The sequence below is a fragment of the Burkholderia sp. MSMB1835 genome, assembly GCF_001526365.1.
Taxonomy (GTDB): Bacteria; Pseudomonadota; Gammaproteobacteria; order Burkholderiales; family Burkholderiaceae; genus Burkholderia.
On the sequence record NZ_LOYP01000038.1, the window covers coordinates 1 to 56776 of the forward strand.

Annotated in this window: 55 protein-coding genes (1 of these 55 cut by a window edge); 22 read left to right on the plus strand and 33 right to left on the minus strand. The window is 67.4% G+C overall.

Annotated features, from left to right (window positions below; translation table 11 throughout):
- The first annotated feature begins 177 nt into the window (after nt 1-177).
- Nucleotides 178-2223, plus strand: coding sequence for a transketolase (gene tkt / locus WS96_RS15345; protein ID WP_059833525.1), 2046 nt, complete (start codon nt 178-180; stop codon nt 2221-2223).
- Nucleotides 2224-2355: 132 nt separating this feature from the next.
- Complete coding sequence (locus tag WS96_RS15350; protein WP_059833527.1) at nt 2356-2670, plus strand: hypothetical protein; 315 nt, start codon at nt 2356-2358, stop codon at nt 2668-2670.
- Between the two features lie 107 nt (nt 2671-2777).
- Here WS96_RS15350 and WS96_RS15355 read toward each other — a convergent pair whose 3' ends face one another.
- From WS96_RS15355 to ilvD, 8 genes are all read right to left on the minus strand, one after another.
- On the minus strand, nt 2778-3971 hold the full coding sequence (locus WS96_RS15355; RefSeq protein WP_059833529.1) for a porin: 1194 nt from the start codon (nt 3969-3971) through the stop codon (nt 2778-2780).
- A gap of 144 nt (nt 3972-4115) precedes the next feature.
- Nucleotides 4116-5519: an MFS transporter gene (locus WS96_RS15360; RefSeq protein ID WP_059833696.1), complete on the minus strand. Its 1404-nt coding sequence runs from the start codon at nt 5517-5519 to the stop codon at nt 4116-4118.
- 165 nt (nt 5520-5684) lie between these two features.
- On the minus strand, nt 5685-7010 hold the full coding sequence (locus tag WS96_RS15365) for an FAD-dependent oxidoreductase (RefSeq protein WP_059833531.1): 1326 nt from the start codon (nt 7008-7010) through the stop codon (nt 5685-5687).
- A 34-nt stretch (nt 7011-7044) separates the two neighbouring features.
- Nucleotides 7045-7500 carry an aconitase X swivel domain-containing protein gene (locus tag WS96_RS15370; protein ID WP_082720266.1) on the minus strand — a complete coding sequence of 152 codons (456 nt, stop codon included), beginning with the start codon at nt 7498-7500 and terminating at the stop codon, nt 7045-7047.
- Nucleotides 7497-8783, minus strand: a complete 1287-nt coding sequence (locus WS96_RS15375; protein WP_059833533.1) for an aconitase X — start codon at nt 8781-8783, stop codon at nt 7497-7499. The genes WS96_RS15370 and WS96_RS15375 overlap by 4 nt, the downstream gene beginning before the upstream one ends.
- A 3-nt stretch (nt 8784-8786) precedes the next feature.
- On the minus strand, nt 8787-9701 hold the full coding sequence (locus WS96_RS15380; RefSeq protein ID WP_059833535.1) for a TauD/TfdA dioxygenase family protein: 915 nt from the start codon (nt 9699-9701) through the stop codon (nt 8787-8789).
- On the minus strand, nt 9691-11073 hold the full coding sequence (locus WS96_RS15385) for an MFS transporter (RefSeq protein ID WP_059833537.1): 1383 nt from the start codon (nt 11071-11073) through the stop codon (nt 9691-9693). Before WS96_RS15385 ends, WS96_RS15380 begins: the two co-directional genes overlap by 11 nt.
- A gap of 1 nt (nt 11074) precedes the next feature.
- A complete protein-coding gene (ilvD, locus tag WS96_RS15390) occupies nt 11075-12790 on the minus strand; it encodes a dihydroxy-acid dehydratase (RefSeq protein ID WP_059833539.1) in 1716 nt (571 codons plus the stop codon).
- On the opposite strand from ilvD, the gene WS96_RS15395 reads away from it, so the two are divergent.
- Nucleotides 12750-13841, plus strand: coding sequence for a LysR family transcriptional regulator (locus tag WS96_RS15395; protein ID WP_257127989.1), 1092 nt, complete (start codon nt 12750-12752; stop codon nt 13839-13841). The genes ilvD and WS96_RS15395 overlap by 41 nt on opposite strands.
- A gap of 19 nt (nt 13842-13860) precedes the next feature.
- On the opposite strand, the gene WS96_RS15400 is transcribed toward WS96_RS15395, so the two are convergent.
- The gene (locus WS96_RS15400) at nt 13861-14148 is read right to left on the minus strand and encodes a winged helix-turn-helix transcriptional regulator (RefSeq protein WP_236872845.1); all 288 of its coding nucleotides are present in this window, start codon (nt 14146-14148) and stop codon (nt 13861-13863) included.
- 187 nt (nt 14149-14335) lie between these two features.
- Between WS96_RS15400 and WS96_RS15405 the strand changes: the two genes are divergently transcribed.
- Nucleotides 14336-15190 (plus strand): SDR family oxidoreductase, encoded by an 855-nt coding sequence (locus tag WS96_RS15405; RefSeq protein WP_059833543.1) that lies wholly within the window; start codon nt 14336-14338, stop codon nt 15188-15190.
- A 209-nt stretch (nt 15191-15399) separates the two neighbouring features.
- Here WS96_RS15405 and WS96_RS15410 read toward each other — a convergent pair whose 3' ends face one another.
- From WS96_RS15410 to WS96_RS15455, 10 genes are all read right to left on the minus strand, one after another.
- Nucleotides 15400-16296: an amidohydrolase family protein gene (locus WS96_RS15410; protein WP_059833545.1), complete on the minus strand. Its 897-nt coding sequence runs from the start codon at nt 16294-16296 to the stop codon at nt 15400-15402.
- 88 nt (nt 16297-16384) lie between these two features.
- On the minus strand, nt 16385-16699 hold the full coding sequence (gene rhaM, locus WS96_RS15415; protein WP_059833547.1) for an L-rhamnose mutarotase: 315 nt from the start codon (nt 16697-16699) through the stop codon (nt 16385-16387).
- A gap of 17 nt (nt 16700-16716) precedes the next feature.
- Nucleotides 16717-17505: an SDR family NAD(P)-dependent oxidoreductase gene (locus WS96_RS15420; protein ID WP_059833700.1), complete on the minus strand. Its 789-nt coding sequence runs from the start codon at nt 17503-17505 to the stop codon at nt 16717-16719.
- 91 nt (nt 17506-17596) lie between these two features.
- Complete coding sequence (gene rhmD / locus WS96_RS15425) at nt 17597-18775, minus strand: L-rhamnonate dehydratase (RefSeq protein WP_059827293.1); 1179 nt, start codon at nt 18773-18775, stop codon at nt 17597-17599.
- Nucleotides 18776-18879: 104 nt separating this feature from the next.
- Nucleotides 18880-19815 (minus strand): dihydrodipicolinate synthase family protein, encoded by a 936-nt coding sequence (locus tag WS96_RS15430; protein ID WP_059833548.1) that lies wholly within the window; start codon nt 19813-19815, stop codon nt 18880-18882.
- A gap of 78 nt (nt 19816-19893) precedes the next feature.
- Nucleotides 19894-20778, minus strand: a complete 885-nt coding sequence (locus tag WS96_RS15435; RefSeq protein WP_059833550.1) for a glycosyltransferase family 2 protein — start codon at nt 20776-20778, stop codon at nt 19894-19896.
- A gap of 154 nt (nt 20779-20932) precedes the next feature.
- Nucleotides 20933-21634: a GntR family transcriptional regulator gene (locus tag WS96_RS15440; RefSeq protein ID WP_034209154.1), complete on the minus strand. Its 702-nt coding sequence runs from the start codon at nt 21632-21634 to the stop codon at nt 20933-20935.
- Between the two features lie 90 nt (nt 21635-21724).
- Nucleotides 21725-22522 carry a maleate cis-trans isomerase family protein gene (locus WS96_RS15445; RefSeq protein WP_059833552.1) on the minus strand — a complete coding sequence of 266 codons (798 nt, stop codon included), beginning with the start codon at nt 22520-22522 and terminating at the stop codon, nt 21725-21727.
- The gene (locus WS96_RS15450) at nt 22519-23895 is read right to left on the minus strand and encodes a D-amino acid dehydrogenase (RefSeq protein WP_156443640.1); all 1377 of its coding nucleotides are present in this window, start codon (nt 23893-23895) and stop codon (nt 22519-22521) included. Before WS96_RS15450 ends, WS96_RS15445 begins: the two co-directional genes overlap by 4 nt.
- A complete protein-coding gene (locus WS96_RS15455) occupies nt 23787-24137 on the minus strand; it encodes a RidA family protein (protein WP_179949063.1) in 351 nt (116 codons plus the stop codon). Before WS96_RS15455 ends, WS96_RS15450 begins: the two co-directional genes overlap by 109 nt.
- A gap of 319 nt (nt 24138-24456) precedes the next feature.
- Here WS96_RS15455 and WS96_RS15460 point away from each other — a divergent pair, with 319 nt between their 5' ends.
- The 13 genes from WS96_RS15460 to WS96_RS15520 all read left to right on the plus strand — a co-directional run bounded on the left by WS96_RS15460 (nt 24457) and on the right by WS96_RS15520 (nt 35375).
- On the plus strand, nt 24457-25557 hold the full coding sequence (locus tag WS96_RS15460) for an ABC transporter substrate-binding protein (protein ID WP_059794324.1): 1101 nt from the start codon (nt 24457-24459) through the stop codon (nt 25555-25557).
- 36 nt (nt 25558-25593) lie between these two features.
- The gene (locus WS96_RS15465; protein WP_059833554.1) at nt 25594-26487 is read left to right on the plus strand and encodes a branched-chain amino acid ABC transporter permease; all 894 of its coding nucleotides are present in this window, start codon (nt 25594-25596) and stop codon (nt 26485-26487) included.
- The gene (locus WS96_RS15470; protein ID WP_082720267.1) at nt 26480-27367 is read left to right on the plus strand and encodes a branched-chain amino acid ABC transporter permease; all 888 of its coding nucleotides are present in this window, start codon (nt 26480-26482) and stop codon (nt 27365-27367) included. Before WS96_RS15465 ends, WS96_RS15470 begins: the two co-directional genes overlap by 8 nt.
- Nucleotides 27364-28149, plus strand: coding sequence for an ABC transporter ATP-binding protein (locus WS96_RS15475; protein WP_059833555.1), 786 nt, complete (start codon nt 27364-27366; stop codon nt 28147-28149). Before WS96_RS15470 ends, WS96_RS15475 begins: the two co-directional genes overlap by 4 nt.
- Nucleotides 28146-28865 (plus strand): ABC transporter ATP-binding protein, encoded by a 720-nt coding sequence (locus WS96_RS15480; RefSeq protein ID WP_034209147.1) that lies wholly within the window; start codon nt 28146-28148, stop codon nt 28863-28865. Before WS96_RS15475 ends, WS96_RS15480 begins: the two co-directional genes overlap by 4 nt.
- Nucleotides 28862-30259: an MFS transporter gene (locus WS96_RS15485; RefSeq protein WP_059833557.1), complete on the plus strand. Its 1398-nt coding sequence runs from the start codon at nt 28862-28864 to the stop codon at nt 30257-30259. Before WS96_RS15480 ends, WS96_RS15485 begins: the two co-directional genes overlap by 4 nt.
- Nucleotides 30260-30366: 107 nt before the next feature.
- Nucleotides 30367-31263 (plus strand): glucose-1-phosphate thymidylyltransferase RfbA, encoded by an 897-nt coding sequence (rfbA, locus tag WS96_RS15490; protein WP_034209145.1) that lies wholly within the window; start codon nt 30367-30369, stop codon nt 31261-31263.
- The gene (gene rfbC, locus WS96_RS15495; RefSeq protein ID WP_059833560.1) at nt 31260-31841 is read left to right on the plus strand and encodes a dTDP-4-dehydrorhamnose 3,5-epimerase; all 582 of its coding nucleotides are present in this window, start codon (nt 31260-31262) and stop codon (nt 31839-31841) included. Before rfbA ends, rfbC begins: the two co-directional genes overlap by 4 nt.
- The gene (gene rfbD, locus WS96_RS15500; RefSeq protein ID WP_059833562.1) at nt 31838-32722 is read left to right on the plus strand and encodes a dTDP-4-dehydrorhamnose reductase; all 885 of its coding nucleotides are present in this window, start codon (nt 31838-31840) and stop codon (nt 32720-32722) included. The genes rfbC and rfbD overlap by 4 nt, the downstream gene beginning before the upstream one ends.
- On the plus strand, nt 32719-33735 hold the full coding sequence (rfbB, locus tag WS96_RS15505) for a dTDP-glucose 4,6-dehydratase (RefSeq protein ID WP_059833563.1): 1017 nt from the start codon (nt 32719-32721) through the stop codon (nt 33733-33735). The genes rfbD and rfbB overlap by 4 nt, the downstream gene beginning before the upstream one ends.
- A 287-nt stretch (nt 33736-34022) precedes the next feature.
- Nucleotides 34023-34466: an Hsp20/alpha crystallin family protein gene (locus WS96_RS15510; protein ID WP_059833565.1), complete on the plus strand. Its 444-nt coding sequence runs from the start codon at nt 34023-34025 to the stop codon at nt 34464-34466.
- Between the two features lie 35 nt (nt 34467-34501).
- Nucleotides 34502-34927 carry an Hsp20/alpha crystallin family protein gene (locus WS96_RS15515; RefSeq protein ID WP_059833704.1) on the plus strand — a complete coding sequence of 142 codons (426 nt, stop codon included), beginning with the start codon at nt 34502-34504 and terminating at the stop codon, nt 34925-34927.
- Between the two features lie 151 nt (nt 34928-35078).
- Nucleotides 35079-35375 carry a hypothetical protein gene (locus tag WS96_RS15520; protein WP_059833567.1) on the plus strand — a complete coding sequence of 99 codons (297 nt, stop codon included), beginning with the start codon at nt 35079-35081 and terminating at the stop codon, nt 35373-35375.
- Between the two features lie 241 nt (nt 35376-35616).
- On the opposite strand, the gene WS96_RS15525 is transcribed toward WS96_RS15520, so the two are convergent.
- From WS96_RS15525 to WS96_RS15545, 5 genes are all read right to left on the minus strand, one after another.
- Nucleotides 35617-36615, minus strand: a complete 999-nt coding sequence (locus WS96_RS15525; protein WP_059833570.1) for a transketolase family protein — start codon at nt 36613-36615, stop codon at nt 35617-35619.
- Nucleotides 36612-37457 (minus strand): transketolase, encoded by an 846-nt coding sequence (locus tag WS96_RS15530; protein WP_059833571.1) that lies wholly within the window; start codon nt 37455-37457, stop codon nt 36612-36614. The genes WS96_RS15525 and WS96_RS15530 overlap by 4 nt, the downstream gene beginning before the upstream one ends.
- 40 nt (nt 37458-37497) lie before the next feature.
- The gene (locus WS96_RS15535; protein WP_059833573.1) at nt 37498-38823 is read right to left on the minus strand and encodes an MFS transporter; all 1326 of its coding nucleotides are present in this window, start codon (nt 38821-38823) and stop codon (nt 37498-37500) included.
- Nucleotides 38824-38897: 74 nt separating this feature from the next.
- Nucleotides 38898-39647 carry an SDR family NAD(P)-dependent oxidoreductase gene (locus tag WS96_RS15540; protein ID WP_034209136.1) on the minus strand — a complete coding sequence of 250 codons (750 nt, stop codon included), beginning with the start codon at nt 39645-39647 and terminating at the stop codon, nt 38898-38900.
- 136 nt (nt 39648-39783) lie between these two features.
- The gene (locus WS96_RS15545; RefSeq protein WP_059833575.1) at nt 39784-40710 is read right to left on the minus strand and encodes a LysR substrate-binding domain-containing protein; all 927 of its coding nucleotides are present in this window, start codon (nt 40708-40710) and stop codon (nt 39784-39786) included.
- A gap of 233 nt (nt 40711-40943) precedes the next feature.
- On the opposite strand from WS96_RS15545, the gene WS96_RS15550 reads away from it, so the two are divergent.
- Complete coding sequence (locus tag WS96_RS15550; RefSeq protein ID WP_059833577.1) at nt 40944-41876, plus strand: LysR family transcriptional regulator; 933 nt, start codon at nt 40944-40946, stop codon at nt 41874-41876.
- Nucleotides 41877-41910: 34 nt separating this feature from the next.
- On the plus strand, nt 41911-43242 hold the full coding sequence (gene dctA, locus WS96_RS15555) for a C4-dicarboxylate transporter DctA (RefSeq protein ID WP_059833706.1): 1332 nt from the start codon (nt 41911-41913) through the stop codon (nt 43240-43242).
- 24 nt (nt 43243-43266) lie between these two features.
- On the opposite strand, the gene WS96_RS15560 is transcribed toward dctA, so the two are convergent.
- Both WS96_RS15560 and WS96_RS15565 read right to left on the minus strand, forming a co-directional pair.
- The gene (locus WS96_RS15560; protein WP_059833579.1) at nt 43267-44049 is read right to left on the minus strand and encodes a substrate-binding domain-containing protein; all 783 of its coding nucleotides are present in this window, start codon (nt 44047-44049) and stop codon (nt 43267-43269) included.
- 55 nt (nt 44050-44104) lie between these two features.
- On the minus strand, nt 44105-45400 hold the full coding sequence (locus tag WS96_RS15565) for an MFS transporter (protein ID WP_059779859.1): 1296 nt from the start codon (nt 45398-45400) through the stop codon (nt 44105-44107).
- Between the two features lie 325 nt (nt 45401-45725).
- Here WS96_RS15565 and WS96_RS15570 point away from each other — a divergent pair, with 325 nt between their 5' ends.
- Entirely contained in the window at nt 45726-47234 is a 1509-nt protein-coding gene (locus WS96_RS15570) for a GGDEF domain-containing protein (RefSeq protein WP_059833707.1), read from the plus strand.
- A 108-nt stretch (nt 47235-47342) separates the two neighbouring features.
- On the opposite strand, the gene WS96_RS15575 is transcribed toward WS96_RS15570, so the two are convergent.
- Nucleotides 47343-48242: a LysR family transcriptional regulator gene (locus WS96_RS15575; RefSeq protein WP_059833581.1), complete on the minus strand. Its 900-nt coding sequence runs from the start codon at nt 48240-48242 to the stop codon at nt 47343-47345.
- Between the two features lie 110 nt (nt 48243-48352).
- Between WS96_RS15575 and WS96_RS15580 the strand changes: the two genes are divergently transcribed.
- Nucleotides 48353-49216: an SDR family oxidoreductase gene (locus WS96_RS15580; protein ID WP_059833709.1), complete on the plus strand. Its 864-nt coding sequence runs from the start codon at nt 48353-48355 to the stop codon at nt 49214-49216.
- 277 nt (nt 49217-49493) lie between these two features.
- On the plus strand, nt 49494-49892 hold the full coding sequence (locus WS96_RS15590; protein WP_034209128.1) for a cupin domain-containing protein: 399 nt from the start codon (nt 49494-49496) through the stop codon (nt 49890-49892).
- A gap of 28 nt (nt 49893-49920) precedes the next feature.
- Here WS96_RS15590 and WS96_RS15595 read toward each other — a convergent pair whose 3' ends face one another.
- The 6 genes from WS96_RS15595 to WS96_RS15620 all read right to left on the minus strand — a co-directional run.
- Nucleotides 49921-50823: a GNAT family N-acetyltransferase gene (locus tag WS96_RS15595; RefSeq protein WP_059833711.1), complete on the minus strand. Its 903-nt coding sequence runs from the start codon at nt 50821-50823 to the stop codon at nt 49921-49923.
- A gap of 196 nt (nt 50824-51019) precedes the next feature.
- Nucleotides 51020-52207: a M20 aminoacylase family protein gene (locus tag WS96_RS15600; RefSeq protein WP_059833585.1), complete on the minus strand. Its 1188-nt coding sequence runs from the start codon at nt 52205-52207 to the stop codon at nt 51020-51022.
- A 69-nt stretch (nt 52208-52276) separates the two neighbouring features.
- The gene (locus WS96_RS15605; protein ID WP_059833587.1) at nt 52277-53734 is read right to left on the minus strand and encodes an aldehyde dehydrogenase family protein; all 1458 of its coding nucleotides are present in this window, start codon (nt 53732-53734) and stop codon (nt 52277-52279) included.
- Nucleotides 53731-55008 carry an NAD(P)/FAD-dependent oxidoreductase gene (locus WS96_RS15610; RefSeq protein ID WP_059833588.1) on the minus strand — a complete coding sequence of 426 codons (1278 nt, stop codon included), beginning with the start codon at nt 55006-55008 and terminating at the stop codon, nt 53731-53733. Before WS96_RS15610 ends, WS96_RS15605 begins: the two co-directional genes overlap by 4 nt.
- Before the next feature lie 138 nt (nt 55009-55146).
- Nucleotides 55147-56472, minus strand: coding sequence for an NAD(P)/FAD-dependent oxidoreductase (locus WS96_RS15615; RefSeq protein ID WP_059833590.1), 1326 nt, complete (start codon nt 56470-56472; stop codon nt 55147-55149).
- A gap of 2 nt (nt 56473-56474) precedes the next feature.
- Nucleotides 56475-56776: the end of a cupin domain-containing protein gene (locus tag WS96_RS15620; protein WP_059833592.1), read on the minus strand. 433 nt of this gene lie beyond the right edge of the window; 302 of the gene's 735 nt are visible here — the last part of the coding sequence; its start codon lies off the right edge, out of view; the stop codon is at nt 56475-56477.

Consider the following 56776-nt stretch of genomic DNA (forward strand, 5'->3'; position numbering starts at 1 on the left):
TAAAGGATGGAAAGGCCGATGAAACATGCGACATCTGTATTTAGCTGGCGCTACGACATCTGAATCCGGGTATGACAAAAGGGTCGAATCCTAACTCTCCCATATCCTCGCCGCCGTCCAGAAGGTATGCATATTGCACCGTCGCCTCATCTTTCCCCAGCCAACATAGGAGAACAGATGAGCGATCCCACCGCAAATTCCGGGACGACTGCGAAAGCGGTGCCGTCCCCACGAGACCCCCATCTGCGCGCGCTGGCGAACTGTATCCGCTTTCTCGCCATGGATGCAGTCCAGAAAGCCAACAGCGGCCATCCTGGTGCGCCAATGGGGTTGGCTGACGTCGCGACGGTCCTGTTCAAGGAGTTCATGCAATTCGATGCATCGGACCCTCACTGGATCGACCGAGACCGGTTTGTGCTTTCGAACGGACATGCGTCGATGCTCCTCTACAGCCTGCTCTATCTGACGGGCTATTCGGACATGACCATCGACGAGCTGAAGCGGTTCCGGCAAGTCGGCAGCAAGACACCCGGTCATCCGGAGTACTCGCACGCCGAGGGAATCGAACTGACTACCGGCCCCCTCGGACAAGGCATCGCGGACGCCGTCGGCATGGCGTTGGCCGAGCGCGTGATGAATGCGCACTTCGGCGACGATCTCGTCGATCACTACACGTACGTATTTCTCGGTGACGGTTGCCTGATGGAAGGCATCAGCCACGAGGCCATTTCGTTGGCCGGCCACCTCCGGTTGGGCCGACTGATCGCGTTCTGGGACAACAATTCGATTTCCATCGACGGCGCCACCAGGCTCGCGGTCTCGGACAACGAGATCGAGCGTTTTCACTCAGCCGGATGGCACGTCCTGGAAATCGACGGCCACGACACGGACGCGATACGGAACGCTATCGAGACGGCCCGGACGACGCATGATCGACCGACCTTGATCGCATGCAGGACGGTCATCGGATTCGGCTTTCCGACGAAGGCTGGAACCGAGAAAGCCCATAGCGACGCCCCGGGCGAGGATGAAATCGCGGGCGCACGCCAGGCCCTCGATTGGCATTCGCCCCCGTTTGAAATTCCGGATGACCTCCTGAAAGCGTGGCGGGAGATCGGCGCGCGCGGCCGCAAGACGAGGCTCGCGTGGGAGGAGCGGGTCCGCCAGGCGCCGCACGCGCTGCGTGCCGAATTCGACCGGCGCAATGCCGGAAGGCTTCCGGATAACTGGAAGGCGGCGATCGAGGCGGCACGGCAGGCGTTTATCGTCAGTGGCAGTGCAATGGCCACTCGCAAGGCCAGCGGTGAAGTGCTCGATCGTCTCGTCGACGCGATTCCGGAATTGCTGGGCGGCTCGGCGGATCTTACGCAGTCCAACAATACGAAGACGAAGAAGCAAATCGCGATCGAGCCCGGCCGGTTCAACGGTTCATACCTTCATTACGGCGTCCGCGAACACGGTATGGCCGCCGCCATGAACGGCATTGCCCTTCATGGCGGCCTCATTCCGTACGGTGGCACGTTCCTTTGTTTTTCGGACTACTGTCGACCGGCGATCCGGTTGAGCGCGATGATGCGGGTGCGGTCCATCTTCGTGATGACGCACGATTCCATCGGTCTCGGCGAAGACGGTCCGACTCATCAACCCGTCGAGCACCTTGCCGCCCTTCGGGCCATTCCCCAACTCGCCGTCTATCGGCCGGCCGATCCGGTCGAAACGGCAGAATGCTGGGAACTGATTCTCGAACAGCCCCGCAGGGCTGCCCTCCTCGCATTGTCACGACAGCCGGTCCCGCTCCTGCGCAACGAGCCTGGAAACGACAACAAGTCGGCACGGGGCGCGTATATTTTGCGGGAGGCCGATGGCGGACCGCGCCAGCTCACGTTGCTTGCGACAGGTTCGGAAGTCGACCTCGCCGTCCAGGCACGCGACGTCCTGCAGCACGAAGGCGTGCCGACGGCCGTCGTATCGATGCCGTGCCGCCTGCTGTTCGAGGAGCAGCCACGCGATTACCAGCGGGCCGTGCTGGGCGCTTCTCCCGCGAGGGTGGCGGTCGAGGCGGCGGTCGAACTGGGATGGGAGCGGTACATCGGTCCGGAAGGCCGGTTCGTCGGCATGCACAGCTTCGGCGAGTCCGGGAAAATCAAGGGCGTGTACGACAAGTTCGACATTACGGTCGATGCGGTTGTTCGCGCGGCGCATCAGACGTTATCCGAAGTGTGACGTTGCTGCGCTCCGCTCGAGATGCGATGACCTCGCGGGGCTCGTGGATAGGCTTGGAGAAGTGGGCGGCCTCGATTTTCGATGGATTCTCGCGTAGCGTTAGAATAGCGCGCCTTCTCATGGGAGACGACAATGTCCTGGTTCGTTTACGAAGTGCCCGAATATCACGAAGACGCTGCGCGCATCGAGCCCTTCAGCGACCTGCGCAGCCGTGTGCTGCAAGTGAGTGGCGTGGCCATGGCCGACGAGTTGGAAAGCGTTCGCGAGAATGCCGCGGCGACGGCGGACACCCCCGATCGTCTGCTGCGTACGCCGGAAAATCCGCATGTCTTTCCGATTCCTTACGCCGACTCCATGATCCTCGTCGGATTCATCTTCGATCTGAAGCGCGAATTCCGGCAACTGGTCGTGTCGCCCGTGGAAATGCCCTGGCTGAAAGACGCGTAAAGCGTTGCGTCGGCGCGATTTCATACTCGGCGGCCTATTCGCTGCTCGTCGCGACGATGCTGTCCCGTTCGGCAACGCGCGCAGGCCCGCCGCGCGCCGTTCGTACGCTAGAAACGATGCCGCAGCCCCGCCAGCACCGCGATCTGACTGCTACGCCCCACCCCCGCCGGTCCGAAGAAGTTGATCGCGACAGTGCTCGCATCGCCGGCTCGCCGCTGATAGACCATCGACATGTGCAGATCCGTGCGCTTCGACAGCAGGTAGGTGACGCCCGCATCCACTTGATGCCATTTCGGTCGGTCGCCGGTCGCGAACGACGTCGCGCCGCTACCGGCATACCCGTGGCCATCCGTGAAGATGTAGCCGACCCCGCCGATCAGCACCGGTGTGAAGTTGTAGCGCCCGTTGATCTCGTAGTTGTCGATGCGCAGGCCGTGGCCGCCGCGATAAACGAGGCGCGTGTCGGTGACGACCAGATTCACCGCTGCGGCGCCGAACGAATAGCCGGCGCCCAGCGCCGAGATTCGCTGACGCTCGACGAACCCCGCGTTGTAGAAGATGCTGGTCGAGCCACTGTACTCGTCGCCGATCGCGCCGTTCGGATTGTTCCCCGACGACGCAATACCTGCCGACGGATTGTTCAGTTGCAGGTAGCTCGCGACCACATGCAACGGTCCGCGCAGGTAATCGAGCCCGAAGCCGTACGCGCGGTTGTTAGCGAAGCCCTGCCCGGCGCCGCCGCCCGCCTGGTTGCTGAACGCATAGATCGCGCCCAGCTTCAGTCCCGCGAGCGGACTCGCCTCGTACTTGACGCTGTTGTTCAGGCGAAACGTCTGGAAGCTATCGTCGACGTCTCCGATGTGTGCGCCGTAGATGCTGCCGAACTGAAGCCACGCCATCAGCGGTGCGACGTAGTCGAACGTGTAGTCATACTGACGGCCGAGCGTCAGCTTGCCGTACTGCTTGCTTGACAAGCCGACGTACGCCTGCCGCCCGAACAGCCGGCCGCCCTGCGAAGACGTGCCGTTCAATCCGCTGAAACCCGCTTCGAGCTGGAACACTGCGGAGAGGCCGCCGCCGAGATCCTCGCGTCCGAGGAAACCCAGGCGGTCGCCGCTGCCCCAGCCGGTCGCCATCGACCAGCGCGACGCGCCCTGCGTCCTGATCGACGACGCGACCGTATTCGTCCAGGCGATGCCCGTATCGATGATGCCGTACAGCGTGACCGAGCTTTGCGCATGGACCACGAACGGCGCCGCGAGGGCGCAAGCCGCCGCAGCAGTGCAGACTGCTGTTTTCATCGTGCTTCTCCGGTTTCGATGGAGTGAGGTGATGCGGATCGAAGGCGGCGGGAGCGAGCGTCGGGCGCGAACGCGCCGCATGTATCGCTCCGGCGACCGTGCGCGGCACGGCGCCCCCGGCCTCCCCCGCCGCTGCCGCTATTCCTAGCGTTCCGCCGCAGGCAGCGAAGGCTCGGCGCCCGCGGGATCGCACGCCGCGAGCCCGTCGTCGTGCGTGTCGCCCGGCCGGTACATGCGACCGAGCATGAACATCAGCGCCGCGACGGTGACGACCGGCAGCGCCGCGACCTGGAACAGCTCGCGCACCGGCACATGCGCGGCGAGCAGCATCCCGCCGATCATCGGGCCCGAGATCGAGCCGATCTTGGCCACGCCGATCGCGGTGCCGGTGCCTTTCGAGCGGAAGCTGGTCGGATAGACGATCGACGCGACGGCATTGAGGCCGGCCTGAGTGCCGGCGACGCAAAAGCCGACGCCGAACACGGCGGCCGTCAGCCACGCCGTATCGAGGTTCATGCCGAGCGCGGCGACGAGCGGAAAACCGACGAGCGGCAGGCAGGTGACGAGCCGCACGCCATGGCGGTCGATGAAGCGCATCAGTACGAGGCCGCCGAGCGTGCCGCCGACCGAGAACAGCGTGGTCATCAGCGCGGCGCGATGGGCGGCAACGCCGGTCGCCTCGATCAGCACCGGCAGCCAGTTTTGCAGGAAGAACAGCGCCATCGAATTCGCGATGTACGCGAGCCACAACGCGGTGGTCACGTAGCGCAAGCGGCCGGCGAACAGCAGGCGCGAGGAGAACTTCGCGACGCGGCGCTCGTCGGTCACGACGAAGCGCGCATCCGGCGGCAATACGAGTTCGGGCCGCACGCGTGCGGCGGTCGTGGCAATACGGTCGCGCGGCCAGCCGTTGAGCACCTGATAGCGCAGCGACTCCGGCATCACGAACGACAGCGCGGCAGCCACCGCGAGCGGCGCGAGCCCGCCGACCACGAATACCGCCGGCCAGCCGAAGTGCGGCACGAGCCATACGGCGACGCCGCCGCCGAAGCCCGCCCCGAGCGTATAACCGGTGAACATCAGCGTGACCCAGGTGGCCCGCAATCGTTTCGGCGCGAATTCCGATACGAGCACGAACGCGTTCGGCACCGCACCGCCGATGCCGATGCCCGCAGCGAAGCGCAGCCACAGCAGGTGGTCGACACTCGATGCCCATGCGGTCGCGAGCGTGACGAGCCCGTACCAGCACGCACCGAACAGGATCGCGCGCTTGCGTCCGATCCGGTCGCCGATATAGCCGAACAGGATCGAGCCGATCATGATGCCGAAGACGTTGGCGCCGAACACCGGCCCGAGCACGCTGCGCTCGATGTGCCATGCGCGAATCAGCGAAGGCGCGGCGAACGCCAGCGCACTGAGCTCGTAGCCGTCGGTCAGCATCACGAGCCACGTCGACGCGATCAGCACGAACGCGAAGCGGCCGATCCGCTGTTCGTCGATCAGGCGCGACACGTCCACCGTGCGCGCATCGGGCAGGGTTTGAATCATCGTCTCCTCCTCAGGTACCGCGTCGGCGCGCCGGCAGATCCGGCGCGTCGCGCGTTCCGTCATTGCGTCTCTGGCCGGCGCGGCAGTGGGTGCTGGTCGCGAGCGCGCGTTGCGGAGCGCCCGATGCACCTCTTTGGTATTGCCGCGCCGCCGGCTAGTCGTGCGTCAGTTCTTCAGATGCGGTGGATCGATTCGATCGACGTTGTCGGCGAGTCGCTCGCGCAGCATGCCGCGATCGATGTCGTGGACACTGCCGCCATCCGCGAGGTCGAACGCGTGTGCCGCGGCCGCGCCCATCGCGATGCACGGTCCCATCACCCGCACACTCGACAGCGCGGTCGCGTCCGCGTCGATGCAGCGGCCGACCGCGATCAGGTTGTCCGCATCCTTCACGACGAGGCTGCCGAACGGCACGGTATGCAGATGGTCGTCGCCGAACGGCTTCCATTCGTAGCCTTCGGCGCGATCGTGCAATTCGATCGGCCAAGAGGTGCGTGCGACCGCGTCCGGAAACTGCGTGGCGGCGATCACGTCCGCCGAGTTCAACTGCTGGGCGCCGACGATCCAGCGCGTCTGCCGGATGCCCGGCAGCCCGTAGCTGCGGATGTGCGCGTTGCGATAGATGTGCGGATACTCGGCGCGCAGAAACTCGAATGCGCGGTCCGCCTGATCGCGGCCGACGAGTGCGGTGCGCGACGCCGCCATCGGGTCGAGGGGCGTCTCGATGTGCGTCATGTTCGCAATGCCGATGTTGCGGCCACGGAAATAGAACACGAGCCCGTCCTTGCGCTCCAGCCCATACGCGTGCGCCTTTTCCTCGACGCGCTCGCGAAACGCGGTCGGCGTCGGCAGATCGGTCTCGTCGAGGTTCTCGAGCACGATCATCTGCGTACCGCGAATCGGCGTTTCCGGCTCCTGGCAGTCGAACCCGGCCAGCCACGTGAGCGCGGCATCGCCGCTCGCGTCGACGAAGCCGTCGGCCGCGATGCGCACGTCGCCATAGCGCGTCGCGACGTCGAGCTCGCGCACCCGCCGCCCTTCGCGTACCACGTCGCGCAACACGGCGCCGAGCACGACGGTGATGCCTGCGTCGAGAATCCTCTGCTCGATCCAGCGCGCGAGCGCGACTTCGTCGTACAGCACGACGGTCGTCAGCGGCCCTTCCTTGTAGTGCAGCGCGCCCTTCTCGCCGAGATCGCGCAGGATGCCGTCCGCGATGCCGTGCGTCACCTGGAAACGCTTCGGTCCGTTCGAGAACAGCCCGCAGAACGTGCCGATGATCGAGTTGACCGCCTGGCCGCCGAGCGCGGGCAGACTGTCGACCAGCACGACCTTGCGGCCCAGCGCGGCCGCTTCGAGCGCCGCCGAGGTGCCGGCGATGCCCGCGCCGACGATGCATACGTCGGCGTCAAGTTTCCAGCCCGTCGGTCGGCCGTCGCGGCGGACGATACGAGTACCCGTGTTCAAAACATGTTCTCCTTGAAAATCCACCGTGGTGGCGCGCGGGCGACGCCGCGCGCCGGAATCAGGCGCGGCCGCGCTTGAGCACTTCGACGACGCCACGCTCGGCATCGACGCGCACCCAGTCGCCCGTTTCGATCACGTCGAGCGGATCGATGTCGAAGTCGGTCAGCGACGGCGCGTGGGTCACCACCGCGCCGAGCGCGATCTTCGTGGTCATTTCGTTGAACAGCATCGCGGCCGGCGCGGTGCCGGCGATCCGCGCGATATGGAACTGGCTGGACCATCCCGACGAACCCTTCGCGCCGGGAAATACCAGCACCTTGTTCGCGAAGCTCTGGCCGCGCAGCTCGTGACGCGTCTCGATGATCGTGCCGGTGCGCGGGTCGATGCCGCCCCAGCCGGAGATACGGTCGCGCGTGACGAGCGCCTCGCCCTCGACACAGCCGCCGACCACCTTGCGTCCGCGCAGCACGACCGGCGTGCCGGCCTTGTCATTCATGCCGTGGTGCGTGCTCATGCGCGCAGCCCTCCGTTCCAGCGGCCGCTCACCGCGGCGTCGATACAATCGGCCGTGGTGCCGAACCAGGCCTGCACGCCCATGATCGCCGGCAGGTAGTGCGCCTGCTTCGCCGAGTCGAGCGCGACGACGCGCGTGCCCTTGGGCATCACGCGGCCGATCGCCGAGCATGTGTCGGTCATCAGCACTCCGCCCGCGTCCTCGATCAGCTTCGTATAGCCGGCCTGGTCCGCCAACTGCCGGGTCGCGCGCGCGGTGAATATCCACAGTTCGGTATTCGCGCCGATACGGCGGCCTTCGAGCAACTGGCAGACCTCCCAGATCTGCTCGATCGAATAGTGCGGACAGCCGAGCATCACGAAGTCGACCTGGGCGTCTTTCGCGGTGGTGTTGACGCGCTCGTACGCGATGCGCCGCTCGGCCGCGCCGTAGCGGATCGTCTCGACCGGCTTGCGGCCGCGAAACGCTTCGTCGCGCGTGCGCGCCTCCGGCGTCTGGCCGACGATGTGGTACATCTCGACGCCGCCCGACGAGGCCGCGGCCGCGCCGAAGTGCTTGAGCTTCGGCAAGTTCGGCACGTCGCGCAGCCCGTCGATCACCGGAATGCGGTCCTGCACGAGTTCGCCGACGTAGTAGCCGAGCAGCCCCCAGTCCTGCACCGTGTTCACGTCGACGTCGAGTTCGATCAGATGCGTGCCGCCGCGGTTTTCGTCGAGGTGCAGGCCCCAGTACGGAATCTTGCCGGTCAGCATCGCGGCGCCGGTGCTCTCCCGCCCCTCGGCATTGGTGCGCGCGCCGAGCACCGCGTTGATGTAGATCACCGCGGACGACTCCATCCACGCGCAATGCTCGCCGCGCACCGGCACGTTGCCGGTCAGGTACGGCGCGCAGGTATTGAGCGGCTGAATGCCGAGCCGCCCCGTGAACGCCTCGCCCTGGCGGTACAGCTTCACGATCTCGCCGTCGACGCCCTGACGCTGCGCATGCTGAGGGTCCAGCCCCTGCTGCAGATGGCTGCTGAACACCTTCGCCTTCGGCACCTCGACCACCTCGGGGCTATCGAGGTTGAATTCGGAAAACACCGCGTCGAGACCGCCGTGCTTGGCCGCGTAATCGCGCAGGAACGGCATCGTCGCGCCGACCGTGCCGCACACGTTGTTCGTGTCCACCAGGCGGGACGCGCCGAGCGCTTCGCCGTAGCGCACCAGCAGATCCATCGCACGCTGCACGGCCGCGCCGTCGCGGCCATCGAGCATCGCCCGTTCGTCGTCGTTCAACTGCATTTATCATGCTCCCTGTACAGGTTCGAGTTGCTCCGCCGGTGGCGCCGCGTGCCGGTCGACGTCGACCGTCGTCGCGCGTCGCAGTTCGCGGCGCACCGACGGGTCGTGACGGCGGCCGCGGTGCAGCGTGCACCGGTTGTCCCAGATCACGAGGTCGCCGGGCTGCCAGCGATGCGAATACACGAAACGACGTGCGGTCGCATGTTCGAGCAGGTCCATCAGCAACACGCGGCCTTCGGCCAGCGTGCGATCGACGACATGCGTCGCGTGCGCGCCGATGAACAGATGCCGGCGCCCCGATCCGGCGTGCTTGCGCACGAGCGGCCAGCGCACCGGCGGCAACGCGTTGCGCTGCTCGTCGGTGTAGTCGGTATCGCCGAGCAGGAAGCGCGAGTGCAGCGCGTAGTGTTCCGCTTCGAGCCCGTCGAGTTCGCGTTGCGTGCGAGGTTCGAGCGCATCCCACGCGGCGCGCATGTCCGCGTACTCGGTCTCGCCGCCCCACTCCGGCACGACGACCGCATGCAGCATCGAATAGCGCGCCGCCGGTTGCTGAAACGAACTGTCGCTGTGCCACAGCTGGTTCGCGAGATTCCCGACGATGCGCCGGTGCGCGCGGTCCGCGATCCGTCCGGACTCGTCCACGTTCGAGATGTCCGCGAGTTCCGGGTATGCGAGCCGCGCATGCGGACGCGCCACGCGTTTGAAACCGAAATCGAGCGGCCCGAGCGCACGCGCGAACGCGAGCTGCTGGTCCTGCGTGAGCGGCTGACCGCGGAACACCAGCACCGCGTAGCGGTTCATCGCGGCGTCGATCGCGCACGCGAGCGATTCGGAAACGGGCGCCGTCAGATCGATGCCGTTCGCGAGGCCGACGAAATCCGGACGCGCGGCATCAATGGGAACGACTTCAAGCGACATGGGCAGCTCCTGTCTGAGAATTGTCCGGTGCTGCATCGTCGCGACGACGATGCAGGCGGCCGAGCGCGAACGCGAGCAGCGCGACGCATGCGACCGGTACCGCGCCGAGGAAGAACATCCGCTCGACCGGCAGATGCGCGGACATCAGCATCCCGCCGATCACCGGCCCGGCGATCGCGCCGATCTTCTGGATGCCGACCGCCGCGCCCGTGCCTTTGGCGCGCAGCGCGGTCGGATAGACGAGCGCCGCGACCGCGTTCAGGCCAAACTGCGTGCCGACCACCGTGAAGCCGGTCAGGAACACCGCCGCGACCAGCATCGGAGCGGGCAGTCCGGTGCCGAGCAACGCGACGAGCGGCGTACCGACGAGCGGCAGCACGGTGATGATGATGGCGCCGCGCGTGTCGACGAAGCGCATCAGTGCGAGCCCGCCGAGCGTGCCGCCAAGCTGGAACATCGTCGAGACGAGCGCCGCGTCGCGCGGCGCGAGACCCACGCTTTCGATCAGCGCCGGCAGCCAGCTACTGAGAAAGAACAGCGCCATCGAGTTCGCGATGTAGACGGCCCACAGCACCGGCGTCAGCGCGCGCAGCCGGCCCGCGAACAGCAGCCGCAGCGAGCCGTCGCGGCGGCGCTCGTGTGCGTGAGCCTGCGACGCGCCGCCGATCACGAAGCGGGCACGCGGCGCGACGACGACGCCCGGCGCGATCCGCGCGACGATTCCCGCGACTTCGGCGTGACGGCCCTTGAGCGTCAGGAAGCGGATCGACTCCGGCACCGCCCACCACAACATCGCGCTCGACACGAGCGGCGCGATGCCGCCGATCACGAAAACGACCTGCCAGCCGAACTTCGGGACGAGCCACGCCGACACGAGACCGCCCGCGCTGCTGCCGATCGTATAGCCGGAATACATCAGCGTGACCCACGTCGCGCGCCAGCGTTTCGGCGCGAACTCCGTCGTGTACGCGATCGCGTTCGGCACCACGCCGCCGATGCCGATGCCCGCCAGAAATCGCAGCACCAGCAGCTGTTCGAGGCCGGTTGCGCGCGACGCGGCGAGCGTGAAGCCCGCGAGCACGACGCTGCCGATCACGATCATGCGTTTGCGGCCGATCACGTCGCCAAGATAGCCGAGCACGAACGCGCCGATCATCGTGCCGAACACGAATGCGCCGAACACCGGGCCGAGCACGCCGTGTTCAAGGTGCCACGCGCGGCTGAGCGCCGGGGCCGCGAACGCCATCGCGGCGAGGTCGTAGCCCTCGGTCATCATCATCACGCCCATCGCGACGATCAGCAGCACGCCGAAGCGGGTGGTCTGCTGCCGCTCGATCACCGTGCCGATGTCGATTGCGGTTTCGTCGCTCATCTCAACGCTCCCGGGCCGGCCGGTCAGCGCCGAGCACCGCGCCTTGCGGCATCGTGCCGACCGTCGCGCGGTAGATCTTCAGCCAACCGGTATCGTTGACCGGCGCGGGTCGCTGCCACGCGGCGCGGCGGCGCGCCAGTTCGGCTTCGTCGATCTTCAGATCGCAGACACGCCGGTCCAGATCGATTTCGATCGTGTCGCCGTCCTCGACGAATGCGAGCGGGCCGCCGGTCGCGGCTTCCGGCGCCACTTCCGCGACCACCAGCCCCTTGCAGACCAGCCCCGACAGATGCCCGTCGGTGAGCATCGCGACCTGCTCGGACAAGCCCGCGCCGTCGATCGCGAACACCACGCGCGACGCCCCGCCACCCATCGCCGGGCCGCCGCACACGCCCGCGCCGCGCATCACGACGACCTTGCCCGGTTGCACGCGGCCGTCCTTGATCGCGGCGATCGCCTCGTCGGAGGTCGAGAAGCAGATCGCGTCGCCGGTGAACGCGCGCTGCTTGGTCGGCGAGATGCCGAATTTGACGATGCCGGCTTGCGGTGCGAGGTTGCCGCGCACCAGCACGATGGCCGGATGGTTCGCGAACGCGCGCTGCGGCGGACGGATCACGTCGTCGTCGGCGACGCGCGCATCGGCGAGGTTGTCCTTCACCGTGCGCCCGGTCACCGTCAGCGCACCGGTGTCGAGCCAGGCTTCGAGTCGCTTCATCACGCCGCGCCCGCCGCCCGCCGCCTCCAGTTGTTCGATCGTATGCGCACCGACCGGACGCACGCCGGTCAGCACCGGGATCTGCGCGGCGAATTCTTCGAACAGCGCGTACACGTCGACGTCGAGCCGGCCTTCGGCCGCGATCGCCTGCAAGTGCTTGACCGTATTGATCGAGCCGCCGACCGCAAGCACCGTCTTCACTGCATTCCCGAACGCACCGCGCGTGAGGATGTCGCGCGGCTTCAGGTCGTCGCGCACCATCTCCACGATGCGCGCGCCGGCTTCGCGCACGAACGCGAACATCCTGTCGCTGTTGGCGGCGACCGGTGTGCTGCCGGGCAACGACATGCCGAGCGCCTCGCTGACCATGTGCATCGAGTTTGCCGTGCCGAGGCCCGAACACACGCCGGGGCCGCGAATCGCGTTCTGGCTCATGCCGATCAGGTCCTCGACGGGCAGCTTGCCGGTCAGCGCATGCATCGCGCCGACGAACACGTCCTCGATGTCCACGTGCTCGCCGCGATATTCGCCGCTCGGCTGATAACCGCACGCGACGACGATGGTCGGGATATTCAGCCGCGCGGCGGCCATCAGCTGGCCCGGCACGGTCTTGTCGCACGACGCGAGGCACACCATGCCGTCGAGCTGCGCGCCCTCGACGGCCACTTCGATGTCGTTCGTGACGAGGTCGCGCGCGGCCAGCATGTAGGCGCCGCGCGCGCCCGCGCCGGTGATGAAGTCGCTCGGCGCCGCAGTGCGGATCTCGAACGGCAGCGCGCCCGCGGCGCGGATCGCCTGTTTCAGTTGCGCGGCGATGCCGTCGAGGTGGCTGAAGCAGGTGGCGAGTTCGGACGAGGAATTGACGATGGCGATTTTCGGCTTGTCGAGGTCTTCCTCGCTGATGCCGAGATTGCGCCACTGGGCGGCGCGCACCGCGCCGAGGTAGGAACCGCGCGGGAAATTGCTGCGCAACGGGGGTTGCGGCTTGCGTCCATCGGACATGGTGTCTCACTCCTTTGTTGTGGAAACGATGGTAGGAAGCCCGATAAAATCCGTCAATTATGTGAAATCGATAGGTATCATCCAAACCATGGATATTCGTCAGGTCGATCTGAATCTGCTGAAAGTGTTCGATGCGCTGCTGAAAAAGCGCCATGTGACGCAGGCGGGCGTCAGCATCGGGCTCAGCCAGCCGGCGATGAGCTACGCGTTGTCGAAGCTGCGCGAGCTGTTCGAGGACCCGCTGTTCGTGCGCACGGGCCGCGGCATGGAGCCGACGCCGCGCGCGCAGGCGCTCGGCGAGCCGGTGGCGCGGCTACTGGGTCTGGTGCAGACCGAAATCCTGCCGATGCCCGAATTTCGTCCCGCCGAGTCGTCGCGAAACTTCGTGCTGTGTATGTCGGACATCGGCGAAATGGTGTTCCTGCCCCGCCTCGAGCACTTTCTCGACAGGGTTGCGCCGCACGTGAGCATCAAGACGGTCGCGCTCGGCATGGCGGAACTGGAGGAAGGGCTGGCGAGTGGCGACGTCGACCTCGCGATCGGTTACTTTCCGGGGTTGAACAGCGAATCGCTGAAGCGCAAGGCGCTGTACCGGCATTCGTACGTGTGTATCGCCCGCGACGGTCATTCGGAAATCGGGGACACGCTGTCGCTCGATCAGTACCGTGCCGCCGCGCACGTGATGGTGCACCCCGAAGGCCGCGAGCAGGACGTGCTGGCTCGCACGCACGAGCGCCTCGGGATTCGCGTCAACGTCCGCTTCAGTACGCCGCGTTTCATCGGCGTGCCGTTCGTCGTCGCCGGGTCGGACATGATTGCGGCGGTGCCTCAGGCCGTCGGGCGGCGCTTCGCGGAGCTCGTGAACGTCAAACTGTTGCCGCTGCCCTTCCCGGCACCCACGTACGAGCTTTATCTGCACTGGCATCCGCGCTTTCATCACGAGCCGGCCAACCGCTGGATCCGCGACGCGATGAGCGAACTCGTCAAAGGGCCGATGCAGCACGAGCCGTTGCCGAATACGAAGCGCAGGCGTTCGACGGGGGCTCGCTAGCCCGTGCGGTCGCGAATGGCTAGCGCGGCCGGTCGCGAAGCAGCAGACGCGACCCGACCTCCACGATCGACGTAATCGCCGGCAGCAGTTCCCTGCCCAGCGACGTCAACTCGTATTCGACGGACGGCGGCGACGTCGGCAACACGCTTCGCCGGATCACGCCCCGCTCCTCGAGATCACGCAGCCTGCCGGTCAGCACCTTCGCGGTGATGGTCGGGTTGTCGCGCCGCAACTCCGAAAACCGGCGCGGGCCGTTGCTCAGGCACCAGATCAGTTCGGGCGTCCACAGGCCGCCGATCAACGCCATGCATTTCGACATCGGACAGCCGGGCAGCGGCTCCACCTTCTTTCGCATTCTCAAGCCCATCGTCGTCCCACCGAGGTTTCCATTTGGTTACTTGAAAATGATGGTAACCGATGGATAGGTGGTTTCCAATGGAAACCTTCATCCCTACACTTGGAACCTCACCTACCGATACACGGAGAGAACGAACATGTATGCAATAACGGGAGCATCCGGGCAACTCGGGCGCCTTGTGATCGACGCATTGCTTGAAACCGTGCCGGCCAGCCGGATCGTCGCGGCGGTGAGGGATCCCGCGAAGGCGCGCGACCTCGAGGCGCGCGGCGTGGCGGTGCGCGAGGCCGACTACAAGCGGCCTGAAACGCTCGCCACCGCGTTCGTCGGTGTCGACAAGCTCCTGCTGATCTCGTCGACCGAAGTCGCCGGCCGCTTGCCGTTGCATCGCGCGGTAATCGATGCGGCCGGGCAGGCCGGCGTCTCGTTGCTCGCCTATACGAGCATGCTGCACGCGGACACTTCGCCTGCCCGGCTCGCGATCGAGCATCGGCAGACGGAAGAAGTCGTTGCGGCGTCGGGCCTCCCCGCCGTCATCCTTCGCAATGGCTGGTACACCGAGAACCACCTGATGGCCCTTCCCGCGGCGCTCGAGCACGGCGCGTTCATCGGGGCCGCCAAGGCGGGGCGCTTCTCTTCCGCCGCGCGGAAGGACTATGCCGAGGCGGCAGCCGTGGTACTGACGACGGACGGCCACGCAGGAAAGACGTATGAACTCGCGGCCGACGATGCGTTCACGCTGGCGCAGCTGGCCGCGGAGGTGTCGCGGCAATCCGGCAAGACCGTCGTCTACAACGATCTTGCGCAGGACGCCTATGCAGACGCGCTGACGAGCGCCGGGTTGCCGCCCGAGCTTGCCGGCGTCCTGGCCGATGCCGACGTGGCCGCGTCGCGCGGTGCGCTGTTCGACGACGGCGGCGCCCTCGCGCGACTGATCGGTCGCCCCACGACGCCGTTGGCGAGCGTGGTCGCGACTGCGTTGCGCGGTTAAAGCGGGCAAGCTCCGGGGAAGCGCCGTCCAGCACGGCTCGACGTTAGGCAGTGTGGCCGGCGCCTGGACAGCCGCATCGATCTCGCCGGCCGCCCTGCCGTTCGCGGCCCGTCGGAACCGGCGAATGCGCGCGTTGCGGCCCGGTGCACATCACGCCGAGCGACGACGCGCGCACCGCACATCCGTTGACGTTCACGGTGGCACGTGGCTCACAACCGGTAAATTCGCAACGCATTGTGGACGAACAGTGAGTCACGCTCATCGTCGCGGGCGCCCGCGACGATCTCCGCATACGCGTGCCAGAGTGCTTGATAGCCGGCATGGAGCCGATCGACCGGAAAATTCGACGCGAACATGCAGCGCGCCGCGCCGAACACGTCGATCGCCTCCAGCACGTACGGGCGGAAACTCTCGACCGACCAGCGATGGTCGAACATCGCGAGCCCGGACAGCTTCATCGTCACGTTCGCGCGCCGCGCGAGCCCGCGCAGTCCGTCGCGCCATTCGCGCCAGCCGTGCACGCTGCTCCGGTCGACGAACATGCCCGTGTGATTGACGATCACGGGCGTGTCCGGGTGCGCATCGATGACGGCGAGCGCGGCGCCGACCTGGGCCGGGTACAGCTGCAGGTCGAACGACAAACCGAACTCGCTCAGCATGCCGAAGTGCTCGCGCCAGCGTGGCTCGGCCAGATAGTCCACGTCGACGTAGTTGTACCAGGGGTCCGGATGCCGGTTCAGCACCTGCCGGATGCCGCGCACGTTCGGATGCGCCGCCGCGTCGGCGAGCCGGATGCGTGCGTCCGGCGCGAACAGGTCGACGCCGGCGACGATGCCGTCCGGCATTCCGCCGCTCGCTGGCGCGTCGGCAAGCGCCTGCAGCCAGTCGACTTCGCTCGGCGTCGTCCACGCATCGTGGATCGCCTCGACATGCACGACCTTCAGCACGTCGAGATCCGCGCCGGCGTCCGCGCGCAGGTCCGCCGGCAGGTAGCGACGAGGCAAATCCGCCACCGCGCCGGAGAACGCCGGCTGAGCGCGATCGAGCCAGCCGTAACTCAGCGCGTCGGCGTCCCAGAAATGGACATGGGGATCGACAACCTGCATGTGAGCTCCGTGAGTTCATGCGACACGACGATCCGCTGCGACGGTTCGGCACACGTCGAGCGCGGCCGATCCGTCGAACGGGCCGGTCTCATTCCAGATGAAACATCGGCGCCAGCGCTTTCTCCACCGGACGTCCGTCCGGTCCGGTCGCCATCAGGTCGGCCATGTACGCCCACCAGCGACGCATCACATCCGTTTCGGCGAGTTGCGCGATCCGGTGATCGGCCGGCCGTTTGAGCACGGCGAACAGGTGATGGGTGTCGTCGTCGAGAAAGATCCAGTAGTCCGAAATACCCGCTGCACGAAGCGCGTCGGCCAGTTCCGGCCAGATCGCATCGTGCCGGCGCCGGTATTCGGCCTGCTTGCCGGGGTGCAGGCGCATCCTGAAGGCGATCGTTTCCATGCCCATGCCTCGCGGTGTCATTGCAGGTTCACGTACATGCCGCCGTCGACGAGCAGCGCGGCGCCATTCACGTAGCGCGCCATGTCGGACGCGAGAAACACGACGCAGTCGGCGACGTCGTCCGGCTCGCCGAGGCGGCCGAGCGGAATCCGGCGCTCGAAGTACTCGGTCTTGCCGGGCGCGGCGAGATCGTCGTCGTTGATCTCGGTGCGGATCGTGCCGGGCAGCACCGAATTGCAGCGAATCCGATGCGGCGCGAGCGCAACCGCGCACGACTGCATCAGCGCATGGACGCCGGCCTTGGTCGGCGTGTAGTGCGTCTGCATGCCGCCGCCGACCAGCGCGCTGATCGAACTGGTCGCGACGATCGCGCCGCCGTGCCCTTGCGCGGCCATTTGACGTGCGACGGCCTGGGTCATGTAGAACGCGCCGTGCAGGTTCACTGCCATCGTTCTTTGCAGCAGTTCGGGCGGCAAGTCCAGAAAGCCGTGGAACGGGCAGATGCCGGCATTGCTCGCCAGCACGTCGATCCGGCCGAATCGCTCGACCGCGGCCGCGACGAGGGCGCCGGCCGTGTCGGGCTGCGCGACGTCGCCCGGTACGGCCAGCGCATCGCGCCCCGTCGCGCGGATCGCGTCGACGAGCGCGTCGATCTCGTGATCGGCCTGCGCAGGCAGCAGCGGGTTGGTCCAGTAGTTCACGACGACGTCGGCGCCATGCCGCGCGCACGCCAGCGCGATCGCGCGGCCGATCCCGCGCGATCCGCCCGTCACGACGACGATCCTGTCCTCGAGCAACTTCGTCATTGCGCCCTCCTCCTTCTCGACCATCACGCGTTCGGCAGCGGCCGCCGCCGTGCGAGCCGGCCTCACGATGCCAGTGCACGCCTGCGCGCGCTCAGTGTTCGTACGGGCGCTGCATGCGCACGTCCGGATTCAGGCGCACGCCGAAACCGGGCGTGTCGGGCACCCTCATCCGTCCGCCGACCGGCACCGGCTCATCGAGCAGCAGCGGATCGAACATCGGCACGACACGATCCGCCTGCGGCGCCATCATCAGGAATTCGGCGAACGGGCTGTTGTGCCGCGTCGCGACGAAGTGGTAGCTGTAGACCGACGAGCCGTGCGGAATCACCAGCACGCCGCGCGCGTCGGCCAGCGCCGAGATGCGGATCAGCTCGGTGAGCCCGCCGCACCAACCCACGTCCGGCTGAATGATGTCGCAGCACTCCATCTCGAGCAGCATCCGGAAGCCCCAGCGGGTCGCTTCGTGCTCGCCGGTCGTGACGAGCATGCCGCGCGGCACGTCGCGGCGCAGCTTCGCGTAGCCCCAATAGTCGTCGGGCGGCAGGCATTCCTCGATCCATTTCAAACCGAGTGCGTGCGCTTCGTGCGCGAGCCGCGTCGCATACGGCACGTCGAGACTCATCCAGCAGTCGAGCATCAGCCAGAAATCGGCGCCGACGCGCGAACGCATCTCGGCCAGCGCCTCGAGATTGCGGCGCAGACCGGCCTCTCCTTCGGCCGGGCCGTGATGCAACGGCAGCTTGCCGCCGATGAAGCCCATCTCCTTCGCGAGATCGGGCCGCGCACCGGTCGCGTAGAACTCGAGCTCGTCGCGCACCTTGCCGCCGAGCAACTGATGCACGGGCTCCCGCCGGACCTTCGCGAGCAGATCCCACAGCGCGAGATCGACGCCGGAAATCGCATTGAGTACGACGCCCTTGCGTCCGTAGTACAGCGTCGCGTAGAACATCTGATCCCACATCTTCTCGATGTCGGTCACGCGCTGCCCTTCGATGAAGCGCGCGAGATGCCGCTCGACGATGAACGCGCCGATCTCGCCGCCGGTCGTCACCGCAAACCCGACCGTTCCATCGCTGGCCTCGATTTCGATCACGAGCGTGCCGAGCACGTTGATACCGAACGACTGGCGGCTCTGCCGGTATTCGGGGTAGCGCGACATCGGCGTCGCAATGTGGTCGTCGATCCAGTGACCGGTATCCTGATCGTGATAGTCGGCACCGCCACCACGCACCGTCAGCGCGCGAACCGCGCGTATCGTCGGCATGCTCATTCTTCGGGTTCCTTGGTTGGGTTATCGCGTGCGAAGGCCGCCCGTACGCGTCGTGCGCACCGGTTGCGGCGGAAATCGGAACGTCGTGCCGCGAGGCGGCCGCGTCAGCGTGCCCAGCGCAGCACCAATGCGTCGAGCCGTCGCGCAATCTCGATCAGGCCCGCGCGCGTCGCCGGATGCAGCGGCGCGAGCGGGCGGCGCGGCGCGTCCGATGCGATCACGCCGCCCTCCTTCATCAGCACCTTCGCCGCCAGCAGGCCGGCCTGACGGTTCTCGTAATTGATCAACGGCAGCCATTGCTCATAGCGCGCGACCGCGTCGTCACGCTGTCCGGCCAGATACGCGGCGAGAATCGGCTGCAGCCCGTCCGGGTACCCGCCGCCGAGGATGCTGCCGGTCGCGCCCGCATCGAGATCGGCGAGCAGCGTGATCGCTTCCTCGCCGTCGAACGGCCCTTCGATCGCATCGCCGCCGAGCGCGATCAGCTCGCGCAGCTTCGCCGCCGATTGCGGCACCTCGATCTTGAAATAGCGCAGATTCGGAATCGTGTGTGCGATGCGCGCCAGAAACGCGGCCGATACCTGCGTGCCGCTCATCGGCGCATCCTGGTACATGATCGGAATCGCGATCGCGTCGGAGAGCGTCGCATAGAACTGCTCGATCGCGGCCTCGCCGCAACGGATCGTCGCGCCGTGGTACGGCGGCATTACCATCACCATCGCCGCACCGGCCGCCTGCGCGGCGCGGCTGCGCGCCGCACAGATCGTCGGATTGAAATGCGTGGTCGTCACGATCACCGGCACGCGCCCCGCCACGTGCTCGAGGATCGCCGCGATGAGCCGCTCGCGCTCATCGTCGGTCAACGAAAACTGTTCCGAGTAGTTCGCGAGGATGCACAGGCCGTCCGCTCCCGCGTCGATGATGAAGTCGACACAGCGCTTCTGGCCCGGCATGTCGATCTCGCCCGACTCGGTGAAGATCGTCGGCGCGACGGAGAACGCGCCCGTATAGCGGCGGTGAATCGGCTTGGTCAAGCTCATCTGGAATCCTCTCTTGTAATAAGTGGTCCGAATTTAATGGCGCGTGGATCGCGCGCCAATACCACGATCAATCACGCGTCACACGCGCCCGTACCGTCCTCGCAGCCCGTCCGTCACGCCGCAATAGATCGCCTTCAGCTTCAGACGCTTGTTGCGCGCATGCAGCAGCACGAACGCGACGTGCTTGAGCGTGATGAGATTGATCAGCAGCATCGCCGGATAGCGCCGCCAGTAGTCGCGTGCGACGAGGATGCAGTTGCGCGCCGCGTAGTAGTGGCGCAGCGGGCTCTGGTCGAATATTTCGACACGCGGCCAGTGCTGCTGCGCGGACGGGCTGCCGAGTTCGTGGGGCAGCGACACGTCGGCGTTGACGCGCACCGGCACGCCGTGCGCTTGCGCGCGCATGCAGTATTCGGCGTCGACGTGGTCGATGAAGAAATCCTCGCGAAAGCGACCGAGCGCGCGATACGCGTCGAGCGAGATCGCGGTGCCCGACGAGATGATGACCGAACACGACAGCAGGCCATGCGCGCCGCCGTGGATCGGCGTGATCTGCGCGGACCAGCGGCGCACCGTGAACAACGGCAGGTCGCGCTGAAAATTGCGGTTGAAGATCCGCGGCCCGACCAGGAAACGGCTGTCGCCCACCCGCGCGCAACCGGCCAGCATTCGGTCGAAATAGTCGTCCGGAACGTACGAATCCTGATCGAAGATGAAGAAGACGTCGCAGCCGCGGCCGACCAGGAATTCGACGCCGGCGTTGAATGCCCCGGCGATGCCGCCGCGATTGTGATTCGCGATCACGTCGACGCCGCCTTCGGCGAGCCGTGCGTACAGCGCACGATCGGCGACGGGCGAATTGTCGACCGCGACGACGGCGGGGCTTTTCGCGGGCAAGGTCAGCAAATGCTCGATCTGCGCTGCGGACGGCTTGTACAGCGTGACCAACGTACCGTGTGTCATGACGGCACCTCGTGACGATCAAGTAGCGATGCGCCGCGCCGGTCGATCCGGGCGGCCCGTCCTCCTTTGCACGACTGCTTGTCTCGTCGACCGGCCCGCGCTGCCCGCTCGCATGCTGCGTGCGAGCGTCGCAAAATCCACGGCCGGTCTTGTTTTATCTTGCGTACAGCTTGACGACGCTTGCCTGGACGACGCGCGTGATCTCCTCCATCCGCCAGCGAATATGCGTGTCGGTCAGCGCCGCGCAACGTGCCGCATCGCGTTCCGCCAGCGCGTCGAGAATCTCGAGATGCTCGGTAAACGCCTCGTTGCGTCGCTGATCGACATCGACCCAGCGCACGTAGTGAATCCGCGCGTTGATGCCTTGCAGCACCCGGCCGATCTCGGCGTTGCCCGACAACGCGGCCAGCTCCAGGTGAAACTCCTCGTCCTTGACGACCAGCTCCGACGACGACATCCGCGCGGCATTCTTCATCACCTGCTTCCAGAAGCGTCGCAGCGCCTTGATGTCGTTGTCCGATGCGCGCTCGCACGCGAGCATCACCGCGGTCGTCTCGATCGAGCGACGCAATTCGAACAGATCGAACACATCCTTCCCCTCCAGTTCCCGAATGAAGAAACCGCGGTTCGGCACGAACACCAGCAGGTTTTCGGCAACGAGCCGGTTCAGTGCCTCGCGAATCGGCGTACGACTCACGTTGAAGCGCTCGGCGAGCTCCAGTTCGTTGAACCGTTCGCCCGGCCGGATCTCGTACAGCACGGCCATCTGTTTCAACTGCTCGTAAATCTCGTTGACCGTGAGGCCCGTGCGCATCGGCGCCGCGGTCTCCCGGCCAGCCATAACGGAAGTCGACATCTCGTCTCCTGGTTCCACCTGTTGTCACCGCGCGTCATTATCCACCGGCAGTTCGCCCGCGCGCGTCTTGTTGCATGCACGAGCCATGCGTCAGCGCATCAGCAAGCTGCCGAAGCCCGGCACGGGATCGTCGATGCCCGCGAGCCGCAGTGCGTGCCACGCGAGCGCGTGATTGCTCGACAAGACGGGTTTGCCTGCGCGCGCTTCGATGTCGGCCAACGCATCGACGATGCGCAGGCTCGTGCACGACACGAACACGGCATCGACGGCCGGATCGGCGGCGAGCGTCAGCACCGCATGCTCGATCGACGCGCGCTCGATCCGGGCGACCTCGTTGTCGTCGCGGTGCTCGAACGAGCCGACCCGCACGATATCGACGCCGCGCGCGCGCAGGTACGCGGCCATCGCATCGTTGATCGTGCGCTCGTACGGCGTCAGCAGCGCGACGCCGCGCGCGCCGAGCGCCGTCAGCGCGACGCGCGCCGCGGTGATCGGCGTGGTGCACGCGACGCCGGGCCGTGCCTCGCGGATGCGCTCGAAGACGCGCTCCTCGCCCAGCACCATCGACGCCGACGTGCAGCCGAATGCGACGACGTCGAGCCGCTCGCCCGGCCGGATCAACTCGACCGCGGCGCAGATCCCGCCGTCCATCTGCGCGAGCGTCTCGGCCGTGATCTCGGCCGAATTCGCGATCCGGCTTTCGTAGAACGCGACGCCATCGAGCGCGAGCAGACGCCGCCACTCGTATTCGATCGTATGATCGGTCGCCAGCACGACGAGGCCGATCGCCGCGCGCCGCGCGATGCCGGCGTCGAGCGAGAAATCGAAGCGGGCGTAGGCGCCGACGCCCGGATCGGACGCCTCGGAGGGTGACAGAAGTTCGGTCATTGCAGGGTCATCCCGGTGATGTCGATGTCGGGCCGCTTGCCGTGGATCAGATCCGCCACGATCTTCGCGGTGCCGCACGACATGGTCCAGCCCATATGGCCGTGGCCGGTGTTGAAAAACAGGTTGCGGTGCCGGGATGCGCCGATGATCGGCGTGCCCTCCGGCGTCATCGGCCGCAGCCCGGCCCAGTACGACGGCTTCGCGTAGTCCGCGCCGTTCGGGAACAGTGCCTGCGCGGTCGCGAGCATGTGCGCGAAATCGTGCGGCGAATGCGTGGTGTCGTAGCCGCTGAACTCGGCGGTCGCCGTCAGCCGCAGCCGGTCGCCGAAGCGCGCCCATGCGACGAGCTGGTTCTCCTCGACGCCGCCGAGCGCGGGCGGCTCGTGCGTGTCGCCGATCGGCAGCGTGACCGAGTACCCCTTGACCGGATAGATCGGCAGCCGGTAGCCGAGCGCGCGCGCGACGAACGGCGAGTAAGCACCGAGTGCGAGCACGTATCGATCGCCGGTCACGCGACCCTGCGACGTCTCGACATAGTCGATCGCATCGGCGCTCGCGCGCACGCCGTCGATCGACGCGCCGAAGCGGAATTCGACGCCGAGCGCGCGGCAGCGCTCGGCGAGCGCGCGCGTGAAGAGGTGCGCGTCGCCGCTCTCGTCGCTCGGGCAATGGATCGCGCCGGCGATCCCGGCCGCCGCGTGGCGCAGCGCCGGCTCGCGTTCGACGGTGGCCCGCGCGTCCAGGATGTCGAGCGGCAGGCCGTTGTCGGTCAGAATCCGCATGTTCGCGACGCCCCGCTCGAACGATGCCGGATCGCGATACAGGTACAACAGCCCGCCGCTCGTCCGGTCGTACTCGAGCCGTTCGTCGCGCGTCGCCTGCTGAAGCCGCTGCTGCGCGTAACGACACAGCCGCACCTTGATCGACGTGTTGCGCCGCGAGCGCTCGGCCGTGCAGTTCTGCAGGAACAGCGCGCACCAGGCCCACATGCGCCAGTCGGGCGTCCATTTGAGCCGCAGCGCCTGGCCGTCGGCAAACAGCGACTTGAAGAGAATCCTGGGCGCGCGCGGCGATGCCCAGGTATACGAATGGCCCGGCGCGATCAGCCCCGCGTTCGCGAAGCTCGTTTCGAGCGCGACGCCGTCGCGCCGTTCGATCACCGTCACCTCGTCGCCCGCCTTCGCGAGAAAATACGCGGTGGTCACGCCGACGATGCCGCCGCCGAGCACGATCGTCTTCATCGTCCGGTTCTCCTGTCCTGGTCCTAGCTCGCGGCGATCGCAGCGATCTCGACCGTGTACTGCGGAAACGCGAGCTTCGATTCGACGCACGCGCGTGCCGGCGGCTCGCCCTGCGGCACCCACGCGTCCCATACGCCGTTCATCTCGGCGAAGCTGCGATAGTCGGCCAGCCAGATGCTCGCGGACACGATCCGGCGCTTGTCGAGCCCCGCGCTTTCGAGCAGCCGGTCGATCTTGTCGAGAATCTGCCGGGTCTGCCCCGCAACGTCGAGCGACGTGTCGTCCGCCACCTGCCCGGCGACGAATGCCAGCCCGCCCGCAACCACCAGCTGGCTCATCCGTTCACCTGCGCCGTATCGCTTGATCTCCACCATCTGACAGCCCTCCGAGAGTCGTGTCGAGTTGGGCTGATTTAAGCACTGCAATTCACCTCTGTATACACTTTTTTCAGAAATATTCGCCATTGCGCCAGATTGGCGCGCCCGTGCACCACGACTATCCACGCTCTTTATCGGCGTGCATAAATGCATGAAAACAGGGCGATTTTTCTGCCGACGACAAGAATTACACGATTCCTCTCAGCGACTTGAAAATTTATTTGCAAACGATTTTTGATCTGTGATTCTGTCGACACTTCTGTATATCAAACCATGCCGCGATCCGTGCGGCCGACCATGCGACGGGAGAACGAAGATGAAGGCAAGTCAGTGGAGTGTCGGTGTCTGGATCGCGCTCGGTGCGCTTGCGTCGGGCGCTGCGCAGGCTGACGTCAGCGTGGGCGCGGTGCTGCCGCTGACCGGCGCGAGTGCGTCCATCGGCGAAGACCAGCGCCGCGGCATCGAGCTCGCCGTCGCGCAAATCAATGCGAAAGGCGGCGTGCTGGGCCAGAAGCTCGCGGTGCGCATCGAGGATTCGGGCGGCTCGGCCAATACCGCGCTCGACGCCGCGCGCAAGCTCGCGACCGTCGAACACGTGCCGGTCGTGCTCGGCGAGTTCTCGTCGTCGGTGACGATTCCGGTCGGACAGTTCCTGGTGCGTCAGGGCGACGTGCACATCAACATCGGCTCGTCGAGTCAGCAGGTGCGCAAGATCGGCGCGGGCTCGTTCAGCGTGATCGGGCTGGACGACCTGTCCGCGCGCTTCGCCGCGCAGGACGTGTACGCCCGCAAGCTGCGCCGCATCGCGCTGATCGCGCCGAACAACGGCTACGGCCAGGGCATCGCGGGCGAATTCAAGAAGCGTTTCGAGGCGCTCGGCGGCACGGTGGTGTCGACCGTGCTCTACACGGAAGGGCAATCGACCTATCGCCGCGAACTGGAGCAGGCATCGCGCGCGCAGCCCGACGCGTATGTCTACAGCGCCTATGGGCAGGAGGCCGCGACGCTGAACCGGCAGGCATTCGAGATGCGGCTCAACCAGCATCCGTGGTACGGCATCTACCTGACGATGTGCACGAGCGACACGCCCGCGCAGATCGCGCAAGGCCAGATCGGCCTCGAAGTCGCCGCGCTCGGCGCGGGCGCGAAAGCGTATGCGAGCGCCTATCAGGCCGCATACAACGAGGCGCCGCGCTCAGCGTTCGGCAGCTATGCGTACGACGCGACGCTGTTGTCCGCCGCGGCGATCGGCCGCGCGCAGTCCGTCGACCCGGCGAAGATTCGCACGGCGCTCGCGGCATTGGGCAAGTCGTATACCGGCGTGACCGGCGCGATTGCGTTCGACGCGGACGGCCAGCGGGAAGTCCAGCCGTACGAGAAGGTGGTCTACCGCCAATCGGTCGTCGCGCAGCAGTGAACGGCCGCCCGCCTGGACGAACCCGAGGACATCGCCATGCTGTCATTCATTGTCGACGTATTGATCCGCACCGCCGATCTGCTGCTGGTGTCGGTCGGCCTGTCGACGCTCTATTCGCTGATCCGTTTTCCCAACATCGCCCATGTGCAGTACGCGATGCTGGGCGCATTCGCGACGCTCTGGCTGGAACGCGCCGGGCTGCCGTTCGCGCTCGCGACGGCCGTGTCCTGCGCACTGGTCGGCACCGTCGCGACGCTGCTGAACCTGCTCGTTTTCGCGCGGCTGCTGCGCTCCGGCAGCGCGGTGGCGATGATCGGCTCGCTCGCGATCTCGATGCTCGCGGTCGCGCTGGTGCTCGGCGTCGCCGGCTCGCGGCCGCAGCAGTATGCGCAGGACGTGCATCCGCCGATGGTGATTGCCGGCGTCGCGCTGTCCATGCCGCAGCTGGGCTCGATCGCATGCGGCGCCGGCGCGCTCGCGATCTTCGCGGCGCTGCTGTACCGCACCGGGCTCGGGCGGGCGATGCGTGCGCTCGCGTCGAATCGCGCGCTGGCGCTCGCGACCGGCATCGACGCGACGCGCGTGACCAACGTGATCACGTTCGCGAGCGGCGTGCTGGCGGCGCTCGGCGGCACGATGCTCGGCGCCACCGAGAGCGTGCATGTGAATCTCGGCTACGGATTGCTGATCCCGGTGTTTTCCGCGGCGATCCTGGGCGGTCTCGGCAACCCGCTCGGCGCCGCGGCCGGCGCGCTGTTGATCGCGGTGGCCGAAACCGTCGCACTGAACGTCGATTTCGGCGGGCTCGTCGATCGGCCGATGCAATTCTTTCCGGTCGAGTACGTCGGCGCGGTGTCGTTCGCGATCCTGCTTGCCGCACTGATCTTCCGGCCCTACGGCATCTTCGATCGGGAGGTGCGGCGTGTCTAGCTTCGTCATCCATCTGCTGACCGTCGGCTGCCTGTACGCGACGATGGCGCTCGGGTTGAACCTGCAGGCCGGCTATGCGGGACTCGTCAATTTCGGCTTCATTGCGTTCAGCGGGCTCGGCGCGTACGCGGCCGGCATCGCGTCGCAGCTCGGCTGGCCGTTGCCGTCGGCCCTGGCGCTCGCGCTGGCCGCCGCGGGTGCGTTGGCGATCGTCGTCGCGCGGCTCGGACGGCAGCTTTCCGCCGATTACTGGGGGATCGCGACGCTCGCGATCGCCGAGATCCTGCGCACGATCGCGCTCAACGAAAGCTGGCTCACCGGCGGCGCGCAAGGCATCGGTGGGATCGCACCGCTGTTCCCCGGGCTGCGCGCGCCGTGGGCCGATCTCGCGTTCCTCGCGGTCACGGCCGGCTGCCTCGCGCTCACCTACGCGGCGTACCGGCGCCTGACCGCGAGCCGCTTCGGCCGGGCGCTGAAGGTGATGCGCGAAGAACCCGCGCTCGCGGTCTGCTTCGGCTACGATCCGCTCGCGCTGAAGACGCGTGCATGCATCGCGGGCGCACTTCCCGCCGCGCTGGCCGGGGCGCTCGCCGCGTGGTACATCGGCTATGTCGGGCCGGACGCGATGATCGCGTCCGAGACCTTCGCGCTCTGGACCGTCGTGATGGTCGGCGGCCTCGGCAGCCACCTGGGCGTGCTGGTCGGCACGCTGATCGTGCAGGCCGTCTACGCGCTCGCGCCCTTTCTCAAGGATTGGCTCGACGTCGGCAGCGACCTGACCGGCGCGGTGCGGCTGGGCCTGGTCGGCGTGATGCTGCTCGCGTGCGTGCTATGGCGGCCGCACGGGCTCGTACCCGAACGCCTGGAGGTGCGGCCATGAGCGCGCTGCTCGATCTCGACGGCGTGACGATCCGCTACGGCGAGAACGTCGTCTTGTCCGGGGTCACGCTGTCGGTCGACGGCGGCGAGATCGTCGGATTGCTCGGCCCGAACGGCTCCGGCAAGAGCACCGCGCTCAACGCGATCACCGGCTTCGCGCCGCTCGCGGCGGGCGCCATCCGCTTCGACGGTCGGCGGATCGACACGTTGTCGCCGCACACGATCGCGCGGCTGGGCGTACGCCGCACGTTCCAGTTGCCGTCGATGCCCGCGCGCATGTCGGTGCTCGAACTCGCGATGGCGGCTTCGTCCGCCCGCCACGGCATCGCCGCCGCCCTCTGGCGCGGCCGTGCGACGCGCGCGCTCGATGCCGATACCCGTGCACGCGCCGCCGCGTTGCTGGACGAACTGAAACTGTCCGGCGTCGCGCACCTTGGCGCCGCGTCGATTTCCGGCGGCCAGAAGAAGCTGCTGGGCATCGCATGCGCGATGATGACCGAGCCCAAACTGCTGCTGCTCGACGAGCCGACCGCCGGTGTGCACCCGAACCTGCGCGGCGAACTGATCGACGAGTTGCAACGGATTCGTAAAACGGGCGTCACGCTGGTCGTCATCGAGCACGACATGCATTTCATCCGCGAGCTGTGCGACCGCTGCATCGTACTCGACCGTGGCGTGACGATCGCGAACTGCCGGCCGGCCGAGCTGGAGCGCAACCGTCGCGTTCTCGACGCGTATCTCGGGCGTGCCCACGCCGCCCCTCGTCCGCTGGAGGCGTCATGATCGACGTGCGCGAACTCGTCGCCGGCTATACGCCCGAAGTCGACATCCTGCATGGCGTGTCGCTCACGGTCGGCGCCATCGACATCGTGACGATCCTCGGCCCGAACGGCTGCGGAAAATCGACGCTGCTGAAGGCGATCGCGGGCTTCGTGCTGCCGCGTGCGGGCAGTGTGACGATCCAGGGCACGGACGTGGCACGCGTGCCGGTTCATCGAAAGATCCGCGAGTACGGGATCGGCTTCGTGCCGCAGACCGACAACGTGTTCGCGTCGCTGACCGTGCGGGAAAACCTGATGCTCGGCGGCCAGTCGATGTCCGCGTTTCCGCGCGAGGCGCGGATCGACGAGCTGTGCGAGCAGTACCCGATCCTGCGGCGTCGCTACCGGTCGCTCGCGGGCGCCCTGTCCGGCGGCGAGCGGCAAATCGTGTCGCTCGCGCGTGCGCTGATGCCGCGCCCGGTGTTGCTGCTGCTCGACGAGCCGTCGGCCGGCCTGTCGCCGAAGATGGTCGACGAGGTGTTCGACGCGATCGTCCGGATGCGCGACACCGAGCACATCGGCGTGCTGATGGTCGAGCAGAATGCGATCGAGGCGCTGCGCATCGCGGATCGCGGCATCGTGCTGACGATGGGGCGCGTCGCGCTCGAGGGCCCCGCGGCCGCGTTGCTCGACAGCGACGAGATGCGACGCCTGTACCTTGGCGGGAGAGCCGCATGAGCGGCGGAAGCGCCACGCCGGCCGCCGGCACCTACCCATCCGCCGCGGCGCGCCCCGTGCTCGTGATGGTCGCGCTCGCGTGCGGCTTCGTGATGGCCATGCTCGACGTGACGATCGTCAACGTCGCGCTGAAGGCCATGGAAACCAGCCTGTCGATGTCGCTGACCGCGCTGGTGTGGGTCGTCGATGCGTACACGCTCAGCTTCGCCGCGCTGCTGCTGCTCGGCGGCGCGCTCGCGAACCGCTACGGATCGAAGGCCGTCTACGTTGTCGGGCTCGCGCTGTTCGTCGGCGCGTCGGTGCTGTGCGCGGCCGCGCAGTCCAGCGGCGCACTGGTCGCGGCGCGCCTCGCACAGGGTGTCGGCGCGGCGCTCTTCATGCCGAGTTCGCTGAGCCTGCTCACGCTCGCGTTCCCGCCGGGGCCGATGCGCACGCGGATGGTCGGCATCTGGGGCGCGCTGGTGTCGGCCGCGATGGCGCTCGGCCCCTGCGTCGGCGGCGTGCTGGTCGAAGCGATCGGCTGGCGCGGCATCTTCTGGGTGAACCTGCCGGTCGGTGCGGCCGGCCTGTGGCTCACGCACCGGCATATCGCGCGGGCGCCGCGTCATCCCGGCCCGTTGAATGCGCTCGGCCATCTGTTCGGCGCGCTCGCGCTCGCCGCGCTGAGCTTCACGCTGATCGAAGGGCCCAGCGCCGGCTGGCGCTCGCCGTCGATCGTCGCCGGCGTGGCCGCGACGTTGGCCGCCACCGCGGCATTCGCGTTGCGCGAGCGCTACGCGCACTCGCGCATCCTGTCGCCGGCGCTGCTCGCGAACCGGCGTTTCGTCGCGGGCAGCACGCTGGGCCTCGCGATCAACTTCGGCATTCTCGCCGAGATCTTTCTGTTGAGCCTCTATTTGCAGAACGTGCGCGGCGCGAGCGCGCTCGTCGCCGGATTCGAGCTGTTTCCGCTGATGGCGATGTTCGGCATCGGCAATCTCGCGTCCGCGAAGGTCAGCGCCCGGCTCGGCACGCGCCGCACGCTGCTCGTCGGGCTCGCGCTCGCCGCGCTCGGCAGCGTGGCGCTCGTCGGCGTCTCGGCGATGCCGTATCCGGTGCTGGCCGTCGCGGTCGGCCTCGCGAACTTCGGCGCCGGGCAGGCCATTCCGGCGATGAATCTCGTCGTGATGCAGTCGGCCGATGCGGCGGACGCGAACCTTGCCGCCGCGTCGCTGAACGCGAGCCGGCAGATCGGTTCGCTCGTCGGCATCGCGATCGCGTCGGTGATCCTGCACGTGATCGACGACCCGGACCGCGCGACGGCCGCCGGCTTCGCGGTGATCGCCGCGCTGTACGCGTTCGGCTTCGCGATCGTATTCCGCGCGATTCACGCCGGGGGCGCCGAGCAGCCGTAGCCGCGCGCACGGGTATCGACGGCCATCGGGCGCAGTCGGTGCAATCGAAGCATTCGGTGTATTCCGCGTATCACGCACGCATTTTTCCTCTTGCAGCGAGGGACCTCATGCAAACAGCGATTGGCCGTAAAGGACTGATTCTGGCGGGCGGCTCGGGCACCCGGCTCCATCCGCTCACGCATTCGGTATCGAAGCAATTGATGCCGGTGTACGACAAACCGATGATCTATTACCCGCTCAGCACGATCATGCTGTCCGGCATCCGCGACGTGCTGATCATCTCGACGCCGCGCGATCTCGACGCGTTCCGGCAACTGCTCGGCGACGGCGGCCAGTGGGGCATGAGCTTTTCGTATGCGGTGCAGCCGAGCCCCGACGGTCTTGCGCAGGCGTTCGTGATCGGCGCGCCGTTCATCGGTCGCGACGCGGCGACGCTCGTGCTCGGCGACAACATCTATCACGGGCCCGCGCTGTCGTCGCTGCTGCAACAGGCCGCCGCGCGGACGACCGGCGCGACCGTGTTCGGCTATTACGTGCGCGATCCGGAGCGCTACGGCGTCGTGTCCTTCGACGCGGATGGCCGCGCGATCGACCTCGAGGAGAAGCCGCGCGAGCCGAAGTCGAACTATGCGGTCACGGGCCTCTATTTCTACGACAACGACGTCGTCGAACTCGCGAAGGCCGTGCGACCGTCGGCGCGCGGCGAACTGGAAATCACCGACCTGAATCTCGCGTATCTCGCGCGCGGCGCGCTGAATGTCGAGATACTCGGGCGCGGCTACGCATGGCTCGACACCGGCACGCACGAATCGCTGCTCGACGCGGCCAATTTCATCCAGGTGATGCAGGCACGGCAGGGCCTGCAGATCGCGTGCCCCGAGGAAATCGCGTACCGGCTCGGCTGGATCGATGCGGAGCAGCTCGAAACGCTCGCCCACAAGCTCGCGAAAAGCGGTTACGGCCGCTATCTGCTCGATCTGCTGAGCAAGGAGGTCGCGGCATGACACGCGTGATCGAGACGTCGTTGCCCGGCGTGCTGATGATCGAGCCCGGCGTGTTCGGCGATGCACGCGGCTTTTTCGTCGAAAGCTTCCGGGCAAGCTGGCTGCGCGACGCAGGCGTCGACGCGACCTTCGTCCAGGACAACCAGTCGCGCTCGCGTCGCGGCGTGCTGCGCGGGCTGCACTACCAGCGGGTGAATCCGCAAGGCAAGCTGGTGCACGCGGCGCGCGGGGCGGTGTACGACGTCGCCGTCGACATCCGGCGCGGCTCGCCGTTTTTCGGCTGCTGGTTCGGTGCGCGGCTCGACGACGTATCGCACCGGATGCTATGGATTCCGCCCGGCTTCGCACACGGCTTTTGCGTGTTGTCCGACGAGGCCGACTTCGCGTACAAGTGCACGCAGTACTACGATCCCGATTCGGATGCGGGCGTGCGCTGGGACGATCCGGAGATCGGCATCGACTGGCCGGATGCCGGCGCGCCGTATCAGCTGTCGGACAAGGATCGTCGGCAGCCTCCGCTCGCCGAGCTGGCCGCCGGCGCGCCGACGCTGCTGCCGACATACGGGGAGGCGCGATGACGATCGTCGTGACCGGCGCGCTCGGCCAGGTCGGCCGCGAACTGGTGCTGCGCGCGGGTCGGCAGCCGCTCGTCGGGCTGTCGCGCGCCGCGCTCGACATCGCCGATGCAGGCGCGGTGCGCCGCGCGTTCGACGAACACCGGGCCGCGCTCGTGATCAATGCCGCCGGATGGACCGCCGTCGATCGCGCGGAGGCCGAACCCGAGGCAGCCTGGCGCGCGAACCGAGACGGGCCGGCCGTGCTGGCCGACGCGTGCGCCGCGCTCGGGATTCCGCTGATTCATCTGTCGACCGACTACGTGTTCGACGGCCGCACGCCCGGCCCGTATGCGGAAACCGACGCCGTCGCGCCGCTCGGCGCGTACGGCCGGAGCAAGCTCGCGGGCGAGGAAGCGGTGCGCGAGCGGTTGCCGGACCGTCATCTGATTCTGCGCGTCGCATGGGTGTTTGGCGCGCACGGCAGCAATTTCGTGCGCACCATGCTGCGCCTGGCGCGCGAGCGCGAGGTCGTCGGCGTGGTCGCCGATCAGTACGGCGGGCCGACGCATGCCGGTGCGATCGCCGACGCGCTGCTGACGATCGCGGCGCGATACCGGGCCGGCGAAGCGCTGCGCTGGGGCACCTATCACCTGTGCGGCACGCCCGTGACCACGTGGCACGGCTTCGCCGAAGCGATCTTCGCCGGTGCGCGGCGCACCGGCCTCATCGATCGCGTGCCGTGGGTCCGGCCGATCCGGACCGACGCCTATCCGTTGCCTGCGCCGAGACCGGCCAACTCCGCGCTCGACTGCAGCCTCCTGCGAGAACACTTCGGGGTCGAATCGCCTTCGTGGATCGCGGGTCTCACCGACGTGTTTGCCACCTGGAAGCAAAGCTCATGAGCTATCGACCGAAACATGTTCTCGTGACGGGCGGCGCCGGTTTCATCGGCGCCAATTTCGTGCGTCATCTGCTCGACAGCGATCCGCAGGTCAGCGTCACCACGCTGGATCTGCTGACCTATGCGGGCAGCCTCGACAATCTCGGCGACGACTTGCCGGGCGCCGATCGTCATCGGTTCGTCCTCGGCGACATCTGCAACCGACTGCTCGTCGAGTCGCTGCTGCGCGACCATGCGATCGACACCGTCGTCCACTTCGCGGCCGAAAGCCACGTCGACCGCTCGATCGACGGTCCCGGCGAATTCGTCCGCACGAACGTGCTCGGCACCTGGACGCTGCTCGATGCGTGCCGCCAGCTGTGGCTGAACGATCAAAAGCTGGGCAAGGCCGACGCTCACGCGCGCCGCCGCTTTCACCATATCGGTACCGACGAGGTGTACGGCTCGCTGGGCCCCGACGACCCGCCGTTTTCCGAAACGACGCCGTATGCGCCGAATTCTCCGTACTCGGCGACCAAGGCAAGCTCGGACCATCTCGTGCGCGCCTATTTCCATACGTACGGACTGCCCGTCACCACGACGAACTGCTCGAACAATTACGGGCCGCGCCAGCACGGCGAGAAGTTCATTCCGACCGTGATCCGTCATTGCATCGAAGGCACCGAGATCCCCGTGTACGGCGACGGTGCGAACGTGCGCGACTGGCTGTACGTCGACGACCATTGCCGCGCGATCGACGCGGTCATCCGGCGCGGGACGGTCGGCGAGACCTACACCGTCGGCGGCTGCAACGAATGGCGCAACGTCGACATCGTCGCGCTGATCTGTACGCTGCTCGACGCGCGACGGCCCGAACACGCGCCGCATGCGCGCCTCGTGCGGTTCGTCACCGATCGCGCGGGTCACGACCGGCGCTATGCGATCGATGCGGGGAAGCTCGCCCGCGAACTGCAATGGCGGCCGGTGGAGAGCTTTGAAACGGGGATCGTGAAGACGCTGGATTGGTATGTATAGGGGCGGCGGCACCAGCGAATCTTTCGATTTGAAAGCTTTGTATGCGGCCCGCCGGCTACGACTCGGCGCCGTCCGTTCGACCGCTGAATGCGATCGACGGGGCGGTCGGAATGACGCCCTCCCCCCTTGAAATTCACTCGACGTATCCTATTTTAGGTATCGCTCAAGGCAGTCGCGGTTGACGCGCTGCGTGTTTCGATTTGTTAGTCAGCGAGCTTCTCGCGGATGGACGAACTGGAGCGCGTGGTCCGGTTCGTCCCTTCGCAGGGGCACAACAGGAGCCAGTCATGAGCGATATCTTCTTCCCCACCGACCTGCTGGCGGAATTCGACCGCCTGCAACGGCAGATGGCCAGCGTGTTCACGGGTTTTCCGGCCAGTCTGCGCGCGCCGCGTCCCGGTGCATTTCCCCCGGTCAATATCGGCAGCACCGACGACACGGTCGAGATCGTCGCGTTCGCGCCGGGTCTCGACCCCGCGAAGATCGACATCTCCGTCGATCGCCGGCTGCTGACGATCAGCGGCGAGCGTACGCCTCCGGACGACGGCACGACCGACGACGAGCGACGCGTCTACGCGAACGAGCGGTTCATGGGCACGTTCCGCCGCGTGGTCGAACTGCCGCAGCATGCGGATCCCGACAAGATCGAGGCACGCTATACGAATGGCTGCCTGACGATCAGCGTCGGCAAGTCGGAAGCATCGAAGCCGCGGGCGATTACCGTCCAGTAAGCACACGACGTCACGAACGCATGACGGAGGACATCATGAGTGACACGAACACGACCGAACTGACCACCCGTGCGGCCGATACGCGAACGGCCGTGACGAACCGAGAATCGGCTCAGCGCGACACGCCGCGCACGCGGATTGCGCCGGCCGTCGACATCGTCGAGGACGCGCACGGCATCACGTTGTACGCGGACCTGCCGGGCGTGCCGCGCGACAAGCTCGACGTCCGCGTGCACGACGGCAACCTCGCCATCGACGCGGAGGCCGTCGTTCCGACGCCGCCGGGCTTGCGTCTGCAGCACGGTGAAGTGCAGCATCCGCACTTCTCGCGCGCATTCACGCTGAGCCCGGATTTCGACGTGTCGCGGATCGACGCGCAACTGCGCGACGGCGTGCTGAAACTGAGCATCCCGCGGCGCGAGGAAGCGAAGCCGCGGCGGATCGCGGTGACCGCGGGGTAAGTGGACGCGCGGGAGCGTTTCGTCAACCCGCGGTCCGCGCCGCTCGCGCCGCGCCGACCGTCGGGGTGGACCTCCCGCGCTTGCGTTCGCGGCGTGACGTGCTGCGCCGGCGAGTCGTCGCCCATCGCGCATTTCCTGCAGGAGGCATCCGATGCATACCCACACGACGATCGAACATGGCGGCTATGCGGTCCGGGCCGTGGTGACCGATACGGAGACGGGCCGCTATTCGGCGACGGCGATCCTCATGGATCGCGACGGCGAAACCCGGGCGCTCGGCGTCGATGGCGACTTCGCCGATACCCGCGAAGCCCGTGACCAGGCACTCGAACTCGCGCTCGCATGGATCCAGCGACGGTCGGTCGTGTCGGACCGTTATGTGAGACGCAATCGAGCCGCGCCGAACCGCGCTTTGGGCAACGCACCGCGCGTACGCCGACACGCGTGACGCGGATCGCGGTTGCTACCGGCGACGCCCCGGCTGCCCGCGCGTGCCGGCGCATCGGGTTGCCGGGTGCGGGTAGCCCGCTCGCGCGCCGACGCTCGAAGCGCCGCGCGCCGGTATTTGACGGCCGGGCGCTCGCCGATGCCGGCGTGCGGCCCGTCGCGGCCGAATCCCGACCGCTTCGCATCGCCGACCGGCGAGGTCTCGTTGCGCAGCGACACGCGGGTGTCGAACGACCGAACGCTCATCCGAGCCACGACCTGATATTCGCGCGCATCGCGCCGGCCGAGATCCCGTAACGGTCGTGCAACGTCGGCAGCGCGCCCGCGGCGAGATACGCATCCGGCAGTGCGATCTGCCGGAACGGGACCGCGACGCCGGCGCCGAGCAACGTGGTCGCGACCGCTTCGCCGAGTCCGCCGACTACCGTATGGTTCTCCGCGACGACGACCATGCGCCCTTTGCGCGCGGCCTCGCGGACGATGGTCGCCGTGTCGAGCGGCTTGATTGTCGGTACGTGCAGCACGGCGACGTCGACGCGATCGGCCTCGAGCGCCTTCGCGACCTCGAGCGCGCGCATCGTCATGATCCCGGACGAGATCAGCAGCACGTCGTTGCCGTCGCGCAGCAGCTTGGCCTTGCCGAGTTCGAAACGGTAATCGTATTCGTCGAGCACGACCGGCACGTTGCCGCGCAGCAAACGCGCGTACACCGGCCCCTTGTGCGCGGCGATGGCCGGCACCATCTGTTCGATGTCGAGCGCGTCGCATGGGTCGATCACGGTCATGTTCGGCATCGCGCGCATCAGCGCCAGATCCTCGGCGGCCTGATGGCTCGGCCCGTAGCCGGTCGTGAGCCCCGGCAATGCGCACGCCAGCTTCACGTCGAGATTGTCCTCGGCGATCGCCTGATGAATGAAGTCGTACGCCCGACGCGTGGCAAACACCGCATAGGTCGTGACGAACGGCTGGGCGCCTTCGTGCGCGAACCCGGCGGCGGCTCCCATCAGCAGTTGCTCGGCCATGCCCATCTGGTAGTAGCGTTCGGGAAAGGCCTTCGCGAAGATGTGCAGGTCGGTGTACTTGCCGAGATCGGCCGTCATCCCGATCACGTCGCCGTTCGTGCGGGCAAGTTCGGTCAGTGCATGGCCGAACGGTGCGGAGCGGGTCGCCTGCCCTTCCGCCGCGATGGACGCGATCATCGCGGAAGTCTTCAGACGCGGCTTGTTGTCGACGGTGCTCATGCATGCCTCCCTGCTTCGAGTGCGTCGAGCGCGAGTTGCCACTCGTGCGCATCGACCCGGATGAAATGGCTCTTCTCGCGTGCTTCGAGGAACGGCACGCCGCACCCCATCTTCGTGTCGCAGACGATGATGCGCGGCTGCGGTGCGCCATGCCGGCGCGCCTGGTCGAACGCACGCTTCACCGCGTCGATGTCGTTGCCGTCGATGCGTTGCACGTACCAGCCGAACGCGTCGAGCTTGTCGACCAGCGGCTCGAACGCCATAACCTGGGATGACGGGCCGTCGGCCTGCTGGTTGTTCACGTCGACGATCGCGATCAGGTTGTCGAGCTTCCAGTGCGCGGCCGACATCAGCCCTTCCCAGATCGCGCCTTCGTCGAGCTCGCCATCGGAGAACAGCGTGTAGACGAACGCATCGGAGCCCTTGCGCTTCAGGCCGAGACAACGGCCGACCGCGATCGTCAGGCCCTGCCCGAGCGAGCCGCCGGACATTTCCATGCCGGGCGTGTAGCTCGCCATCCCGGACATCGGCAAGCGGCTATCGTCGCTGCCGTAGGTTTCGAGTTCGGCGGCCGGCAGGATGCCGGCTTCGAACAGCGCCGCGTACAGCGCGATCGCATAGTGCCCGTTCGACAGCAGGAAGCGGTCGCGCCCTTCCCATTCGGGATCGTCGGCGCGATAGCGCATCGCGCCGAAATACGCGACGGCCAGCACGTCGGCGATGTCGAGCGCCTGGCCGACATAGCCCTGCCCTTGCACTTCGCCCATCAGCACGGCGTTTCTACGGATGCGGTACGCGCGCTCGGCGAGCGTGACCGCTTCATGGATGGTTTCGGTATCCATCGATAGCTCCAGTATCGGGTCGGAAGGAATGCAAATCGATTCATCGATTGACGGATCGCGGCACGAGGAACACCAGCAGCGCACCGGCCGCGATCGCGACGGAGATGAACACGAGCCCCGCGGTGGACTTGCCGGTCAGGTCGTTCAGCCAGCCGACGATCGCCGGCGAGAAGAAACCCGCGAGGTTCGCAAAGCAGTTGACCGCGGCGATGCCCGCTGCCGCCGACATCCCGCCCAGCAACGCGGTGGGCAGCGACCAGAACTGCGACGACGACGCGAGGATGCCGGCGGACGCGATGCTCAGGCATACGATCGACGCGCCGACGCTGCCGAGCATCGGCAACGTGGCGAAGCCCGCCGCCGCGACCAGCATCGGCACCGCGAGATGGAAGCGGCGCTCGCGGCGACGATCCGCGCTGCTGCCGATCAGCGGCAGCGCGACGATCGCACAGGCATACGGAATCGCGGTGAACAGGCCGACCCACAGCGGATCGGCGACGCCGGCCTTGCGAATGATCGTCGGCAGCCAGAACGTGAGACCGTACTGGCCGAGCACCACGCAGAAGTAGATCGCTGCCATCAGCCACAGGCGGCGGTCCGCGACGAACGTACGAATCGACAGGTGGGCGGTGGTGTGTTCGGCATCGGCCGACACGTTGCGCGCCAGCAAGGCTTTTTCGGTATCGGTCAGCCATTTCGCGCCGGCGATGCCGTCGTCGAGATACAGCAGGATCGCGAAGCCGAGCACGAACGAAGGCAGCGCCTCGAGCAGGAACAGCCACTTCCAGCCCGCCATCGACATCGTGCCGTGCAGGGAATGCATGATCGCGCCCGACAGCGGCCCGCCGACGATCCCGGCGAGCGGAATCGCCATGAAGAACAGCGACAGCGCCTTCGCGCGCCGCGCCGACGGGAACCAGTACGTGAGGTACAGGATCACGCCCGGCGCGAAGCCGGCTTCGGCGACGCCGAGCAGAAACCGCAGCACGTAGAACGCGGCGGGCGACTTGACGAACACGAAGCTCGCCGAGATCGCCGCCCAGGTCAGCATGATCCGCGCGAGCCAGCGGCGCGCGCCGACGCGATGCAGGATCAGGTTGCTCGGCACCTCGAACAGAAAATAGCCGAGGAAGAAGATGCCTGCGCCCATCCCGTAGACCGTCTCGCTGAAGCGCAGGTCGTTGAGCATCTGCAGTTTCGCGAAGCCGACGTTGACACGGTCGAGATACGCGCCGAGATAGCACAACATCAGGAACGGGATCAGCCGGCGCGCGACCTTCGCGTAGGTGGCCGCTTCGAACGTCTGCGCGTCGTCCCGTTGCAGCGGCTCGCCGTGGACCGGCGGTGCGGGGTACTTTGCTCTCATCTTTGTCTCCTGCCATGGCCCCGGGTTGTCCCGGGTGCATGAGGGTCGGCGCCGCGCTTCGGGCGGCGCCGTTGTCAGTGAATCAGCATCCCGCCGTTGACGTCGAGCGTGACGCCCGTCAGATAGCTCGACAGGTCGCTCAGCAGGAACAGGCACGCATGGGCGACATCGGCGGCATCGCCGAGCCGGCCGAGCGGAATGCCCTTGACGATGTCCTCGCGCATGTCGGGCGTCAGCTTGTCGCCGGTGATGTCGGTCTGGATCAGGCCCGGCGTGATCGAATTGACGCGGATGCGGTCGGCGCCGAATTCGCGCGCCATCGCCTTCGCGAGGCCGAGCACGCCGGCTTTGGCAGCGCTGTAGTGCGGGCCGCCGAAAATGCCGCCGCCGCGTTGCGCGGACACCGACGACATGCAGACGATGCTGCCGCTGCGCTGCGCCTTCATCGCGGGCAACACCGCTTGCGACATGTAGAGCGTACCGCGCAGGTTCACGTCGACGATCGCATCGAAGTCGCGGGCCGAGATATCCAGCGTGCGCACGGGCTGCGTGATGCCGGCGTTGTTGACGAGGCCGTCGATGCGGCCGAAGTGCGCCAGCGCCGCGCGGGCTGCGGCCACGCACGCGTCGTGGTCGGTCACGTCGCACGCGAGGCCGAGATGATCCGGGCCGAGCTCGGCGGCGGCGGCCTCCGCGTCTTCGCGGCGAAGGTCGAGGATCGCCACGCGTGCGCCGTGCGCGGCCAGCGCGCGGGCCGTGGCCTTGCCGATCCCGCGCGGCGATGCGGCACCGGTCACGATGATGGTTCTGTCGTCGAGCAACATCACATGTCTCCTGTGTTGATGTGTTGCCCGGAGTGTCCCCTCACCGGACACCCGCATCAACGCGGAAACGTTCAGCCATAGCTGAGAAAATTTCAGGTGACGGCGCGCGGCCCGTCGCCGATGCTGCGATGCAAAATCACGGATGCGCCGGCGGCCGCGCTGCCTGGCTCGCCCCGTCGTGATCCGCGACCTCCCGTTCGATCCACGCCAGGAAGCGCTTCACGCGAGGCAGCTCCGCGTTCTGCCGCGGGTAAACGAGATGATGCGCGCCGACTTCGACCGCATGAGTCGCGTCGAAGACCGGCACCAGCAGCCCCTCGCGGATCTTCACCGACGCGAGCATCAGGCTTTCGAGCGCGATGCCGAGGCCGAGCGCGGCGGTTTCGAGCGACATGTACGAACGATCGAACGAAAAATCGAAGGTCTTCTGGGCCGCCAGCGGCACGCCGGCGCGGCCGAACCACTGCTTCCACTGGACCAGCGGGGTTTCGGAATAGATCAGCCGGTGCGCGAGCAGGTCTTCAGGCGCGTTCACCGGGTGCCGCTCGAGATAGCGCGGCGACGCGAGCGGCGCGATGAACTCGCCGCGCACGGTCCGGACCTCGAGGTTGTCCCAGTTGCCGTAGCCGTGCCGGACGTCGATATCGTAGAAGCCGTTCGAGAACGACACGTTTTCGTAGGAGCACGCGAGGTTCAGCTGGATGTCGCCGTTCGCCTCCTGAAACGACGACAGCCGCGGCAGCAGCCACATCAGCCCGAAGCTCGGGCTCGAGTGCACGCGCAGGATGTCGACTTCGGCGCGGCTCGACGCGCGCTCGGTCGCGCGGCTCAGGTCGGCCAGCGAGCCGGTGACGTCGGCCAGGTAGTGTTCGCCGGTCGGCGTGAGAACGAGGCCGCGCCCCGAACGCTGAAACAGTGGCTGACCGATCTGCGATTCGAGGTTGCTGAGCTGATGGCTGACGGCGGACGCGGTCAGGCCGAGCTCTTCCGCCGCACGGTTGACGCTTTTGGTCCGGGCGACGCTTTCGAACGCGATGATGGCCTTGAGCGGCGGAATGCGCATGCTGGAATCCGTTGAAGAGAGCGACTCGCCCGACTGGCCGGCGCCAGCGCTGAATCGTCGTCGGGGCGAAAGCGATACGGTACATCAGGAGCGGCGTCGGGACGATCGATTCGCGGCGCGGCCCGCGAGACGCCGGCCGCGCCGCGCCGACGCTGCCGCAAGGACGACGCGCCACGCATGGCGCGGACGGAATCATGCACAATGCTGCGCATCTGAGTGGTGGAGAGAGACCGGTGGGCATCAATTTCGATTTGACCGACTTGCAGGCGTTCCGTGCGGTCGTGGAAACGGGCAGTTTCCGCAAGGCCGCCGAAGCGGTCAGCCTCTCGCAGCCTGCGCTGAGCCGCCGGATCGACAAGCTCGAAGACGCGCTCGGCGTGCGGCTCTTCGAGCGCACCACGCGCCGCGTCGCGCTCACCACCGTCGGCCGCGTGTTCGCGCAGAGCGCCGAACAACTGCTCGACGATCTCGACGCCGCGCTGCTCGGCATCCGCGACGTGTCGTCGAGCCGCCTCGGCCATGTGACGATCGCGTGCGTGCCGTCGGTCGCCTACTACTTCCTGCCGCCCATCATCGCCCGCTATCATCGGCGCTTTCCGCGCATCCGGGTCAAGCTGCTCGACGCTGGCGCCAACGAGGTGCTCGGCGCCGTCATCTGCGGCGAGGCGGATTTCGGCGTGAGCTTCATCGGCAGCCAGGAGGCGGAGATCGAGTTCAAGGTCCTGCTCCAGGAACGGTTCGTCGCCGCCTGTCGCCGCGACCACCCGCTCGCGCGCAAGAAGCGCGCGACCTGGAACGAACTGTACGAACACGATTACGTCTCGGTGGACAAGACTTCCGGTAATCGCCTGCTGCTCGACCAGGCCTTGGCCGCCGTCGCGCCGCGCAAGCCGAGCGTGTGCGAGGCGCGCCACGTCACGACCCTGCTCGGGCTGATCGAGGCGGGCCTCGGCGTCGCCGCGGTGCCGTCGATGGCGATGCCGGGGCATGACCACCCTGTCCTCACGAGCGTGCCGCTCGTCGAGCCGGCCGTGAAGCGGCGCGTGGGCATCGTCAAGCGGCGCGGGCGCTCGCTGACGCCGGCCGCCGAGGCGTTTTACCGGATGATCGTCGATGCGAAGAACGCGAAGCGCGGCGACGCCGCCGGCAGCGGCGCATCGGCATGACGACGACGGAACGCAAACGAAGGAAGACGGCATCGTGAGGTGGACCCGGCTGTTCAAATCGCTTTACGTGCAGGTCCTGCTTGCGATGATGCTCGGCATCGGCATCGGTCACGTGTGGCCGGCGGCGGGCGCGATGCTCAAGCCGCTCAGCGACGCCTTCGTCGCGCTCGTGAAGATGACCATCGCGCCGATCGTCTTCTGCACGATCGTGTCGGGCATCACGTCGTTGTCGAACGGGCGGGCCATCGGCCGCACGATCGTGCGGGCGCTCGCACTCTTCTATCTGTTGACGGCCGCCGCGCTCGCGTTCGGGCTCGTCACCGCGTATGTGCTGCAACCGGGCGCCGGCATGCACATCGACGCCCGTCATCTGGATGCGAGCCTCCTCGCGCCCTATGCGAAGCATGCGGAGCCGCGCAGCCTGGTGGCGTTCGCGCTCGGCGTGATTCCGGACACGATGCTCGGCGCATTCGCGACCGGCGAAGTGTTGCCGGTACTGCTGCTGTCGCTGTTGTTCGGCTTCTCGCTGAATGCGCATCCGCGCGCCGCCCGGCCCGTGCTCGCGCTGATCGACGGCATCGCCCAGGTCGTGTTTCGCGTGCTCGCAATGATCATGCGGCTCGCTCCGCTCGGCGCATGCGGCGCGATGGCGTTCACGGTGGGCCGCTTCGGCATCGGCTCGGTCGGCTCGCTCGCGAAGCTGATGGTGTCGTTCTACGTGGCCTGCGTGCTGTTCGTCGCGCTGGTGCTCGCCCCGCTCGCGCGCCTGCACGGATTCGCGCTGTGGCGGCTCTTGCGCTACCTGCGCGAAGAGTTGCTGATCGTGCTCGCGACGTCGTCCACGGAGCCGGTCCTGCCGCGCCTGATCGTCAAGCTGGAAGCGCTCGGTTGCGACAAAGGCGTCGTGGGGCTCGTGCTGCCGGCCGGCTATTCGTTCAATCTGGACGGCACCGCGATCTATCTGACGCTCGCGGCGTTGTTCATCGCGCAGGCCTGCGACGTCCCGCTTTCCGCGCCGCAGGTCGCGGCGATGCTCGCGATCATGCTGGTCACGTCCAAGGGGGCGGCCGGCGTGTCCGGCAGCGGGCTCGTCGCGCTGGTCGCGACGCTCGCCGTGATGCCCGACCTGCCCGTCGCCGGGGTCGCGCTGCTGGTCGGCATCGATCGCTTCATGTCGGAGGCGCGCGCGCTGACCAGCGTCATCAGCAACGCGTGCGCGGTCATTTTCGTGTCGTCGTGGGAAGGGGCGTGCGACCGGTCGCGTCTCGTGCAGCGGCTCGCGGCGGCCGGGCCGTCCTTGCCGGACGAGGCCGATGAAGACAGTGCCGCGGCAGACGGCGGCGGTCGCGACGGGAAGACGATCTGATGCGCGCCTTCCCGTCGATCGGGCTCAATGCGCGGAAACGGAATCCAGGCCGGTCGATTTCACGTCGGCCTGCACGTCGGGCGACGCAAGATAGTCGAGCAACGCCTTCGCTTCCTGCGGATGCTGCGCGCCGACCGGGATGCCGGCGGCGAAGCGCGTGACGGACTGCAGCGATTCGGGGATCTTGCCGACGAAGGTCGCGCCCTTGACGGGCAGCAGCTCGCTGACCTGCTGGAAGCCGATTTCGTAGTCGCCGTTCGCGACGACCGACGCCACCGGAATCCGCGGAATCATCTTCGCCTTCGACTTCACCTGTTCTTCGATGCCGAGCTTCTTGAACAGCTCGCGTTCGATATACACGCCGCTCGCGCTGTCCGAATAGGCGATCGATTTCGCGTGCAGCAGCACTTGCTTGAGGCCGTCGGCGGTGCTGATGTCGGGCTTGGCCGCGCCGTCGCGCACGACCATGCCGATGCGCGAGTCGGCCAGCTCGACGCGGGAGTCGGGGATGACCTTGCCCTGCTTAATCAGATCGTCGAGCGCGTAGCCGACCATGATCACCGCGTCGGCGGGCTCGCCGCGCGCGAGCCGGTTCGGAATCGCTTCGGGCGACTTGCCCATCGACGGGCCGAGCGCGGTGGCCAGCGTATTGCCCGTCGTGGACGCGAACCGCGGGCCGAGCACCTTGTAGGCGGCGGTGAAGCCGCCGGAGCTCATCACGTGCAGTTCGGCGGCCTGGACGTTGGCCGCGACCGCCGCGGTGGCGACGAGCGCGGTCGCGCAGAATTTCAGGAGCAGGTTTCTCATGGTCGTGGTCGTGCGGATGGGTGGGTGTGAATGAACGTTCCGGACGAGCTCGACGTCAATGCGCGGGCGTCAACGTCGCCGTGCGATGACGATAGAGCGCGAACGTCGCGAGCAGCGCGCACACGGCGGCGAAGCTCATCCAGTAGCCGGGTGCGGCCTTGTCGCCCGTCGCGTGAATGAGCGCGGTCGAGATGGCCGGCGTGAAGCCGCCGAACACGGCCGTCGCGAGGCTGTACGCGAGCGAGAAGCCCGCGACGCGCACCTGCACCGGCATCACTTCGGTGAGCGCGACGACCATCGCGCCGTTATAGATGCCGTACATGAACGACAGCCAGAGCAGCACGAGCAGCATGTTGGCGAACGACGGCGCGTGAGCGAGGAACGACAGCGCCGGGTAGGCGGTCACGACGGTGAGCATCGTCATGCCGACCAGCAGCGGCCGGCGGCCGATCCGGTCGGACAGCGCACCGCCGATCGGCAGCCACACGAAGTTCGACACGCCGACGCAAAGCGTCACGAGCAGGCTGTCGGCGGTGCTCAGATGCAGCACCGTCTTGCCGAAGGTCGGCGCGTAGACGGTGATCAGATAGAAGCTCGTGGTGGTCATCGCGACCAGCATCATGCCGGCGATCACGACGCCCCAGTTCTGGACCAGCGTACCGAACACTTCCTTCATGCCCGGACGATGCTTGCGGGCCTTGAACTCCTGGGTTTCCTCCAGGTTGCGGCGCAGCAGGAAAATGAACGGCACGATCATGCAGCCGACGAAGAACGGCACGCGCCATCCCCACGCGGCGATCTGCGATGCGCTCAGCCACTGATTGAGCGCAAAGCCGAGGGCCGCGGCGATGACGATCGCCACCTGCTGGCTGGCCGATTGCCAGCTCGTGAAGAAGCCCTTGCGGCCCGGCGTCGCGAGCTCGGCGAGATAGACCGACACGCCGCCCAGTTCGGCGCCCGCGGAGAAGCCCTGCAGCAGCCGGCCGATCAGCACGAGCACCGGCGCGAGCAGCCCGATCGTCGCGTAGCCCGGCACGAACGCGATCAGGATGGTGCCGCTCGCCATGATCGACAGCGTGACGATCAGGCCCTTGCGGCGGCCGACCTCGTCGATGTACGCGCCCAGCACGATCGCGCCCAGCGGCCGCATCAGGAAGCCGGCGCCGAACACGGCGAAGGTCATCATCAGCGACGCGAACTCGCTTTGCGCGGGGAAGAAGACGTTGGCGATCTGCGTGGCGTAGAAGCCGAACAGGAAGAAGTCGAACTGCTCGAGAAAATTGCCGGCCGTGACGCGAAAGATCGCGGCGGCCTTCGAGCGTTCGGCCGGAAGGCGGGACGAGGGATGCATCGGGGTGTCTCCTGAAAATCCTGGAATACGCGGGAGGGGCTGGTCGATTGTCGTTTTCCGGCATGTTGGCGCGGGATCGGTCAAACGATAAGTGCAATTTTTGGAATGATTGATGCAGCAGCGTTATCAATCCACGCGATCCGCGCGCGTCCGGGCCGCGCTCGGGCCGTATCGCCGCACGGCCGCACACGTTTGCGTCGCCGAGCCGGGCCGAGATCGTCGACGGGCGGCCATGCCGGCCTCGATTTTTCGTTAACCGTGCCGTTAACCGGGATTGGACCCGCGCCGGCGCACGTGCAGCCGGCATCTCAAAACGAGCGCGAGCATGCCCGCATTCACTTCGATCGAGAAAATCGCCGACTGGGCCGGACGCCACCCGTTCGTCGTCGGCGCGTTGGGCACGCTGATGTCGCTCGCGACGCTCGCGATCAGCGCGGTGACGCTGTGGGTGGCGCGCAGCGAAGTCGTCGAGCATGCGCACGAGACGTCGCGCAACGTCGCGGCCGTGCTCGCGAGCCAGATCGCGAGGACGGTCGAAACGTCGAACAACGCGCTGATCGCGCTGGCTGCCGATCTCGGCAAGCCGGACGTCCAGCGGATGGACGCCGGGCTGCGGCACGACCTGCTGTTCGAGCGAACCGCCGCGCAATTCGTGACCGGCATGGGCGTGACCGACAGGCACGGCCGGCTGATCGACGGATGCTGCAGCACGACCCACCGGTGGGACTTCGCCGATCGCGACTACTTCAAGGTCCATCGCGATGCGGACAACATCGGGCTCTACGTCTCCCAGCCCTATCGCGCACGCTCGCGCGGCGGCAAGGAATCCATCGCGCTGTCGCGGCGCATCGAGCGGCCGGATCATGCATTCGACGGGATCGCGGTCGTCGCCGTCGATCTCGCTTACTTCGAGCAGTTGCTGTCCCGCCTCGACGTCGGGCCGAACGGGGTCAGCGCGATCGTGCGCGCGGACGGCACGATCCTCGCGAGAAACCCGTCGTTGAACGACGGCCAGATGAACCTCCTGCGTCGCTCGACATCCTTCAAGCGGATGGTGAACAGCGAATCGGGCTTCTATCCCGCGCGCTCGAGCATCGACGGTATCGTGCGGCTGTATACCTATCAGCGGATACCGGGCACGCCGCTGATCGCGGTCGTCGCGCCGGCCGAGAGCGACGTGCTGGCCGGCGTCCGGCGCCTGTCGTGGACGGTCGGCGTGTCGGCATCCGTGATCGGCGCATCGTTCTGCGCGGCGGTCTGGCTGCTTGCCTTCGCATTGCGGGACAACTTCCGCAAGCAGACGCTGCTGACCGATCTCACGCGTACCGACCCGTTGACCGGACTGCGCAATCGTCGCGCGCTCGATACCGCGCTGGCCGACGAATGGGCGCGTCTGCAGCGCGGCAGCGGCGGCAGTCTGTCGGTGCTGTTCATCGACGCCGATCACTTCAAGCAGTACAACGACCGGCACGGGCACGCGCTGGGCGACACCGCGCTGCGCTTTCTCGCCGAATGCATCCGCACGCATACGCGACGGCGTGGCGACCTCGCCGCGCGCTACGGCGGCGAGGAATTCGTCGCGGTGTTGCCCGATACGGACGAAAACGGCGCCGCGCAGGTGGCCGACGCGATTCGCCGCGAGGTGGAACGCAACCGGCTCGACGGGTTTGCGGAGACCGTTCCGGCTTTCACGGTCAGCATCGGCTGCGCGACCGGTCGGCGCGCGCGGCATGCGTCCGTGCACGCGCTGGCGCATCAGGCGGACATGGCGCTCTATCGCGCCAAGCGCGAAGGCAGGAACCGCGTGTGTTGCGCGCAGACGGAGCCGGCGTGAATGCCACGGTCGAATCGGACCGGTGGCGGCACGCGCGCTGCCGATCGCGACGGCATTCCGCTCGGGACACCGCGGCGACGCGCGTGCACTGCCGCGACCGCGGCCGTTTTACTGCCAGGGTTCGACGTATGCCGCCAGTTCTTCCGGCTCGCCTGACGGAAACGCATCCTTCAGGTGATCGAGAAACGCGGACACGCGCGCGCTCAATAATCGCCTGGACGGATACAACGCCCACAGGGCGATATCGGAGCCCGGCACGTCGCCCCAACTGACGAGCGCGCCGGCGGCGAGGTCGCGGCTCACGAGCGATATCGGCAGGCATGCCGCGCCCAAGCCGAGGCGGACCGTATCGCGCACCATGCTCAGCGACGACAGCCGCGCCACGGGCTCGACCGGTATGCGCACCATCCCGGCCACGCCCGTGACCTCCCATGCGGCACGGGTGTCGTGCGCGCCGCGAACCACGGCCGGCGCGGGTGCGTCGCCGCTCGGCCGCGCCAGTTCGGGCGTCGCGACGACGACCAGCCGGTCGCGCAGGATCACGCGCCCGATCAGGCTCTCGTCCGGGTCCGGATTCACGCGGATCACGAGGTCGTACCCTTCCTCGATCATGTCGACGGGCCGGTCTTCGGTCGTCACCTCCAGCCGGACGTCCGGGTATCTCAGCGCGAACGTCGCCACCAGCTTCCCCATCGCGAACTGGGAAAACAGCATCGGCGCGCTGATCCGCAGCCGGCCGCGCGGCCGCTCGCTCCCCGCTGCGATCGCCGACGCGCTGTCGGCCAGCTCCGCGAGCAGCGCGCCCGTCCGCTCGTAGAGCGCGCGCCCTTCCTGCGTGAGCTTCACGCCGCGCGCGCCGCGCTCGAACAGGCGCAGCGACAGACTGTTCTCCAGTTCCGCGACGCGGCGCGACAGCGTCGCCTTCGGGCGATCCGCGACGCGCGCGGCCTCGCCGAAGCTGCCATGGCGGGCGACGAGATTGAAATCGGCGAGAGCGAGCAGGTCCATGTGTTCCACCAGTGAGACGGCATGTCTATTTATCACATCTTCCGGATCATGGGTGGATCACCTAACTTACGTGGGCAGTCCATCCCATCGTTACCTCAGGAGTGAACATCATGACCATTCTCGTTACCGGCGCTACCGGCCGCGTGGGCCGCCAGGTCGTCCGTCAACTCGTCGATCGCGGCGCCGACGTGCGCGTGCTGGTGCGCGATCCGGCCAAGGCCGATTTTCCGGCGGCCGTGTCCGTCGCGCAGGGCGACATGCTCGACGTCGATGCACTGCGGGCAGCCTTCTCCGGCGTGCGCACGCTGTTCCTGCTCAACGGCGTCGCGGGCGACGAATTCACGCAGGCGCTGATTGCGCTGAACCTGGCCCGCGAAGCGGGCATCGAGCGCGCCGTCTATCTGTCGGTCCTCCATGCCGACCGCTTCGTGAACGTGCCGCACTTCGCGGTGAAATCCGGCGCGGAGCGGATGATCGAGCAGATGGGGTTCAGCGCGACGATCCTGCGACCCGCGTATTTCATGGACAACGAATCGATGGTCAAGGACGTGATCGTCGGACACGGCGTGTACCCGATGCCGATCGGCGGCAAGGGCGTCGCGATGGTCGACGTGCGCGATATCGCCGAAGTCGCGGCGATCGAGTTGATCCGCCGCGACGACGCGCCGGGCAAGCTGCCGGTCGAAACCCTCAACCTGGTCGGGCCCGATACGCTGACCGGCCCGCAACTGGCGTCGATCTGGTCGGACACGCTCGGTCGGCCGGTTGCGTATGGCGGCGACGATCCCACGCCGTTCGAACGCAATCTGGCGCAGTTCATGCCGAAATGGATGGCCTACGAAATGCGGCTGATGGCCGAGCGCTACGTCAGCGACGGGATGGTGCCGGAGGCGGGCGACGTCGAGCGGCTGACCGCGATCCTCGGCCGCCCGCTGCGGACGTATCGCGACTTCGCGGCTGCGCTCGCGCGTTGAGTGAGATGCCGAGCGTTCATGCGTCGGGCGGCGGCGCAGGCAATCGCCAGGCCGTCGAACCGGCCGCGCGCGCGGCCGGATCGTCCATTTGGCCGCCATGCAGTCGCCAGCGACGCGGCCACGCGGTGGCGTCGCCGCGTGCGCGGCGGATTTCACGGCGTCCGGACGTCCGGCGGCGAAGCGGCGGCGTCAATATAATCGGCTGGTCCTGCCGATCGGCGCCCGGCAGTCCGCCGGTTTCGATTTCGACTGCGTACAACAGCCCACTGGAGAAGAGATGACCTTGCCCGCCCTTCCGTTTGCCGAATCGTTCGACCTCGAAGCCGCCTTCGCCGACGTATCCGAATACTGGTCGCCGAAGGTCGTCGCGCAGGTCAACGATCAGTACGTGAAAGTCGCGAAAGTACGCGGCCAGCTCGTGTGGCACGACCATGCGCACGAAGACGAGCTGTTCTTCGTCGTGCGCGGTCACCTCAGGATCCAGTACGAAGGCGGTCGCGTCGCCGACGTGCCCGCCGGCTCGATGCACGTCGTGCCGCGCGGCACGCAGCACAATCCGATCGCCGACGACGAATGCTGGATCGTGCTGATCGAGCCCGTGCAGACCCGGCACACCGGCGACGTTCAGTCGCCGCTGACGCGCACGATCGACGAGCAACTGGGCCGCGCGCGCTGAATGCGTCGGGCGCGGCGGCGGCCGGAGGCTACAACATCGCCTGACTGACCAGCCCGTACAGTCCGACTGTCGGGTCGGCCGCACCGCCGTGCGCGGCGGCCGGCGCATGGCGAACCATCTTCGAACAGGTATCCACCTGTTTCAGTCCCTGTTCGCTCAACCAGTCCGGCAAGCTGCTCCCGTCAGGCACATCGATACGCACGAATTCGCCGTCGCGTTTCGTCAGCCAATAGCCGATCAGCGCTTTCGCGCGCGTATCGTCGCTCGAACGCGGCGCGACCACCGGACCGATCACGTCACCGCGACCGAAGCGTCGCAGCACCGAAAACCCGACGACCTCGCCGTCGCGTTCGAGCACCACGCTTTCTCCCCGCGTCTGTAACGCGGACAACAGCGCGTCGCGTTCGAGGCCGGACGCACGCGCGTCGAGTTCGACCAGGCGCGGCCAGTCGGCCGGCGAACCGGCACGCAGCCGCTCGCCGTCGGGCACGGCAACCGCGGCGGGTCGATCCACGTTGCCCTGATATTGGCCCAGCGATCCGCACACGGTGAACCCCAGTTTCTCGTAGAGCGGCCGACCGGCCGGCGTCGCGTGCAGAAACGTGATGCGCGGACCCAGTTCGTCCAGGAGCGTCTCCATCAGTTTGCGGCCGATTCCCCGGCCCTGATGCGCGTCGGAGACGATCACATGCCCGATCGCCGCGCGATCCGCACCGTACTTCCAGCACATCGCCGTGCCGATGACCACGCCGTTTTCCTCGGCCGCGAACGCGGTCGACGTTTCAGCGGAAAACTGCCAGTCTTCCGCCCGGAACGGCCAGCGAAGCGCGCTGGAAAGCGCATGGGCGGCGGGGACGTCCGCCGCGGTGAATCTGCGGTAGCGAAGCGCCGACGTCGCGCCTTGCTCCTTCACTTCAAGTTCCTGGTTCATCAAGCAGTCCTGTCGAATAATGTGGTCGTGCAACACGGCACGTCGGAAAAAATACGCGGCGATCACATCGAAGCGACGATGGATTGCACGGTTCACGCCGGCCGGCATGGGTGCACGACGATCCGGAAGCACGCCTGTCCCGGACCTGACGCCCGATCGACCGGACGTCAACCGGTTTCCACGCCGCCTCGACGCATCACGGCGATCGCGCGAAGTAATGCTGCGCCAGCGCGACCCAATAGCGGACGCCGGCCGGAATGATGTCGTCGTTGAAGTCGTATTTCGGGTGATGCAGCGCCGGGGAGGCTGCGCCGTCCCGCGCATTGCCGATCAGCACGTAAGCGCCCGGCCGCTCCTCCAGCATGAAGCCGAAGTCTTCGGACGTCATGTTCGGCGGCACGTCGCGGTCGACGCGCGCGTCGCCGAACGTGTCGCGAATCACCGCTTCGCACAGCGCCGTCTCGGCCGGCGTGTTGACCGTTGCCGGGTAGTACTGGAAAAACTCGACGTCGACCTGCGCGCCATAGGCCGCCGCGAGCCCCTCGCACGCGAGCCGCACGTCGCGCTGCAGCTTCTGCTGCAATGCCGACGACAGCGTGCGGATCGTGCCGCGCAGCTCGGCGGTGTCGGGAATCACGTTGTCGGTCGTGCCCGCGTGGAACATGCAGACGGAAATGACGGCGGGATCCACCGGGTCCTTGTGCCGCGCGGCGATGGTCTGGCACTGCAGCACCATCGAGCACGCGAGCGGCACCGGATCGATGCCCAGATGCGGCTGTGCCGCGTGCGCGCCCTTGCCCGTCACCGTGATCCTGAAGCGCGAACCCGCGGCCATGATCGCGCCCGTGCGCAACCCGAAATGCCCGGCCGGCAGACCGGGCCAGTTGTGCATGCCGAATACCGCTTCCGTCGGGTATTGCTCGAACAGCCCGTCGTCGATCATCCGGCGCGCGCCCGCGCCGCCCTCTTCGCCCGGCTGAAACACGAAATGGACGGTGCCGGGCAACTGCGGCAGCGCCTTCAGCACGCGCGCGGCGCCGAGCAACATCACGGTATGTCCGTCATGGCCGCACGCGTGCATGATCCCGTGCGTGCACGATGCATGCGCGAAATCGTTGGCTTCGTGGATCGGCAATGCGTCCAGGTCGGCGCGCAGCACGATGCCGCGGCGCGGATCCGCGCCGGGCAGGCTCGCGACGACGCCCGTGCCGCCGAGCCCGCGCGACACCGCGTAGCCGAGCGCCTCGAGCTCGCGGGCGACGACGTCGGCCGTCCGGTGTTCTTCGAATCGCAACTCGGGATGCGCATGCAGGTCGCGGCGCAGTTTCGCCCAGTGCGCGTGATGCGCATGCAGCGACGAGTCGGGGATGACGGGGTTGTCCAATTTCGGTACCTCGGGCATGTAGCGGGCTTCCAACTGTACTGCGTGCGCGGATCGCGCGCAGCGGCTGCGTCAGTCGTAAAAGCCGACGATCGACTTGATCTCCATGTATTCCTCCATCCCTTCGACTCCGTACTCGCGGCCGTTGCCCGACTGCTTGTAGCCGCCGAACGGCGCCTGAGGGTCCCATGCCGGGTAGTTCAGATGCACCTGCCCCGCGCGGATGCGGGCGGCCACCGCGCGGACGCGTGCCTTGTCGGTGCCCTGCACGTGTGCGCCGAGCCCGTAGACGGTGTCGTTCGCGATGGCGATCGCTTCGTCGACGGTGTCGTAAGGCAGGATCGCGAGGACCGGGCCGAAGATCTCCTGCTGCGCGATCGCCATGTCGGTGCGCACGTCGGAGAAAATCGTCGGCCGCGCATAAAAGCCGCAGTCGAGACCCGCGGGCCGGCCCGGGCCGCCGGCGATCAGCTTCGCGCGTTCGTCGATGCCCACGTCGATCATCTGCGCAACCCGGCCGAACTGCGCGCGATTGGCCAGCGGCCCGTGCGTCGTGGCCTCGTCGAACGGATCGCCGACCACGAGCGTTTGCATCGCCGCGACGGCCAGCGCCTCGACCGCGCGGAGCGCGTCGCGCGGCACGATCATGCGGGTCGGCGCGCTGCACGACTGCCCCATGTTGCGGAACGCGGCGGCCACCCCGGGCGGGATCGCACGCGACAGGTCCGCATCCGGCAACACGACGTTCGGCGACTTGCCGCCCAGCTCCTGCGCGACGCGCTTGACGGTCGGCGCGGCCGCCTGCGCGACGAGCACGCCGGCGCGCGTCGATCCGGTGATCGACACCATGTCGACCGCCGGGTGCGCCGAAAGCGCGGCGCCCACCGTCTCGCCGCTGCCGCTCACGAGATTGAACACGCCGGCGGGCACGCCCGCATCGGCGAGCACTTCCGCGAACAGCAGCGCGCTGAGCGGCGACAGCTCGCTCGGCTTCAGCACCACCGTGCAGCCGGCCGCGAGCGCCGGGCCGACCTTCGCGGTGATCTGGTAGATCGGCCAGTTCCACGGCGTGATCAGCGCGCACACGCCGATCGGCTCGCGCGCGATCGCGGTCGTCCCGCGCCGCTCGACGAACGGGTAGCGCGCGAGGTTGTCGCGTGCGACGCGGATATGTTCGGCCGCGAGCGGCACGTGCGCGCCGCGGGCATAGCCGATCGGCGCGCCCATCTCCAGCGCGAGTGCGGTGGCGAACAGCTCGGCGCGCTCCAGCATCAGCGCGTGCACGCGGTCGAGCAAAGCGGCGCGTTCCTGCGGCGACGTCGCGGACCAGCGTTCGAACGCTTGGCGCGCGGCCTGCACCGCGCGGTCGGCGTCGCGCGCATTGCCGAGCGGGATCTCGCACAGCGTGTCTTCGGTGGACGGGCTGACGACCGCGAACCGCTCTCGGCCGTCGGGCAGCACCCAGTCGCCGTCGATGAAGAAACGATCGAGCCGGCCAGCTTGCATCAGGCGAACAACGGGGGAATTCATGTCAAGGTGTCCTTGAGTCGATACCAGGCGCCGACGAACGGCAGGAACCAGGGTTTGCCGAAGTGGCCCGGAATCGCGGGCCAGTCGAAATCCTTCCACGGGTTGAGGTCGGCGCGTCCGTCCATGATCTCGGCCATCAACGTGCCCATCAGCGTGGCCATGTGCGTGCCGTGGCCGCTATAGCCCATCGAGTAGTACACGCCGTCGCGCTCGCCCGCGCGCGGCAGCCGGTTGGCCGTCATGTCGACCATCCCGCCCCAGCAGTAGTCGATGCGTACGTCGGCCAGCTCGGGAAACACGGCGGCCATCTGCTGCCGCAGGATCGCCCCGCTCTTTTCGTCGGAGCGCGGATTCGACGCGGCAAAACGCGCGCGCCCGCCGAACAGCATCCGGTTGTCGGGCGTGACGCGAAAGAAATTCACGAAGTTCTTCGTGTCGGTGACCATTCGGCGCGTCGGCAGCAAGCGGTCGAGCAGGTCGTTCGGCAACGGCTCGGTGACGATGATGAACGCGCCGACCGGCACGATCCTGCGGCGAACCCAGCCGAACGGCCCGACCTGCGAAATGCCGCTCGCGAGCAGCACCTGGCCCGCGCGGATCTCGCCGAGCGGCGTACGCACCGCGTAGGCGCCGCCCGCTTGCCGCGTCAGGCCGAGCACCGGCGCATGCTCGAGAATATGCGCGCCGCGGGCTTGCGCGGCGCGCGCGAGGCCGCGCACATAACGGCCGACGTGCATCCCGGCGCTCTTGCCGAACAGCAGCCCGCCGTGATATCGATCCGAGCCGATCTCGTCGCGCAGCTCCGCCTTCGTGACCATGCGCGTGTCGGGGTCCACGCCCGCCGCGAGCAGCGCCTGGCTGCGTGCGAGCTTGTCGTAGTGCTCGGGCTTCGCCGCGAGCTTCAGCTTGCCGCGGCGCACGAAATCGCAATCGATCGATTCCTCCCTGACCAGCCGCTCGACCGTGTCGACGCCAGCGTCGAACGCGAGATACAGACGATTGGCCAGCTCCGTGCCGATGCGCTGCGACAGCGACGCGTAATCCTGCGCGAAGCCGTTGTTGCACATGCCGCCGTTGCGTCCCGATGCCGCCTGCCCGACGGTGCCCGCCTCGCAGACGATCACGCGCGCGCCCTTCCTCGCCAGCGCCAGTGCGGCAGCCGAGCCCGTGATCCCGCCGCCCACCACCGCCACGTCGCAACTTCCGCCGGGCAACGCCGGCGAGTGGCTCGCGAACGGCTCCGACGTATCGAGCCAGTAGGAACTGAAACGCATCAGAAACTCCCAAGCTGTCCATCGCACCGCGCTTCCAGGCTGCCGAACGTTCGCCGCGCCGATCCGGCCGCTCGCCCGCGATCCGGATCGAAGCGCCGCGTCCGGAGGCGGCCCCCGCATCGGCGCGACGGCCTTGCACTAGAAATCCGCGACCTTGCCCCATGCGGACTCGCTGAACCGGCCGGGCCGGTACGGCGTCGGGTCCACGAACGGCTCCGCACCGGACGCGAGATCGGCGATCAGGTGCCCGGCCCCCGGGCCGATCCCGAAGCCGTGCCCCGAAAACCCCGCCGCCAGGATCAGCCCCGGCACGCCCGGCACTTCGCCGATGCCCGGCACGCCGTCCGGCGTGCTGTCGACGTACCCGGCCCATGCGTGCGTGATCTTCGCGTCGCGCAGTTCGGGCAACAGTTCAGCCGCGCGGCGATACGTTTCGGCGACGGTCGGCATGTCGGGCTTCGGATCGAGAATGCGTACCGCTTCCATCGGCGTCGGCGCATCGAGCCGCCAGCGCTTCAGCGTTTCATGACCGCCGCGCACGCCTTCGAGGCCGCCCGGCAGCAGGTTGCGCCAGCGCTTCGCGAACATCGGCACGAATTGCGGCGCGAAGCGCAGGAACTGCGGCGTCAGGTCCACGCGCGCGCGGCCGCTGATCGCCAATGCGTAGCGTCCGTCGCTGCGGCGCGTGATGGACACGCCGGACGTGTACATCGCATCCGGCAGCGGCGTGTCGACGGGCGACACGCTCAGGATCGACTGACGGATCGATGCCTGCGGAAACCGGATACCGAGCTGGCGGCAGAACGACGACGCCCATGCGCCGCCGGCCATCACGACCGTTCGGGTCTTGATGACACCGGCCTCGGTGACGACGCCGGCGACGCGGCCGCCTTCGAGCTCGATGCCGCGCGCCGCGCAGTGCTGATGGACACTGCCGCCCAGCTTGATCAGCGCGGCGGCCACGGCCGGCGCGGCCTTGCCTGGATCGGCCGTGCCGTCGGTCGGCGAGAACACGCCGCCCTTCCACTGCCGCCCGGTCGCGCGTCCGCGCTCGGCCGCCTGCTTGCTGTCGAGCATGTACGTGGTCACGCCCGCGGTCTTCGCGAATTCGCCCCAGCTCGCCCAGCGGGACAGCTCGGCCTCGTCGTTGCTGAGATACAGCAGCCCGCAGCGATGAAAGCCGGTGTCTTCGCCGGATTCGGCGGCGAAGCGTTCCCACAGATCGATGCTCTTGCTCGCCATCGGCAACTCGCGCGCGTCGCGGTTCTGCTGCCGGCACCAGCCCCAGTTGCGGCTCGACTGTTCGGCGCCGATGCGCCCTTTCTCGACGAGCGCGACCGACAAGCCGCGGCGGGCCAGATAGTAGGCGGTGAAGACGCCGATGATACCGCCGCCGATCACGACGACGTCGGCCGCGGCCGGCGGCGTGGACAAGGTTTCGATATGGCGCAGCGGAGGGGACATGCTCAGTCTCGTTCGGTGGAGGGTTTGACGTTCTGCATCACGTAGAACTTCGCCACGCGTTCGCTGCTTTCCCACCCGATCGCCGCGCCGCGCGGCACGAACAGCGCGTCGCCGGTACCGAGCGACACGACGCTGCCGTCGGGCGCCGCGAACCGGACGCCGCCGTCCAGCAGGAACATGAACTCGTTCGCGCGATGCGGCCGGACGATCCGGTGATACGGCGTCGAATCCCATGTGCCCGCGCAGTACCCGGCGCCGTCGTCGGTGAACACGTTGTCGCTGCGGCATTGCGGCGCGGGGCCGA

Excerpts from the sequence above, each read along its gene's own strand:
- WS96_RS15535 (WP_059833573.1), bottom strand. The coding sequence starts at position 38,823 with ATGAGAGCAAAGTACCCCGCACCGCCGGTCCACGGCGAGCCGCTGCAA.
- WS96_RS15515 (WP_059833704.1), top strand. The coding sequence starts at position 34,502 with ATGAGTGACACGAACACGACCGAACTGACCACCCGTGCGGCCGATACG.
- WS96_RS15430 (WP_059833548.1), bottom strand. The coding sequence starts at position 19,815 with ATGAGCTTGACCAAGCCGATTCACCGCCGCTATACGGGCGCGTTCTCC.
- WS96_RS15475 (WP_059833555.1), top strand. The coding sequence starts at position 27,364 with ATGAGCGCGCTGCTCGATCTCGACGGCGTGACGATCCGCTACGGCGAG.
- rhmD (WP_059827293.1), bottom strand. The coding sequence starts at position 18,775 with ATGAGCATGCCGACGATACGCGCGGTTCGCGCGCTGACGGTGCGTGGT.
- WS96_RS15480 (WP_034209147.1), top strand. The coding sequence starts at position 28,146 with ATGATCGACGTGCGCGAACTCGTCGCCGGCTATACGCCCGAAGTCGAC.
- WS96_RS15485 (WP_059833557.1), top strand. The coding sequence starts at position 28,862 with ATGAGCGGCGGAAGCGCCACGCCGGCCGCCGGCACCTACCCATCCGCC.
- tkt (WP_059833525.1), top strand. The coding sequence starts at position 178 with ATGAGCGATCCCACCGCAAATTCCGGGACGACTGCGAAAGCGGTGCCG.
- WS96_RS15435 (WP_059833550.1), bottom strand. The coding sequence starts at position 20,778 with ATGACACACGGTACGTTGGTCACGCTGTACAAGCCGTCCGCAGCGCAG.
- WS96_RS15460 (WP_059794324.1), top strand. The coding sequence starts at position 24,457 with ATGAAGGCAAGTCAGTGGAGTGTCGGTGTCTGGATCGCGCTCGGTGCG.
- WS96_RS15400 (WP_236872845.1), bottom strand. The coding sequence starts at position 14,148 with ATGGCGTTGATCGGCGGCCTGTGGACGCCCGAACTGATCTGGTGCCTG.
- WS96_RS15545 (WP_059833575.1), bottom strand. The coding sequence starts at position 40,710 with ATGCGCATTCCGCCGCTCAAGGCCATCATCGCGTTCGAAAGCGTCGCC.
- WS96_RS15455 (WP_179949063.1), bottom strand. The coding sequence starts at position 24,137 with ATGGTGGAGATCAAGCGATACGGCGCAGGTGAACGGATGAGCCAGCTG.
- WS96_RS15595 (WP_059833711.1), bottom strand. The coding sequence starts at position 50,823 with ATGAACCAGGAACTTGAAGTGAAGGAGCAAGGCGCGACGTCGGCGCTT.
- WS96_RS15465 (WP_059833554.1), top strand. The coding sequence starts at position 25,594 with ATGCTGTCATTCATTGTCGACGTATTGATCCGCACCGCCGATCTGCTG.
- WS96_RS15405 (WP_059833543.1), top strand. The coding sequence starts at position 14,336 with ATGTATGCAATAACGGGAGCATCCGGGCAACTCGGGCGCCTTGTGATC.
- rfbD (WP_059833562.1), top strand. The coding sequence starts at position 31,838 with ATGACGATCGTCGTGACCGGCGCGCTCGGCCAGGTCGGCCGCGAACTG.
- WS96_RS15590 (WP_034209128.1), top strand. The coding sequence starts at position 49,494 with ATGACCTTGCCCGCCCTTCCGTTTGCCGAATCGTTCGACCTCGAAGCC.
- WS96_RS15360 (WP_059833696.1), bottom strand. The coding sequence starts at position 5,519 with ATGATTCAAACCCTGCCCGATGCGCGCACGGTGGACGTGTCGCGCCTG.
- WS96_RS15525 (WP_059833570.1), bottom strand. The coding sequence starts at position 36,615 with ATGAGCACCGTCGACAACAAGCCGCGTCTGAAGACTTCCGCGATGATC.
- WS96_RS15520 (WP_059833567.1), top strand. The coding sequence starts at position 35,079 with ATGCATACCCACACGACGATCGAACATGGCGGCTATGCGGTCCGGGCC.
- WS96_RS15445 (WP_059833552.1), bottom strand. The coding sequence starts at position 22,522 with ATGACCGAACTTCTGTCACCCTCCGAGGCGTCCGATCCGGGCGTCGGC.
- WS96_RS15575 (WP_059833581.1), bottom strand. The coding sequence starts at position 48,242 with ATGGACCTGCTCGCTCTCGCCGATTTCAATCTCGTCGCCCGCCATGGC.
- WS96_RS15570 (WP_059833707.1), top strand. The coding sequence starts at position 45,726 with ATGCCCGCATTCACTTCGATCGAGAAAATCGCCGACTGGGCCGGACGC.
- WS96_RS15375 (WP_059833533.1), bottom strand. The coding sequence starts at position 8,783 with ATGCAGTTGAACGACGACGAACGGGCGATGCTCGATGGCCGCGACGGC.
- WS96_RS15615 (WP_059833590.1), bottom strand. The coding sequence starts at position 56,472 with ATGTCCCCTCCGCTGCGCCATATCGAAACCTTGTCCACGCCGCCGGCC.
- WS96_RS15580 (WP_059833709.1), top strand. The coding sequence starts at position 48,353 with ATGACCATTCTCGTTACCGGCGCTACCGGCCGCGTGGGCCGCCAGGTC.
- WS96_RS15420 (WP_059833700.1), bottom strand. The coding sequence starts at position 17,505 with ATGACGAAGTTGCTCGAGGACAGGATCGTCGTCGTGACGGGCGGATCG.
- WS96_RS15410 (WP_059833545.1), bottom strand. The coding sequence starts at position 16,296 with ATGCAGGTTGTCGATCCCCATGTCCATTTCTGGGACGCCGACGCGCTG.
- WS96_RS15565 (WP_059779859.1), bottom strand. The coding sequence starts at position 45,400 with ATGCATCCCTCGTCCCGCCTTCCGGCCGAACGCTCGAAGGCCGCCGCG.
- WS96_RS15540 (WP_034209136.1), bottom strand. The coding sequence starts at position 39,647 with ATGTTGCTCGACGACAGAACCATCATCGTGACCGGTGCCGCATCGCCG.
- ilvD (WP_059833539.1), bottom strand. The coding sequence starts at position 12,790 with ATGTCCGATGGACGCAAGCCGCAACCCCCGTTGCGCAGCAATTTCCCG.
- WS96_RS15510 (WP_059833565.1), top strand. The coding sequence starts at position 34,023 with ATGAGCGATATCTTCTTCCCCACCGACCTGCTGGCGGAATTCGACCGC.
- WS96_RS15450 (WP_156443640.1), bottom strand. The coding sequence starts at position 23,895 with ATGGGACGCGTGGGTGCCGCAGGGCGAGCCGCCGGCACGCGCGTGCGT.
- rfbC (WP_059833560.1), top strand. The coding sequence starts at position 31,260 with ATGACACGCGTGATCGAGACGTCGTTGCCCGGCGTGCTGATGATCGAG.
- rfbA (WP_034209145.1), top strand. The coding sequence starts at position 30,367 with ATGCAAACAGCGATTGGCCGTAAAGGACTGATTCTGGCGGGCGGCTCG.
- WS96_RS15605 (WP_059833587.1), bottom strand. The coding sequence starts at position 53,734 with ATGAATTCCCCCGTTGTTCGCCTGATGCAAGCTGGCCGGCTCGATCGT.
- WS96_RS15385 (WP_059833537.1), bottom strand. The coding sequence starts at position 11,073 with ATGAGCGACGAAACCGCAATCGACATCGGCACGGTGATCGAGCGGCAG.
- WS96_RS15530 (WP_059833571.1), bottom strand. The coding sequence starts at position 37,457 with ATGGATACCGAAACCATCCATGAAGCGGTCACGCTCGCCGAGCGCGCG.
- WS96_RS15370 (WP_082720266.1), bottom strand. The coding sequence starts at position 7,500 with ATGAGCACGCACCACGGCATGAATGACAAGGCCGGCACGCCGGTCGTG.
- WS96_RS15610 (WP_059833588.1), bottom strand. The coding sequence starts at position 55,008 with ATGCGTTTCAGTTCCTACTGGCTCGATACGTCGGAGCCGTTCGCGAGC.
- WS96_RS15380 (WP_059833535.1), bottom strand. The coding sequence starts at position 9,701 with ATGTCGCTTGAAGTCGTTCCCATTGATGCCGCGCGTCCGGATTTCGTC.
- rhaM (WP_059833547.1), bottom strand. The coding sequence starts at position 16,699 with ATGGAAACGATCGCCTTCAGGATGCGCCTGCACCCCGGCAAGCAGGCC.
- rfbB (WP_059833563.1), top strand. The coding sequence starts at position 32,719 with ATGAGCTATCGACCGAAACATGTTCTCGTGACGGGCGGCGCCGGTTTC.
- WS96_RS15350 (WP_059833527.1), top strand. The coding sequence starts at position 2,356 with ATGTCCTGGTTCGTTTACGAAGTGCCCGAATATCACGAAGACGCTGCG.
- WS96_RS15560 (WP_059833579.1), bottom strand. The coding sequence starts at position 44,049 with ATGAGAAACCTGCTCCTGAAATTCTGCGCGACCGCGCTCGTCGCCACC.
- WS96_RS15355 (WP_059833529.1), bottom strand. The coding sequence starts at position 3,971 with ATGAAAACAGCAGTCTGCACTGCTGCGGCGGCTTGCGCCCTCGCGGCG.
- WS96_RS15440 (WP_034209154.1), bottom strand. The coding sequence starts at position 21,634 with ATGTCGACTTCCGTTATGGCTGGCCGGGAGACCGCGGCGCCGATGCGC.